The organism is Brevundimonas sp., from assembly GCF_044336875.1.
Taxonomy (GTDB): Bacteria; Pseudomonadota; Alphaproteobacteria; order Caulobacterales; family Caulobacteraceae; genus Brevundimonas.
Genome location: NZ_JBIIOP010000021.1, coordinates 1 through 50,630, shown reverse-complemented (window position 1 = coordinate 50,630; position 50,630 = coordinate 1). Strand labels below are relative to the sequence as shown.

Annotated in this window: 44 protein-coding genes; 32 read left to right on the top strand and 12 right to left on the bottom strand. The window is 67.6% G+C overall.

Annotated features, from left to right (window positions below; translation table 11 throughout):
• The 6 genes from ACIQ1T_RS16990 to aguB form a co-directional block, all read left to right on the top strand.
• Positions 1 to 182, top strand: a 182-nt coding sequence (locus ACIQ1T_RS16990; protein WP_395945740.1) for an OmpA family protein, incomplete at its 5' end; no start/stop codon positions are given.
• A gap of 301 nt (positions 183 to 483) precedes the next feature.
• Complete coding sequence (locus ACIQ1T_RS16985; protein ID WP_395945739.1) at positions 484 to 1,872, top strand: capsular biosynthesis protein; 1,389 nt, start codon at positions 484 to 486, stop codon at positions 1,870 to 1,872.
• 162 nt (positions 1,873 to 2,034) lie between these two features.
• Positions 2,035 to 4,536: a TonB-dependent receptor gene (locus ACIQ1T_RS16980; RefSeq protein ID WP_395945738.1), complete on the top strand. Its 2,502-nt coding sequence runs from the start codon at positions 2,035 to 2,037 to the stop codon at positions 4,534 to 4,536.
• Between the two features lie 154 nt (positions 4,537 to 4,690).
• A complete protein-coding gene (locus ACIQ1T_RS16975; protein WP_395945737.1) occupies positions 4,691 to 5,698 on the top strand; it encodes an agmatine deiminase family protein in 1,008 nt (335 codons plus the stop codon).
• Positions 5,699 to 5,730: 32 nt separating this feature from the next.
• Entirely contained in the window at positions 5,731 to 6,111 is a 381-nt protein-coding gene (locus ACIQ1T_RS16970) for a four helix bundle protein (protein ID WP_395945736.1), read from the top strand.
• A 55-nt stretch (positions 6,112 to 6,166) separates the two neighbouring features.
• Entirely contained in the window at positions 6,167 to 7,030 is an 864-nt protein-coding gene (gene aguB, locus ACIQ1T_RS16965; RefSeq protein WP_395945735.1) for an N-carbamoylputrescine amidase, read from the top strand.
• Between the two features lie 44 nt (positions 7,031 to 7,074).
• Here the strand turns inward: aguB and ACIQ1T_RS16960 are convergent, their stop codons facing one another.
• Positions 7,075 to 7,815 (bottom strand): alpha/beta fold hydrolase, encoded by a 741-nt coding sequence (locus tag ACIQ1T_RS16960; protein ID WP_395945734.1) that lies wholly within the window; start codon positions 7,813 to 7,815, stop codon positions 7,075 to 7,077.
• A gap of 72 nt (positions 7,816 to 7,887) precedes the next feature.
• Between ACIQ1T_RS16960 and ACIQ1T_RS16955 the strand changes: the two genes are divergently transcribed.
• From ACIQ1T_RS16955 to rplT, 7 genes are all read left to right on the top strand, one after another.
• A complete protein-coding gene (locus ACIQ1T_RS16955) occupies positions 7,888 to 8,868 on the top strand; it encodes a glycosyltransferase family 9 protein (RefSeq protein WP_395945733.1) in 981 nt (326 codons plus the stop codon).
• Between the two features lie 126 nt (positions 8,869 to 8,994).
• Positions 8,995 to 9,516 (top strand): translation initiation factor IF-3, encoded by a 522-nt coding sequence (infC, locus tag ACIQ1T_RS16950; RefSeq protein ID WP_026108595.1) that lies wholly within the window; start codon positions 8,995 to 8,997, stop codon positions 9,514 to 9,516.
• Between the two features lie 127 nt (positions 9,517 to 9,643).
• Positions 9,644 to 11,641 (top strand): alpha/beta fold hydrolase, encoded by a 1,998-nt coding sequence (locus ACIQ1T_RS16945; protein WP_395945732.1) that lies wholly within the window; start codon positions 9,644 to 9,646, stop codon positions 11,639 to 11,641.
• A gap of 106 nt (positions 11,642 to 11,747) precedes the next feature.
• On the top strand, positions 11,748 to 13,721 hold the full coding sequence (locus ACIQ1T_RS16940; RefSeq protein ID WP_395945731.1) for an alpha/beta hydrolase family protein: 1,974 nt from the start codon (positions 11,748 to 11,750) through the stop codon (positions 13,719 to 13,721).
• A gap of 27 nt (positions 13,722 to 13,748) precedes the next feature.
• The gene (locus ACIQ1T_RS16935; RefSeq protein WP_395945730.1) at positions 13,749 to 15,062 is read left to right on the top strand and encodes an MFS transporter; all 1,314 of its coding nucleotides are present in this window, start codon (positions 13,749 to 13,751) and stop codon (positions 15,060 to 15,062) included.
• A gap of 160 nt (positions 15,063 to 15,222) precedes the next feature.
• Positions 15,223 to 15,420: a 50S ribosomal protein L35 gene (rpmI, locus tag ACIQ1T_RS16930; RefSeq protein ID WP_201099875.1), complete on the top strand. Its 198-nt coding sequence runs from the start codon at positions 15,223 to 15,225 to the stop codon at positions 15,418 to 15,420.
• A 54-nt stretch (positions 15,421 to 15,474) separates the two neighbouring features.
• Positions 15,475 to 15,828, top strand: coding sequence for a 50S ribosomal protein L20 (gene rplT / locus ACIQ1T_RS16925; RefSeq protein WP_395945729.1), 354 nt, complete (start codon positions 15,475 to 15,477; stop codon positions 15,826 to 15,828).
• A gap of 89 nt (positions 15,829 to 15,917) precedes the next feature.
• Here the strand turns inward: rplT and ACIQ1T_RS16920 are convergent, their stop codons facing one another.
• A complete protein-coding gene (locus tag ACIQ1T_RS16920; RefSeq protein WP_395945728.1) occupies positions 15,918 to 17,513 on the bottom strand; it encodes an ATP-binding protein in 1,596 nt (531 codons plus the stop codon).
• 160 nt (positions 17,514 to 17,673) lie between these two features.
• Between ACIQ1T_RS16920 and ACIQ1T_RS16915 the strand changes: the two genes are divergently transcribed.
• The 7 genes from ACIQ1T_RS16915 (at position 17,674) to ACIQ1T_RS16885 (ending at position 24,106) form a co-directional block, all read left to right on the top strand.
• Positions 17,674 to 18,651, top strand: a complete 978-nt coding sequence (locus ACIQ1T_RS16915; protein WP_395945727.1) for a polysaccharide deacetylase family protein — start codon at positions 17,674 to 17,676, stop codon at positions 18,649 to 18,651.
• Positions 18,652 to 18,692: 41 nt separating this feature from the next.
• Entirely contained in the window at positions 18,693 to 19,769 is a 1,077-nt protein-coding gene (gene pheS / locus ACIQ1T_RS16910; RefSeq protein ID WP_395945726.1) for a phenylalanine--tRNA ligase subunit alpha, read from the top strand.
• Between the two features lie 2 nt (positions 19,770 to 19,771).
• Positions 19,772 to 20,170 carry a hypothetical protein gene (locus ACIQ1T_RS16905; protein ID WP_395945725.1) on the top strand — a complete coding sequence of 133 codons (399 nt, stop codon included), beginning with the start codon at positions 19,772 to 19,774 and terminating at the stop codon, positions 20,168 to 20,170.
• Entirely contained in the window at positions 20,167 to 20,565 is a 399-nt protein-coding gene (locus tag ACIQ1T_RS16900) for a hypothetical protein (protein WP_395945724.1), read from the top strand. Before ACIQ1T_RS16905 ends, ACIQ1T_RS16900 begins: the two co-directional genes overlap by 4 nt.
• Positions 20,566 to 20,572: 7 nt before the next feature.
• Positions 20,573 to 23,008 (top strand): phenylalanine--tRNA ligase subunit beta, encoded by a 2,436-nt coding sequence (gene pheT / locus ACIQ1T_RS16895; protein ID WP_395945723.1) that lies wholly within the window; start codon positions 20,573 to 20,575, stop codon positions 23,006 to 23,008.
• Between the two features lie 153 nt (positions 23,009 to 23,161).
• Positions 23,162 to 23,368 carry a hypothetical protein gene (locus tag ACIQ1T_RS16890; RefSeq protein ID WP_395945722.1) on the top strand — a complete coding sequence of 69 codons (207 nt, stop codon included), beginning with the start codon at positions 23,162 to 23,164 and terminating at the stop codon, positions 23,366 to 23,368.
• Between the two features lie 129 nt (positions 23,369 to 23,497).
• Positions 23,498 to 24,106, top strand: a complete 609-nt coding sequence (locus ACIQ1T_RS16885) for a DUF1134 domain-containing protein (protein WP_395945721.1) — start codon at positions 23,498 to 23,500, stop codon at positions 24,104 to 24,106.
• A gap of 55 nt (positions 24,107 to 24,161) precedes the next feature.
• On the opposite strand, the gene ACIQ1T_RS16880 is transcribed toward ACIQ1T_RS16885, so the two are convergent.
• The gene (locus ACIQ1T_RS16880; protein ID WP_395945720.1) at positions 24,162 to 25,055 is read right to left on the bottom strand and encodes an SDR family NAD(P)-dependent oxidoreductase; all 894 of its coding nucleotides are present in this window, start codon (positions 25,053 to 25,055) and stop codon (positions 24,162 to 24,164) included.
• A 20-nt stretch (positions 25,056 to 25,075) separates the two neighbouring features.
• Complete coding sequence (locus ACIQ1T_RS16875; RefSeq protein ID WP_395945719.1) at positions 25,076 to 26,308, bottom strand: NAD-dependent epimerase/dehydratase family protein; 1,233 nt, start codon at positions 26,306 to 26,308, stop codon at positions 25,076 to 25,078.
• Positions 26,309 to 26,662: 354 nt separating this feature from the next.
• Here ACIQ1T_RS16875 and ACIQ1T_RS16870 point away from each other — a divergent pair, with 354 nt between their 5' ends.
• The 4 genes from ACIQ1T_RS16870 to ACIQ1T_RS16855 all read left to right on the top strand — a co-directional run bounded on the left by ACIQ1T_RS16870 (position 26,663) and on the right by ACIQ1T_RS16855 (position 29,664).
• Positions 26,663 to 27,637 carry a DUF4167 domain-containing protein gene (locus ACIQ1T_RS16870; protein ID WP_395945718.1) on the top strand — a complete coding sequence of 325 codons (975 nt, stop codon included), beginning with the start codon at positions 26,663 to 26,665 and terminating at the stop codon, positions 27,635 to 27,637.
• 104 nt (positions 27,638 to 27,741) lie between these two features.
• On the top strand, positions 27,742 to 28,431 hold the full coding sequence (locus ACIQ1T_RS16865; RefSeq protein WP_395945717.1) for a DUF4893 domain-containing protein: 690 nt from the start codon (positions 27,742 to 27,744) through the stop codon (positions 28,429 to 28,431).
• Positions 28,432 to 28,477: 46 nt separating this feature from the next.
• Positions 28,478 to 29,230 carry a DUF4893 domain-containing protein gene (locus ACIQ1T_RS16860; RefSeq protein WP_395945716.1) on the top strand — a complete coding sequence of 251 codons (753 nt, stop codon included), beginning with the start codon at positions 28,478 to 28,480 and terminating at the stop codon, positions 29,228 to 29,230.
• A complete protein-coding gene (locus ACIQ1T_RS16855) occupies positions 29,230 to 29,664 on the top strand; it encodes a hypothetical protein (protein ID WP_395945715.1) in 435 nt (144 codons plus the stop codon). Before ACIQ1T_RS16860 ends, ACIQ1T_RS16855 begins: the two co-directional genes overlap by 1 nt.
• Here the strand turns inward: ACIQ1T_RS16855 and ACIQ1T_RS16850 are convergent.
• Together ACIQ1T_RS16850 and ACIQ1T_RS16845 are read right to left on the bottom strand one after the other, a co-directional pair.
• On the bottom strand, positions 29,661 to 30,545 hold the full coding sequence (locus ACIQ1T_RS16850; protein ID WP_395945714.1) for a hypothetical protein: 885 nt from the start codon (positions 30,543 to 30,545) through the stop codon (positions 29,661 to 29,663). The two genes, ACIQ1T_RS16855 and ACIQ1T_RS16850, sit on opposite strands and share 4 nt — an antisense overlap.
• Position 30,546: 1 nt before the next feature.
• Entirely contained in the window at positions 30,547 to 32,202 is a 1,656-nt protein-coding gene (locus tag ACIQ1T_RS16845; RefSeq protein WP_395945713.1) for a serine hydrolase, read from the bottom strand.
• Between the two features lie 188 nt (positions 32,203 to 32,390).
• Between ACIQ1T_RS16845 and ACIQ1T_RS16840 the strand changes: the two genes are divergently transcribed.
• Complete coding sequence (locus ACIQ1T_RS16840; RefSeq protein ID WP_395945712.1) at positions 32,391 to 34,709, top strand: TonB-dependent receptor domain-containing protein; 2,319 nt, start codon at positions 32,391 to 32,393, stop codon at positions 34,707 to 34,709.
• A gap of 153 nt (positions 34,710 to 34,862) precedes the next feature.
• Positions 34,863 to 37,463, top strand: coding sequence for an ATP-dependent chaperone ClpB (gene clpB, locus ACIQ1T_RS16835; RefSeq protein WP_395945711.1), 2,601 nt, complete (start codon positions 34,863 to 34,865; stop codon positions 37,461 to 37,463).
• 4 nt (positions 37,464 to 37,467) lie between these two features.
• Here the strand turns inward: clpB and ACIQ1T_RS16830 are convergent, their stop codons facing one another.
• Positions 37,468 to 38,193, bottom strand: coding sequence for a hypothetical protein (locus ACIQ1T_RS16830; RefSeq protein ID WP_395945710.1), 726 nt, complete (start codon positions 38,191 to 38,193; stop codon positions 37,468 to 37,470).
• Positions 38,194 to 38,511: 318 nt separating this feature from the next.
• Here ACIQ1T_RS16830 and ACIQ1T_RS16825 point away from each other — a divergent pair, with 318 nt between their 5' ends.
• The gene (locus ACIQ1T_RS16825) at positions 38,512 to 38,853 is read left to right on the top strand and encodes a GIY-YIG nuclease family protein (protein ID WP_395945709.1); all 342 of its coding nucleotides are present in this window, start codon (positions 38,512 to 38,514) and stop codon (positions 38,851 to 38,853) included.
• Between the two features lie 325 nt (positions 38,854 to 39,178).
• The gene (locus ACIQ1T_RS16820) at positions 39,179 to 41,335 is read left to right on the top strand and encodes an ATP-binding protein (protein ID WP_395945708.1); all 2,157 of its coding nucleotides are present in this window, start codon (positions 39,179 to 39,181) and stop codon (positions 41,333 to 41,335) included.
• 3 nt (positions 41,336 to 41,338) lie between these two features.
• Here ACIQ1T_RS16820 and ACIQ1T_RS16815 read toward each other — a convergent pair whose 3' ends face one another.
• Both ACIQ1T_RS16815 and ACIQ1T_RS16810 read right to left on the bottom strand, forming a co-directional pair.
• On the bottom strand, positions 41,339 to 41,791 hold the full coding sequence (locus tag ACIQ1T_RS16815; RefSeq protein ID WP_395945707.1) for an EF-hand domain-containing protein: 453 nt from the start codon (positions 41,789 to 41,791) through the stop codon (positions 41,339 to 41,341).
• A gap of 107 nt (positions 41,792 to 41,898) precedes the next feature.
• The gene (locus tag ACIQ1T_RS16810) at positions 41,899 to 42,393 is read right to left on the bottom strand and encodes a hypothetical protein (protein ID WP_395945706.1); all 495 of its coding nucleotides are present in this window, start codon (positions 42,391 to 42,393) and stop codon (positions 41,899 to 41,901) included.
• A 151-nt stretch (positions 42,394 to 42,544) separates the two neighbouring features.
• Here ACIQ1T_RS16810 and ACIQ1T_RS16805 point away from each other — a divergent pair, with 151 nt between their 5' ends.
• From ACIQ1T_RS16805 to ACIQ1T_RS16795, 3 genes are all read left to right on the top strand, one after another.
• The gene (locus tag ACIQ1T_RS16805) at positions 42,545 to 43,261 is read left to right on the top strand and encodes a response regulator (RefSeq protein ID WP_395945705.1); all 717 of its coding nucleotides are present in this window, start codon (positions 42,545 to 42,547) and stop codon (positions 43,259 to 43,261) included.
• On the top strand, positions 43,258 to 44,586 hold the full coding sequence (locus tag ACIQ1T_RS16800; protein WP_395945704.1) for an ATP-binding protein: 1,329 nt from the start codon (positions 43,258 to 43,260) through the stop codon (positions 44,584 to 44,586). Before ACIQ1T_RS16805 ends, ACIQ1T_RS16800 begins: the two co-directional genes overlap by 4 nt.
• Positions 44,587 to 44,651: 65 nt before the next feature.
• On the top strand, positions 44,652 to 46,508 hold the full coding sequence (locus ACIQ1T_RS16795) for a DNA/RNA non-specific endonuclease (RefSeq protein ID WP_395945703.1): 1,857 nt from the start codon (positions 44,652 to 44,654) through the stop codon (positions 46,506 to 46,508).
• A gap of 7 nt (positions 46,509 to 46,515) precedes the next feature.
• Here the strand turns inward: ACIQ1T_RS16795 and prmC are convergent, their stop codons facing one another.
• Positions 46,516 to 47,430, bottom strand: a complete 915-nt coding sequence (prmC, locus tag ACIQ1T_RS16790) for a peptide chain release factor N(5)-glutamine methyltransferase (RefSeq protein ID WP_395945741.1) — start codon at positions 47,428 to 47,430, stop codon at positions 46,516 to 46,518.
• A gap of 104 nt (positions 47,431 to 47,534) precedes the next feature.
• Between prmC and ACIQ1T_RS16785 the strand changes: the two genes are divergently transcribed.
• Entirely contained in the window at positions 47,535 to 48,848 is a 1,314-nt protein-coding gene (locus ACIQ1T_RS16785; protein ID WP_395945702.1) for a YihY/virulence factor BrkB family protein, read from the top strand.
• On the opposite strand, the gene hslU is transcribed toward ACIQ1T_RS16785, so the two are convergent.
• Together hslU and ACIQ1T_RS16775 are read right to left on the bottom strand one after the other, a co-directional pair.
• Entirely contained in the window at positions 48,838 to 50,139 is a 1,302-nt protein-coding gene (hslU, locus tag ACIQ1T_RS16780) for an ATP-dependent protease ATPase subunit HslU (protein ID WP_395945701.1), read from the bottom strand. The genes ACIQ1T_RS16785 and hslU overlap by 11 nt on opposite strands.
• Before the next feature lie 290 nt (positions 50,140 to 50,429).
• A partial coding sequence (locus ACIQ1T_RS16775; protein ID WP_395945700.1) for an inorganic diphosphatase occupies positions 50,430 to 50,630 on the bottom strand: 201 nt, incomplete at its 5' end.

Sequence of the window (50,630 nt, the reverse complement as noted above, 5' to 3'; positions counted from 1 at the left end):
CCTACAACGTCGGCCTGTCGAACCGTCGTTCGCGCACCGTCGCGGACGCCCTGGTCGCCCAAGGCGTCAACGGCGGCGTGATCGCCCTCGACGGCAAGGGTGAAACCGCTCTGGCCAAGGCCACGGCTGACGGCGTGCGCGAGCCGCTCAACCGTCGCGCCACCATCGACATCAACTTCTAAGACATGTCGGAGGTCGTCGACTCGCCTGTCGAGCCGGCGACCCCTGAGGTCGGATGAAGTGGTCGATCAAGAAACAGCCGGGCCGTCGCTCCTCTCAGGGGGCGACGGCCTTGCAATGTGTGGCTGCGTCGTCGGCGTGGCCAAAATCCTTCGGCGTGATGTGCGATTTCGGTTGATCGAGTGCGCCCGGCACGCAACATATCCTCAGATGATCGCCTCTCGCACCAAACGTCCCGATTGTGTCGGTGAAGACTCTTCGGGTGGTCTCCAGGCCAGGTTCGCGTGGCGTGGAGGCTTCTGAATGGTTGACCTTCGTCAGCCCAGTCGCCCGGTTTCGGGCCGTCGCCGTCGCCGTTACCGGCTGAGATCCGAAGCCTTGACGGCGTCCAGCGCCCAATTGCGTCTTCGCGCCCAGGCCGAGGCGCAGACGACCGGCGGCAAGGTGTCGTTCTTTCCGGTTTCGTCCGCCCGCCCGGGCGAAAGCCTGTCAGGGCGGCGTTTCCTGATCGTTTCTGCGCCGTTCGGACCCTTCGGCGCGGCGTTGGCGCGGACGCTCGAAGCGCGTGGCGCGACGGTTCGACGAATGATCTTCAACGCCGGCGACGCCATGAACTGGCGTCGCGCCGGGGGCCTGGTCTTTAAGGGCGACGCCATCGAATGGGCCCAGAGTCTGACGGATGTGGCGGCCGACTTCACGGATCTCATGTTGTTCGGCGAAGGGGGCGGGTACAACCGGGCCGTGCTTTCCGCAGTGGACGATCTGTCCGCGCGTGTCTGGGTCTTGGAGAACGGCTATTTCCGCCCGGACTGGATCACCGTGGAGCTGAACGGGGTCAACGCCTCCAGCGGCCTGCCGCGTTTCAGGGAGGGGTATTCAGCCCCCGCGCCGAACCTTGCCGAACCGGTTCCGGTCGGCCGCATACTGCCGCATCATGTGGTGAACATCAGCGCCTATCATCTGGCGCAGGCCCTGGGGGGCGGCTTCTTCCCCGGTTACGCCAATCATTATACGGCCTCGCCGCTCAGCCAGTGTCTGGGCCATGTCCGTCGCTATCTGGGTCTGGCGTTTCGACCGGTGTCCGAGAATGACGCCGATGTCATCGCCGCCCGCGGAGACTTCTTCATCGCCTGTCTTCAGCGCGAGGGCGACGCGCAACTGCTTCGCTATTCGCGCTATGCGGACAATACCGCCTTCCTGGCGGAGGTGCTGACCAGTTTCGCCGCCCATGCGCCCAAGGCGGCGCGGCTGGTCGTCAAGAATCACCCTCTGGACCCGGGCCTGGTCAATCTGCCGGCGGTGACGCGGCGGCTGGTGATCGAGCGCGGATTGCAGGGACGGGTCGACTTCATCGACGGCGGCAATCTGGCTCAGCTGTGTCGCGCTTCGCGTGGGATGGTGGTGAACAATTCCAGCGCGGCCCTTTCGGCCTTGGGCTTCCAGACCCCGGTCAAGGTGCTGGGCGAAGCCTTCTTCGACTTCGACGGCCTGACCGACCAGCAAAATCTGGGCGGCTTCTGGTCAGCGCCCCAGGCGCCGGACGCCGCCCTGTTCGCACGCTTCCGCGCCCATGTGCTGGCGCGGAGCCAGGTCAACGGCAATTTTCATGAACCCAGGGCGATCGAACGCACGACACATGGCGTTGCGGACATGTTCGAGCGGGTTCTCGTGACGCCCAGGGCGCCGAATTAGGCAGTGTTGCGTTTGCGCCACCTGGCGGCGCTGTCATCGTGTTGTCACATAACTGTCGTCCGACATTGTAAGACCCGACGTAGATGGGGCCAGATTTCGACGGGCGACGCTGCCTGTCGCCTTTTGGGCCATGACCGGCCTTCCAATCCGGGGATAGATTTAATGTTCAATCGCAAGCGCCTCTTCTGGGCGACCACCGCCATCGTCGGCACGCTGGCCGGCGCCGGCGCCGCCGCCGCCCAGTCGACGGGTACGGAAGCCACTGAGGTCCAGGAAGTCGTCGTCACCGGCGCCCGCGGTCCCCGCACCACGGACGGCTCGATCATCGCCGAAACCGTATCGAAGACGCGCTCGTCGATCACCCAGGAGTTCATCTCGACCCAGGCTCCGGGTCAGACCATCCTGCAGTCGCTGAACCTGACGCCCGGCCTGAACTTCACCAATGCTGACCCCTACGGCAACTCGGGCGGAAACATCCGTCTGCGCGGCTTCGACGGCAGCCGCGTTTCGGTGACCTTCGACGGTATTCCGCTGAATGACACCGGCAACTATTCGGCCTACACCAACCAGCAGTTGGACTCGGAACTGATCGAGCGCGCCTCGGTCAACACCGGCACCACCGACGTCGACAGCCCGACGGCCTCGGCGACCGGCGGCACCATCAACTATACGACGCGCCGCCCCGCCGCCGACTTCGGTGGCTGGCTGCAGGCCTCTGGCGGCACGTTCAACAACCGCCGCATCATCGGTCTGGTCGACACGGGCGAAGTCGGTCCGTGGGGCACCTCGGCCTGGTTCGCCGCCTCCTACACCAAGTATGACAAGTTCAAGGGTGAAGGCGAGCTGGAGAAGAAGCAGTACAACTTCCGCATCTATCAGCCGATCGGCGACAACGGCGACTTCGTCGCCTTGTCGGGTCACTACAACGAAAACCGCAATAACTCGTACCTCGGCCCGAACCTCGCGACGGCGACCGGTTTCACCGACGTCGCGGGCACGATCCCGAGCGTCAGCCAAGGCTACAACACCGACTTCACGACCACCTACACGGCTGTGCCGGTGCGTGCGGGCGTCGCTGACGTCGATCCGTCGTCGAACAACAACTACTACGGCCTGCGCATCAACCCGTCGAACACGGGCAACGTGCGTCTGAACTCGCGCTTCCATCTGGCCGACAACCTGATCTTCACCTTCGATCCCTCGTTCCAGTACACGCTGGCCAACGGCGGCACTCAGAACACTGTGTTGGCCGAAAACTCGGCTCTGCTGCGCGGCACCTCCGCCACCGGCGGCGTCGATCTGAACGGCGACGGCGACGTGCTCGACAGCGTTCGCGTCATGAACCCGTCGAACACCAACACGCACCGCTACGGCGTCAACAGCTCGCTGATCTGGAACCTGAACGACGACCATCAGCTTCGCGCCGCCTACGCCTTCGACTGGGGTCGTCACCGCCAGACCGGCGACTACGCCCTGATCGACTTCTCGAACCCGACTGCTCCGCGCTACTTCGACGAGTTCGGCGGCCGTGACGACAAGGAACACCAGATCTACAATCTGGACGGCTTCGCCCTGCAAAACCGCGACCGCCTGTCCTACGCCATGCTGAACCAGTTCTCGGCCGAGTATCGGGGCAACTTCCTGAACGACGCCCTGACCATCAACGTCGGTGTCCGCGCGCCGTTCTTCAAGCGTGAACTGAACCAGAACTGCTACACGCAGAACTCCTCGTCGAACGTGCTCTGCACCTCGCAGGTGCCGGTCGACAGCACGGGCGCCAACGCCGGTCTGGTCACTTTCGCAGGAAGCACCACGCAGTATATCCGTCCGTACGAAGCCACCAAGAAGTACGACGACGTCCTGCCGAACGTCGGCGCCACCTACCGCTTCGGTGAAGGCCACTCGGTCTATGGTTCGTATGCCGAAAGCCTCTCGGCTCCGCGTACGGACAGCCTCTACACGGTTCGTCTGGTCGGTGGTGAAATCACCAATCCGACCGTTCAGCCGGAAACCAGCAAGAACCTGGAAGTCGGCTACCGCTACAACGCTCCGGGTCTGATCGTTCAGGCCGCCGCCTACCAGAACAAGTTCAACAACCGCATCGTCAACACCTATGACGAAGAGTTGGGCACCTTCGTCGACCGCAACGTCGGCGCCGTGGAAACCATCGGTTTCGACGCCTCGGTGGGCTGGGAGCCGATCGAAAGCCTGAGCCTCTACGCCTCGGCCTCGTTCCTCGACAGCGAACTTCAGGACAATTACGTCCTGAACGCCGCCGGCCTGGTCGCGGCCACCAAGGGCAAGGAACTGGTCGAGACGCCGAACGAAAGCTTCGGTCTGCGCGCCTCGTATGAGTTCAATGACGTCTTCTCGGCCGGCATCCAAGGCAAGTACGTCGGCGAACGCTGGATCACCGACGTCAACGACCAGAAGGTCGACGCCTACACCGTCGTCGATCTGGACGCCCGCTTCGACTTCACGGCTCTCGGATTTGAAGGCACCTACCTGCAGTTCAACGTAATGAACGTCTTCGACGAAGACTATTATGTGAACCTGGGCACCCGCACGACCACCACGCCGGGCCAGCCGGGCTACAGCAGCCCTGCCTTCGCCGGCGTCGGTGCGCCGCGGACGGTCATGGCGACCCTGCGCTACGCCTTCTAAGGCTTAGCCAAGGCTGAAAAGACGAAGGGCGGTCCGTTCGCGGGCCGCCCTTTTTCTATGCGGCGAACCCTGCCGTTGAAGTCGGGGGCGGTTGGGGCCATATGGCGCGGCTCGCGTTTCGACCTCGAGACTTAAAGACTGGACCCGTTAGCCGATGACCGCTCCCCTTCCCGCCGAATGGGCTCCGCACCGCGCCATGTGGGTGGGCTGGCCCAGCCATGCCGACTATTGGCTCGAGGCGCTGGAACAGGCTCAGGACGAGGTCGAGGCCCTGGTGCGGGCCCTGGCCGGGCCGGGCCAGGAACAGGTCAAGCTGATGGTCGGGGCGCCGGAACTGGCCGAGGGCGTGCGCGCGCGTCTCGCCGGGGTCGACAATGTCGAGGTGGTGCCGGGCGTGTTCGGCGACGTCTGGCTGCGCGACACCGGCCCCCTGTTCTGGCAGGGCTCGAAGACGGCGGCGGCCTTCCGGTTCAACGGCTGGGGCGGCAAATATGTGATGCCGGGCGACGAGACGGTGGCGGACCAGATCGGCGAGCATTCGGGCGCCACCCTGACCTGGAACGAATTCATCATGGAGGGCGGCTCGCTGGATCATGACGGGGAGGGCACGGTCCTGACCACGCGCCAGTGCCTGCTGAACCCGAACCGCAACCCGGCCTGGAACCAGGACGAGGCGGTCGCGACCGTCGAACTGGAAAAGGCCGTCGGCGCCAAGCAAGTGCTGTGGCTGGGCGACGGCCTGCTGAACGATCACACGGACGGCCATGTCGACAATCTGGCGCGTTTCGTCGCGCCGGGCGTGGTCGCCTGCCCGATCGCCTGGGGCAGGAACGACCCGAACACCGAGGTCTATGACGCCGTGGCTCGCGATCTGTCGGCGATGACCGACGCGGCCGGTCGCAAGATCCGTGTGCTGAGGATCCCGTCGCCGGGCCTGGTGCTGGACGAGGACGAACGGCCGATCCCGGCCAGCCACATGAATTTCCTGATCGCCAACGGCGCCGTGGTCGTGCCGACCTATGGCGACGACGAGGCCGCGCGTTTCGCCTGTGAAGCGCTGAAGACCGCGTTCCCGGATCGCGAGATCATCCCGCTGCCGTCCAACGCCATCCTGAGCGGCGGCGGCTCGTTCCACTGCATCTCCCAGCAGGAGCCTGCTTAAGGGTGAGCAGTGTTAGTGCTAGTGAGCTGGATATGAACATTCCGGTTCAAAGCCATCGGGATCTCAAGGTCTGGCAGATCGCGCTTGATCTGACGGAGAGCCTGTATCGGCTGTCAGAGCGCTGGCCGAAGCATGAACTCTATGGGCTGACGAGCCAGGTAAGGCGAGCGGCTGTTTCCGTCGCGGCCAATATCGCAGAAGGCGCGGGGCGGAAAACCACGGGCGAGTTCATCCAGTTCGTCGGCATTGCGCGCGGGTCTCTGGCCGAAGTTGAAACGCTCGTCATTCTGGCGCGGAGACTGGACTATATCGGCGAGGAAGTTTGTCACGCGTTGATGCAGGACATTCTCGAGCTGGGCCGCATGATCTCCGGCCTGATCCAATCTCTGGAGCGCAAGCGGTCATTATCATGACGCCAAATCTGCTCACTAGCACTGTCACCAGCACTTCAGTTCCACAGGACGCCTCATGACCCGCAGCATCACCGTCGCCGGCATCCAGACCGCCTATGGCGAGGATCTGCAGGCCAATATCGACAAGACCGTTGGCTTCATCCGCGAGGCGGCGTCGCAGGGCGCGCAGGTGATCCTGCCGTCGGAACTGTTCCAGGGGCCGTATTTCTGCGTCTCGCAGGAGGAACACTGGTTCAGCCACGCCTATGAATGGCGCACCCATCCGTGCGTCACGGCCCTGTCGCCGGTGGCGAAGGAACTGGGCGTGGCCATTCCGGTCTCGATCTTCGAGAAGGACGGGCCGCAATATTACAACTCGCTGGTCATGCTGGACGCGGACGGCGAGGCCTTGGGGATCTATCGCAAGAGCCATATTCCCGACGGTCCCGGCTATCAGGAGAAGTATTATTTCCGGCCGGGCGACACGGGCTTCAAGGTCTGGAACACCCGGTTCGGCAAGGTCGGGGTGGGCATCTGCTGGGACCAGTGGTTCCCGGAATGCGCCCGGGCGATGATGCTGCAGGGCGCCGACGTCCTGATGTATCCGACCGCCATCGGCACCGAGCCGCATGACTCCAGCCTGCATACGGCCCAGCCGTGGCGGCGCGCCATGCAGGGCCACGCCGTGTCCAACGCCGTGCCGGTCGTCGGCGCCAACCGGATCGGCCACGAGACGGTGACCGAGACGGGCCAGACCTTCTATGGCCATTCCTTCATCGCCGACCAGCAGGGCGAACTGGTCCAGAGCCTGGGCGCCGAGGAGGAGGGGGTGCTGGTGCACAGCTTCGATCTGGACGAGCTGGACAAGTACCGCGCCGCCTGGGGCTTCTTCCGCGATCGGCGGACGGATCTGTATGGGGCGCTGACGGGCAAGGCCTGAGAAAATCCGCTCATCCCCGCGAAAGCGGGGACGAGCGGAAGAGTTTAGGCCCGCATCGCCGCGACCGCCTCGATCAGTCGGTCGAGGTCGGCGGGGGAGGACAGGCGGTGGTCGCCGCCGTCGATCAGGTCCAGACGCACGTCCCCGCCCTGCAGCCGCTCGACCAGCTCGATCTGGTGACGCCAGGGCACGACGTCGTCGGCCCGGCCCTGAAGAATATGGACCGGGGCGCCCATGGCGATGACGCCGTCCAGCAGCAGCCAGTCGCGCGCCTCCTCGAACATCCGGCGGGTCAGGACATATTCGCCCAGACCTTCCTCGACGATCAGGGTCTCGCCCTCGCGCAGGATGGCCTGACGTTCGTGGTCGGCGAGGCCGGGCCACATCAGGCGTTCGGTGAAGTCCTGGGCCGGATTGACCAGGACCAGGCCCTTGATCCGCTCCGGCCGCGCCAGGGTCGCCAGCAGGGAAACCCAGCCGCCCATCGACGAGCCGACCGGAATGACCGGGCCGGACAGGCTGTCGATCAGGGCGACCGCGTCCTCGCGCCAGCGGCCGATCGTGGCCTGGCGCCAGTCGCCGGAGGATTGTCCGTGGGCGAAGTGGTCGTAGCGGACATAGGTCCAGCCGCGTTCCAGCGCCGCCGCCTCAAGCGCCAGGGCCTTGGTCCCCTCCATGTCGGAGCGGAAGCCGCCGACCCAGACGACGGTCGGGCCGTCGCCCTCGACGCGGCGAAAGGCCAGGGTTTCGCCGTCGGGGCGGGGCAGGTGCTGGATGTCGGTCATGGTCCCGTTCTGCCCGGACTTTCCGCTGCCGTCACCCTTGACCGCGAGGCGCGATGGCGGAACTAGAGGAGAATGTCCGCACCCCCCAAGTCAGGACCGCAGGTCCTGTTCGTCACCTCCAACCGCATCGGCGACTGCGTCATCTCGTCGGGCGTGATCCGCGAGATCGCGCGTCAGGTTCCGGGGGCGCAGATCACCGTGGCCTGCGGCCGCCCGCCCGCGCCCTTCTTCCGCAAGGCTCCGGGCGTGGTGCGGACCATAGTGCTCGACAAGAAGAAGATGGCCGGACACTGGGTCGATCTGTGGAAGCAGACGCGTTCGACCCGCTGGGATCTGGTCATCGACATCCGGGGCTCGGCCCTGTCCTATCTGATCCCGGCCAGGCGGCGGGTGGTCTATAACCGCTCGTGGGAGACCGGCCTGCGCAAGGTCGAGATGGTGTCGCGCCTGATGGGGTCGCCGACGCCGCTGGATCCCGAGATCTTCCTGGACGACCAGGCGAGGGGCGAGGCCGCCGCCGTCATCGATCCGCAGCTGGCGGGCGGGGCCGGTCCCGGTCTGATCATCGCCCTGGCGCCCATCGCCCACCAGCCGGGCAAGAGCTGGCCCGCCGACCGCTGGGGCGCCCTGGTCGAGAAGCTGAAGGCCGAGCCCCGGTTCGACGGCTGGCGCTTCATGCCCGTGGGCGGGCCGGGCGACCGGCCGCCGGCGACGCCTGCGCTGGAGGCCGCCGGGCCGCGAGGGATCGACTTCGTGGGCAAGGGCGACATCCTGGCCTCGGCCGCCGCCATCGACCGGGCCGACCTGTTCGTCGGCAATGATTCCGGCCTGATGCATGTCTCGGCCGCCCTGGGCCGGCCGACCCTGGGTCTGTTCGGTCCGACCGAATGGTGGCTGTACGGACCCTGGGGTCCGAAGACGCGCACGGCGGCCTCCAACGAGACGCGCGGCGCGTTCGCGCCCATCGAGGACCTGAGCGTGGATCACGTCTTCGCGGCGGTCCTGGCCCTGCACGACGCCTATATCGGCGAGGCCTCGGCCGCGAAGCCTTGAAAAACCGGGCTTCCGGGCGCATATTGGCGGCCTTGAGGGGAACGTGGCCACGGCCGCGCGCATTCGCTCATCAAGACACACGCCGACTTTTGACCACATAAGGAAACGACGCCCATTCGCCGTCCCATGCAAGCGCCACCCGTGAAAGACGGGCCGCGTATGAACCAGGATATCCGCGCCCCTCGCGTTCTGCTCATCGACCAGAACGGTGAGAAACAGGGCGTCATGCCCACCTCCGCCGCTCTGGAAGCCGCCGAGGAAGCCGGGATGGACCTGGTCGAGATCGTCTCCACCTCCGAGCCGCCGGTGGCCAAGATCCTCGATTACGGCAAGCACCGTTTCCAGGAACAGAAGAAGAAGGCCGAACAGCGCAAGCGCCAGAAGGTCGTCGAGCTCAAGGAAATCAAGCTCCGCCCGAACATCGACACCCACGACTACGAGGTGAAGGCCAAGGCCATGCACCGCTTCTTCGACGAGGGCGACAAGGTGAAGGTCACCCTGCGCTTCCGCGGTCGTGAAATGGCGCACCCCGAACTGGGCATGAAGCTGCTGAACAAGGTCCAGGCCGATTTCGACGAAATCGCCAAGGTCGAGTTCGCGCCCAAGATGGAAGGCCGCCAGATGATCATGATCCTGGCCCCGCGCTGATCGCGATCCATCGCTGAATACGGGACGCCCCGGTCGGAAACGACCGGGGCGTTTTTCGTTTGCGCATCCGGCGCTTGCGCGGCCCTGCGTCTTCTGGTTGAGCTTTGCCGCAAGGTTGGGGAAGTTCATGTTAAAAATCCGTCTGCCGGGTCTGTTTCCGGTCGCCCTGAGTGTCGCCATCCTGTGCGGCGTTGCGGTCGAGGGTGTTCAAGCCCGGGAGCAGGAGCAGGAGCAGGGACCTCCGCCGCTCGCGGCCTATGGCGCCTCGCCGGCCGTCGAACTGATGGAGTTGTCGCCCAGTGGCGACCTGATCGCCCGGATCACCGTCGTGGGCGAGGAACGGGCCCTTGCCGTGACGCGGATGACGACGGGCGAGCACCTGTTCGCAGCCATCGTGGGGGACGCCAAGGTGCGAGACCTGCGCTGGATCGGCGAGGGGCGGGTGTTGGTCGTCTCGTCCCAGACACGGGGGATTCCCGCCTTCGGCGTGCCGCGGTCGGAGCTGTACTTCGGTCTGGTGCTGAACCTTGAGACCAAGAAATTCGTCCAGGTGCTGGAGAAGACCCCCGATGTTCTGGCCGTCCTCTATGGCGGGGCCCTGGTTCGTCGGACGCCCCAGGGCGACGCCCTCTTCGTGCGCGGGGTCGACGTCAACAGCGGCCAGATCGACCTGCACCGTATCGACCTGAATACCGGGCGGGGCCGGTCGGTCGAGTCGATGACCCGCGAGACGGACGACTATGTGCTGAACGCTGAGGGCGAGGTCATCGCCCTGGCGCGCTATGTCGAGCGCAGCGGCCGCTGGTCGCTGATGCTGCCGCGCGGCCGAGGTTTCCGCGAGGCCTGGTCTATCGTGGCCCCGGTCGATCCGCCGAGCTTTGTCGGCATGGGCCGGACGCCGCGCACTGTCGTGGTCAGCGCCTATCGCCCCGATCTGGCGCCCGAAGACCCGGAGTCCGAGACGCCGTCCGTGCTGTTCGAGGTCGATGTCGACACCGGGGAGTGGAGCCGCCTGCCGTTCGAGCACCACCCCAACTATCTGGTTCACCACCCGGTGAGCCGGCTGTTGATCGGCGGCCAGCGCGTGGAGGACGATGGAACCCGCTATGAGTTCATCGAGCCGACCGCTTCGCGTCGGTGGCGCTCGATCGAGCGGGCCTTCCCGGGCAAGGCGCCGGTCATGACGTCGTGGAGTGACGATCTGAGCAAGGTGCTGGTCTATATCGATACGGGGGAATCCGGCCTGTATCAGTTGGTCGACTTCGACCGGGGCGTCGCCGACGTGCTGGCGGTCGCCTATCCGGCAATTCCGGCCGAGAAGGTCGGCGCCCAGAGCCTCGTCCAGTACAAGGCGGCGGATGGGCTGGAAATTTCGGGCTATCTGACGTTGCCGCCGGGCGTCGAGGCGCCCGAGAAGCTGCCTCTGGCGGTTCTGGCGCATGGCGGGCCGGAAGCGCGCGACGCGGCCGGTTTCGACTATTGGGCCCAGGCCCTGGCCTCGCGCGGCTATGCGGTGCTGCAGGCCAACTTCCGCGGCTCGACCGGCTACGGGCGCGACTTCATCGAGGCCGGGTACGGCGAATGGGGGCGCAAGATGCAGACCGATCTGTCCGACGGCGTTCGCTGGTTGGCTGAGCAGGGGACGATCGATCCGGATCGGGTCTGTATCATCGGCGCCAGCTACGGCGGATACGCCGCCATGGCCGGACTGACGCTGGACAAGGGCGTCTATCGCTGCGGTGTCGCGGTCAGCGGGGTGTCCGATCTGCGCCGCATGGTCGCCTGGGAAGCCCGGCAGGAGGGCGGGCGCGACAACCAGACCGTCCGATACTGGAACCGATTCATGGGGGCGGCGCGGTTCAACGACCGGGCGCTGGACGATCTGTCGCCCGCGCGTCTGGCCGCGACAGTGGACGCGCCCCTGCTGCTGATCCACGGCAAGGACGATACGGTGGTGCCCATCGACCAGAGCCGGATCATGGCCGAGGCCATGCGGCGCGCGGGCAAGCCGGTCGAACTGATCGAACTGCCGGGCGAGGATCACTGGATGTCGCGCGCCGAGACGCGCCAGAGGATGCTGGCCGAGACGGTGCGCTTCCTGGAGTCGCATAATCCGGTCGATTAAAGTCGAGCGTTTTCATGTGTAGGTTCGGCATGCGGCTTTGGTGTTGACTCAGATGAAGGCGGGGAGGTCGGGCGTCGTCCGCCTCGGGGGAATGAAAATGCGGTATGTGACACTCACCGTTATGGCCTTTGCGGCCAGCGTGGGAATATGGGGCCTCACGCCTCTTTCGACCGAGGCGCGGACCGACCCGCCGCCGCTTGACGCCTATGGCGCTTTGCCGGCCCTCGAGTTCGTTGAGATTTCTCCCAGCGGAGAGCGGCTCGTGTCAGTCAGCGTCGAGGGCGAAAGACGCGCCATGCTGGTGACCGATCTGTCGACCGGCGCCATCCTGGGGGGAGTGGGGGCAGGGGAGACCAAGGTCCGCGAAGTCGAATGGGTGGGCGAGGATCGGATCGTCGCGACGATCTCTTCGACCCAGGCGATTCCTCTTCTGGGCGCGCCTCGGTCAGAGCTCTATTTCGGCCGTATCTATGAAATCGGATCGCGCAAACTGATCCCGGTCTTTGATCGGACGCCGGGTGTCCTGCCGATCCTGATCGGTCCGGCGCAGGTAAGGGAGACGGCGGATGGACCGGCCATCTTCGTGCGTGGCTTTGCGCCGGACGTTTACCGGCGTCTCAATCTGTTTCGGATCGATCCGACGAATGGTCGGGGGCAGGTTGCACTCGAGGCCAATGTCAACGTCGAGGATCTGGTGCTCAACGCGCAGGGCGCGGCGATCGCGCGGTCGCAATACGACGGTCCGTCCCGCCGATGGAGTCTGCATCTGCCCAGTTCCGGGCGAATGTTCAGAGGGGCGTGGTTCGTGGATGCACCCGTCGACCTTCCCGCCCTGATGGGCATGGGGCGAGGCGAGCGCACGATCATCGTCAGCGCGCTCCGTCCCGATCTGGTCACTGCAGACGGGCAGGCGCAGTCCGACACCCTGTTCGAGGTCGATATCGACAGCGGGGAATGGCGTCGGCTTCCCTTCGTCGAACGCGTCGATTTTCTGGTCCACCATCCGCGCACGCGCCTGTTGCTCGGCGCAGGCCGCATGACGGACGAGGGCGTGAAATACGAGTTTCTGGACGAGGGTGCGAAAGCGCGCTGGGCCCAGATCGAACGCGCCTTCGCCGGGCGTTCCCCAAGGCTGACTTCGTGGACGGCCGACATGAAGGGGATCGTCATCTTTACCGAAGGGAACGGCGATTCCGGCGTCTATCACTACGTCAACTTCGACCGGCGCCGGGCCGATATCGTCGGCGAGGCCTATCCAGCAATCACGCCGGACCAGGTCGGGCCGATGCGGCCGATTAGCTACAAGGCGGCCGATGGCCTGACGATTCACGGGTATCTGACCACGCCCCCGGGTGTTGAAAATCCTGCTGGCCTGCCTCTCGTGGTGTTGGCGCATGGCGGGCCGGCGTCGCGTGACGCCATGGGGTTCGACTGGTGGGCCCAGGCGTTGGCGTCTCGGGGCTATGCCGTTCTCCAGGCCAACTTCCGAGGCTCGACCGGTTATGGCGAGAGCTTCCTCGAAGCCGGTTACGGCGAATGGGGCCGCAAGATGCAGACTGACCTGTCCGACGGCGTCCGTTGGCTGGCGGCGGAGGGCGTGATCGATCCCGCGCGCGTCTGCATCGCCGGCGCTAGTTACGGCGGCTATGCGGCGCTGGCCGGACCGACGTTGGACAAGGGCGTCTATCGCTGCGCCGTGTCGGTGGCGGGCGTCTCCGACCTGCGGCGCATGGTGAGCTGGGTTTCCGAGCGTGGCGCGATGCGAGACAATGAGGTGGTGCGCTACTGGAACCGATTCATGGGAGCTGAACGGACCGGAGACCGGGCGCTGGACGAACGTTCTCCCGCGCGGCTGGCAGGCGAGGCGGATGCGCCAATCCTTCTGCTTCATGGTCGTGACGATACGGTGGTGCCGATCGAACAGAGTCGGATCATGGCCGAGGCCATGCGGCGCACGGGCAAGCCGGTCGAACTGATCGAACTGTCAGGCGAAGATCACTGGATGTCGCGCGCCGACACACGACAGCAGATGTTGCGCGAGACGGTGCGCTTCCTGGAGGCGCACAATCCGGTCGATTGACACAGGGGCTCGCGCTAAGTCTGGGGTATGACCGTGTCCCAGACTCCGCCGCCACACACGCCCCCCAAGGTCAAGGCCCCGGCCCTGGCGGTGCTGTTCGCAGTGGTCTTCATCAATCTGGTCGGGTTCGGCCTGGTGGTGCCGCTGCTGCCCTTCTTCGCCCAGAGCCTGCAGGCCGAGGCCTGGCAGATCACCCTGATGTTTTCGGCCTATTCGCTGGGCCAGTTCTTCGCCGAACCCTTCTGGGGGCGGTTGTCGGACCGGATCGGGCGCAAGCCGGTGCTGCTGGCGACCCTGATCGCCAATGCGCTGGGCTATCTGATGCTGGCCTTCGTGCCGAACATCTGGCTGGCCATCGCCGTGCGGCTGTTCACCGGCCTGGGGGCGGGGAACATCTCGACGGTCCAGGGCTATGTGGCCGACGTCACCCCGCCGGAGCAGAGGGCGGGACGGATGGGGCTGATCGGCGCCGCCTTCGGTCTGGGCTTCATTGTCGGGCCCGGTCTGGGCGGACTGCTGACACAGCCGCAGCTGGGCCATATCGGCTATCAGCTGCCGATCTTCTTGGCGGCGGGGCTGGCGGCCCTGGCGGCGGTCGGGGTGGTGGTCTTCCTGCGCGAGAGCCGGGCCAAGGCCGATCCCGCCGCCCCGCGACCGGCCTTCCTGTCCGGCCTGCACGACGCCCGGGCCAATCCGGTGGTGTCGCGGGTTCTGGTCGTGACCCTGATCTATATGGCCGGCTTCTCGGCGATGGAGAGCGTCTTCGGCCTGTGGTCCGAGAGCCGTTACCAGTGGGGCGCGCGCGAGGTGGGGCTTAGCTTCATGATCGTCGGCGTCATCTCGACCCTGAACCAGGGCTTCCTGGCCGGGCGGCTGGCGCGGCGGTTCGGCGAGTCGCGGGTGCTGGCGACGGGGATGCTGCTGTTCGGCCTATCGCTGGTGCTGCAGGTGACCGCCCCCGCACCCTGGTTCCCGGCGACCCGGTTCAGCCTGGGCGCCCTGACGATCCCGGTGGTGCAGGGCTGGATCATTCCCATCGTCATGGCGGTCGGCGCCTGCGGCATGTCCCTGGCCATGCCGAACATCTCGGCCATGATCAGCCGGGCCTCGCCGCCCGACCGGCAGGGGACCATGCTGGGGCTGAACATGGCCTCCAGCTCGGTGGCGCGGATCTTCGGGCCGCTGTTCGCGGGGGCGCTGTTCTCGGGGTTCGGGCACGACTGGCCCTTCCTGATCGGGGCCCTGCTGACGGTCCCGGCGGCGATCATGGCGATCAACGCCGGCCGGGCGATCCGGCGCGGCCAGGTCGCCGCCGCCGAGGCCGCCAAGTCCTTGTCCTGACTCATCTTGCGTCGGTCGGCGTCTTCGCGTAGAAGCCGCGCCTTCGCGTACCGAACCGCCAGGCGAACAGGCATGCCTGGGCGGTTCTTAAACTCTGGAAGGTCATCCCCTCGGGCTCAAGCAGTCCGCAGGACGGTAGCCCTCCAAAAAGGAGACTGAAATGCCGAAACTGAAGACGAAGTCGGGCGCCAAGAAGCGCTTCAAATTCACCGCTTCTGGCAAGGTGAAGGCCGGCGTTGCGGGCAAGCGTCACCGCTTGATCAGCCACAACTCGAAATACATCCGCCAGAACCGCGGCACGGCCGTCATGTCCGACGCCGACGCCAAGAAGATCAAGTCCTACATGCCGTACGCCTGATCGGCGCGCGCTGTACGAACTGATCCAACCCAAAGAATTTGAAGGAATAGCGACATGGCTCGCGTTAAACGTGGCGTAACCTCGCACGCCAAGCACAAGAAGGTTCTGGAGCAGGCCAAGGGCTTCTCCGGCCGCCGCAAGAATACCATCCGTACGGCCAAGGCCGCCGTCGACCGCGCCGGGCAATACGCCTACCGCGACCGTCGCGCCAAGAAGCGCAACTTCCGCGCCCTGTGGATCCAGCGCATCAACGCCGCCGCCCGTATCGAAGGCTTCACCTACAGCCAGTTCATCAACGGCCTGAACAAGGCCGGCATCGAACTGGACCGCAAGGTTCTGGCTTCGATCGCCGCCGACTCGGTGGGCTTCAAGGCCGTCGCCGACAAGGTTCGCGCCGCCCTGGCGTAAGCCTTCAGGCAGCGACAAGGATCAACGCCCGCTCCGGTCTCCGGGGCGGGCGTTCTTCGTTTCAGGGACGGGTTTTCAGACGGCTGGATTCAGGCCGCTTCGGCGATCTCGGCGGCTTCCGCCTCGGCCAGGACCAGGCGGATGGCGTTCAGCAGGGCGTCGGGCTGGATCGGCTTCTGGGCCACGCCGTTCATGCCGGCGGCGATATAGTCCAGCTCGTCGCGCTCGTCGGCGTTGGCGGTCAGGGCCAGGATCGGCAGACGGGCGATCGGGCCGGGCAGGGCGCGGATGGCGCGGGTCGCGGCCACCCCGTCCATCACCGGCATCTTGATGTCCATCAGGACCAGGTCGAAGCGACGTTCGCGCACGGCGGCGACCGCCTCCTCGCCGTTGGTCGCCATCTCGGCGGTGCAGTCGAACATCTCCAGCAGCTTGCCGGCGACGAAACGGTTGGTGGCGTTGTCGTCGACGACCAGGACATGGAGGGTGTCGTGGGCGGTCGGTTCGGCCAGGATCGGGGCCTGGGGGCCGGCGGCCTGGGCGGCCTTCAGCGGCAGGCGGACCTGGAAACGGGCGCCGCCCTGGGGCGAGGCGTCGACCGAAATGTCGCCGCCGATCCGCTCGGCGATCTGGCGGCAGATGGCCAGGCCCAGGCCGGCGCCGGCGCCCTCGCGACCGGCCTTGCCGGTGTCGAACGGGTCGAAGATGGTGGCGGCGGCCTCGGCCGGAATGCCGGGGCCGCTGTCGTCGACAGTGAAGACCACGGCCCCGTCCGCGTCGCTGCGGATCGTGGCGGTCACGCCCCCGGTCTGGGTGAATTTCAGGGCGTTGCCGATCAGATTGTTCAGCAGCTGTTTCAGCCGCATCCCGTCGGCCACCACCCAGGGCGCCGACAGGTCGGTGACGATCCGCAGGTCCAGCGCCTTTTCCTCGGCGCGGGCGCGCCACAGGGCGTCGATGTCGAAGGCCAGGGCCGGCAGGTCCAGCGGCGCCTCGTCCAGGGTCAGGATGCCCGCCGAGGCGCGCGACATGTCGAGGGCGTCGGTCAGCAGGCGCAGCAGGCTCTCGCCGGAATCGACGATGGTGCGGACATAGGGGCGCAGTTCGTCCTGCTGCAGCTTCTTCTCCATCAGGGCGGCGACGCCCAGCACCCCGTTCAGCGGCGTGCGGATCTCGTGGCTCATCACCGCCAGGAACTCGGACTTGGCGCGGCTGGAGGCGGTGGCCTCGGCCTCGGCGAAGGCCAGGTCGCGGGCCAGGGCGCCCATTTCTTCGGCCCGCTGGCGGTGCAGGGCGGCGCCGGCCTGGATCACCTGCAGGGCCGTGCCGACCCCGACATAGCGTCCCTGGGATACGACGATGAAGCCGCCCAGCAGGGCGCCCAGTTCCGCGGCGTCATAGGTATGGAAGAAGGCCTCGGCGCGGGTGGCGGCGTCGGCGACGGGCGCATTGCGGTCCATCAGGCTTTCGGCCGGCTTCTTCGCATACAGGGCGCGGCCGAATTCGGCGGCCATCCGCAGGGTGAAGGCGTTGCGTTCGATCAGACCCAGCGGCCGGCCGTCCTCGCCGACGACGGCGATGGCCAGGGTGTTGGGTTCGGTCTGGAAGCGTTCGAAGACCTCGGCGCCCGGCGTCGAGGGCGCCACGGGCGCGATCAAGTCGACAAAATCACCGATCAGCGTCATCAAGGTCCCCACCTGTTCGGCGGTCGGCTTAGCGGTTGATATTTAACGTCTGCTTTGCCGAACGTGAATGTTTCGCGGCGGGTTTCCGACAGTTGATCCGTTATCGGATCGAAAATGACGGCCGTTGTTCTTTCCCGAGCTTCGCCTTTATTGTGTCCCCATGATCCTGCGCGCCCTGATCTGCGGTCTGGCGGCCGCCGTCCTGCTCGTCCAGCCGGCGACGGCCCAGGACCGACGGGTCGCCGTCACCTTCGACGACCTGCCCTTCCAGACGACGGATGAGGTGTTGTGCGATCCGACGCGGCTGATGAAGACGACGGAGGACTTCGTCGCCATGCTCAAGCCGCTCGACACAAAAGGGACGGCCTTCGTCAACGAGGGCAAGGTCTGCGAGGTGGAGCGGTCGAGCCTGCTGCCGCGCGTGCTGAAGGTCTGGCTGGACGGCGGTCTGGACCTGGGCAACCACACCTTCAGCCACATCAACATCCATCGAAACACGGCCGAGGCCTATCTGGCCGATCTGGACGCCGGGGCGACCTATACGCGGGCGGCGCTGGAGGCGCGGGGCGGACGGCTGCACTGGTTCCGCCACCCCTATCTGTTCACCGGCGAGACCCAGGAGAAGCACGACGTCCTCGCCGCCGGTCTGGCCGAGCGGGCCTATACGGTCGCGCCCGTCACCATCGACAACAATGACTGGATGTTCGCCGACGTCTATCGCAAGGCCGAACAGATCGGGGACGAGGGGCTGAAGACGCGGATCGGCGCGGCCTATGTGGCGCACATGACGACGGTGCTGGACTTTTTCGAACCCTACAGCGCCGAGATCACGGGCGGGCGCGAACCGGCCCAGGTCCTGCTGCTGCACGCCAACAGTCTGAACCAGACCTATTATCCGCAGATCCACGCCCTCTATCTGGCCCGCGGCTATCGGTTCGTGCCGTTGGAAGAGGCGCTGGCCGATCCGATCTATCAGCACCCCGACACCTATGTCCGGGCCGCCGGAATCTCGTGGCTGCATCGCTGGACCAGAACCGACGGGCGCCCGATCCGCTGGGAGCCGGAACCCCCGGCCTGGATCGTCGCGGCCAACAAGGCACCGGCGTCGGAACTTCAGGGCGTCGCCAACGCCCCTTGAAGGGTGACGAAACGGTTCCGGCCCGCTAAGGCACGGGGCAAATGACCGATCTCGCCACACTCGAACTCGACCTGATCAACGCCATCGGCGGCGCGGAAACCGTCGTCGCCCTCGAAGAGGTGCGCGTCGCCGCCCTGGGCAAGTCCGGCTCCGTCTCCGGCCTGCTGAAGGGCATGGGCGCGATGAGCCCCGACGAACGCCGCGAACAGGGGCCGATCATCAACGGCCTGCGCGACCGCGTGTCCGCCGCCATCGCTGCGAAAAAGGCCGAGCTGGAGGCCGCCGAACTGGACGCCCGGCTGCAGGCGGAACGGATCGACCTGACCCTGCCGGCCCGGCCGCGCCGCAAGGGCGGGGTCCACCCCACCATGCAGGTGATGGACGAGATGGTGGCCATCTTCGCCGAGATGGGCTTCGCCGTCGCCGAAGGTCCGGACGTCGAGGACGACTTCCACAATTTCACCGCCCTGAACTTCCCGCCGAAACATCCGGCGCGGGAGATGCACGACACCTTCTTCCTGAAGCCCGATCCCGAGACGGGCGAGCGCAAGGTGCTGCGGACCCACACCAGCCCGGTGCAGGTCCGCACCATGATGAGCCAGAAGCCGCCGATCCGCATCATCGCGCCGGGCCGCACCTTCCGTAAGGATTCGGACGCCACCCACACGCCGATGTTCCACCAGATCGAAGGCCTGGTGATCGACCGCGACATCCATATGGGCCACCTGAAGACGACGCTGCAGACCTTCATCGCCCGCTTCTTCGAGCTGGACGAGGTCCAGGCCCGGTTCCGCCCGCACCACTTCCCCTTCACCGAGCCCTCGGCCGAGATGGACATCCGCTGCGACCGTTCGGGCGGGAAGCTGGTGTTCAACACCGGCGACGACTGGCTGGAGATCCTGGGCTGCGGGATGGTGCATCCCAATGTGCTGCGGAACTGCGGCATCGACCCGGACGAATATCAGGGCTTCGCCTTCGGCATGGGCGTGGACCGCCTGGCCATGCTGAAATACGGCGTGCCCGATCTGCGCCCCATGTTCGACGCCGACACCCGCTGGCTGTCGCACTACGGCTTCTCGGCCTTCGCGGCCCCCAATCCCGCCAGCGGGCTGAGCTGATCATGACCAACGCCCAGGACAGCATATCTTTCCAGCGGATCGGCGAAGGGCCGGTCTATGACAAGGCCCAGATCTGGTTGCCCCAACTGGTCGCCGAAGCCATGGGAGCCGGTCAGGCCACGATCAAAGGCAAGACCTTCATCGATTGCCGCCTTGAAGGCCCCGCTGTCCTCCTGCCGATCGGCGGTTGCGAGTTCGATGCTTGCGATATGGGTTTCGCCTCCGGCGATATCCGCAACCTACTGCTGTCTCCCGTCGGTCCGCAGAAGGTCACTGGAGCGGTCGTCTTCGAGGGGTGCAAGTTCCAGCGTTGCACATTCTATGCAGTCGGCTTTACGGGCGCGCCGGAGTTCCTGAAGAATTTTCACGCGGTCTTGAGCCAGAATGGAGCGAAAGCATGAAATCCGTCCTGCCGATCAATCGTCCGCTTTCCGATCCGTCGGATCTGAACGCCAAGACGTTCGAGAACGTCGACATCATACTGTATGAGTTGTTCGCTGCCGCCTCCCGTCAAGGCGAAGGCCTTATCCAGGGTAGAACCTTCACCGGCTGTCGTTTCCAGGGACCGGCGATCATTCTCGCCTCGACCGGCGTGACCTTCGCCGACACCAATTTCGGCGACAGCCGGGGCGGGATCCAAAACCTGCTGCTGCGCCCCGTCGGCGACAAGGCCATCGGGACTATTCCGATGCGCGACTGTCATTTCGTCGGCTGTGAATTCTATGGGGTCGGTTTCACCGGACCGGAAGAATTCATCGCCCAGGTTAGCACCCTGACCGATACGCCCAAGGCCTGAGACCCTCATGAAATTCACCCTGTCCTGGCTGAAGGACCACCTCGAGACCGAGGCGGACGTCCATCAGATCGCCGAGGCCATGACCATGGCCGGGCTGGAGGTCGAGGAGGTTCTCGATCCCGCCGCCAAGCTGGCGCCCTTCACCGTGGCCAAGATCCTGTCGGCCGAGCGTCATCCGAACGCCGACCGCCTGCAGGTCTGTCAGGTCGAGACCGTGGACGGGCTGAAGGAGATCGTCTGCGGCGCCCCGAATGCGCGCGCGGGCCTGACCACCATCTACGCCCCCATCGGCGCCTATGTGCCCGGCCTGGGCGTGACCCTGGTCGAGAAGCCGGTGCGCGGCGTGGTGTCCAACGGCATGTTGTGCTCGGCCTCGGAGCTGGAGCTGGCCGAAGAGAGCGACGGCATCCAGGAACTGCCGCCCGAGATCCCGGTCGGGACGCCGGTCGCCGGCCTGTTCGGCGCCGAGCCGGTCATCGATTTCGAGGTCACGCCGAACCGGCCCGACTGGCTGGGCGTCGCCGGCATCGCCCGCGATCTGGCCGCCGCCAGCGTCGGCAAGCTCAAGCATTTCGACATCGCCGTGGTGCGCGGCGGCTTCGCCTCGCCGATCACCGTGCGTCTGGACGCGCCCGAGATGTGCCCTGTCTTCGCCGGTCGCGTCATTCGCGGCGTAAGGAATGGCCCGTCGCCGGCCTGGCTGCAGAAGCGTCTGACCGCCATCGGCTTGCGTTCGATCAACCGTCTGGTCGATGTGACCAATCTGATCGCCTATGACCGCGCCCGCCCGCTGCACGTCTATGACGTGGCCAAGCTGTCGGGGACCGAGATCGTCGTGCGCGGCGGCCTGACCTCGGCGGAAACCGGCGAGGCCGAACATCTGATCGCCCTGGACGGCAAGACCTATGCGGCGGCCGCGACCGACTGCGTCATCGCCGACGCCGGGGGCGAGCGCCCCATCGGCCTGGGCGGCGTCATGGGCGGGGAGTCGACCGGCTGCGACGACGACACGACCGACGTCTTCCTGGAAAGCGCCTGGTTCGACCCTCTGGTCATCGCCCAGACGGGGCGGGCCCTGGGCATTCATTCCGACGCCCAGTACCGGTTCGCGCGCGGCGTGGATCCGGTCTCGGTCACGCCGGGTCTGGAACTGGCCACCCGCCTGATCCTGGACCTGTGCGGCGGCGAGCCGTCCGACATCGTCTTCGTCGGCGAGCCCCCGGCCAGCCCGGCGCCCTTCGCCTTCGACCCGGCCTATGTGAAGCGTCTGACCGGCATGGATCTGGCCGACGACCGGATCGGGACCATCTTGGGCCAGCTGGGCTTCCTGGTCACCGCCGGCCCCGCCGATCAGGCCGAGCCCTGGACCGTGACCCCGCCGTCGTGGCGTCGCGACGTCGAGGGCCGGGCCGATCTGGTGGAAGAGGTGGCGCGGATCGAGGGCTTCGACAGCCTGCCCGACACCCCCCTGCCCGAGGTCGCCCGTCCCGCCGGCGGGGTGCTGAACCCGCGTCAGGCCCGCGTCCGCACGGCGCGCCGGGCGCTTGCCGCCCTGGGATACGCCGAGGCCGTCACCTGGTCCTTCACCAAACAGTCGACGGCCGCCCTGTTCGGCGGCGGCGACGCTCGTCTGGTGCTGGAGAACCCGATCGCGGCCGATCTGGACTGCATGCGGCCCTCGGCCCTGCCGAACCTGATCCAGGCGGCGGCGCGCAACGCCGCGCGCGGCTTCGCCGACGCGGCCCTGTTCGAGATCGGCCCCATCTATCTGGGCGACGGGCCTGCGGATCAGCGCACGGTCATCGCCGCCCTGATCGCCCCCCACGCCGCCCGTCACTGGGCCGGCGCCAATTCGCAGGGGGGGGAGGACGCCCTGTTCGGTCTGAAGGCCGATCTGACCGCCCTGCTGGAAGAGATCGGCGCGCCGGTCGCCTCGCTGCAACTGGCCCAGGGCCAGAACCGCGACTGGTGGCATCCCGGCCGTTCGGCCCGGCTGCAGCTGGGACCGAAGAACGTCATGGTCGAGTTCGGCGAACTGCATCCGCGCGTGCTGAAGGCGCTGGACGCCGACGGTCCGATGCTGGGCTTCGAGATCGTGCTGGACAATGTGCCCGAGCCGCGCGGCAAGGGCTCCAAGGCGCGCGGTTCCGCCGACCTGTCGGCCTTCATGCCCCTGACCCGCGACTTCGCCTTCGTGGTCGAGGACGCCAAGCCGGTCGGCGATCTGGTCCGGGCCGCGACCGGCGCCGACAAGGCCCTGATCGCGGAGGTCCGCGTCTTCGACGTCTATCGCGGCAAGGGCGTGGACGACGGCTTCAAGTCCGTGGCCCTGGAGGTCGTGATCCAGCCGCGCGAGGCCACGCTCGCCGAGGCGGAAATCGACGCCCTGACCAAGAAGGTCGTGGCGGCGGTCGAGAAGCAGGGCGGCAAACTGCGGGCCTGATCGATGCTTGAGCCCCGATCAGCGGCGGATTTGTCCGCCGGTCGGATCCAGATCGTCACCACCTGAGCGTGATCTGGATAATCACTTAGGTAGTGTTGCTGGCTATATCTCAGAGATCTTCCGGGGCATATCGTCGATATGTTGGAGGGGGCGGTGGAAACTGAGGGGCGTGATCAGGATCGCGTGGGCGCGGAGGGCCGGGTGCTGGACCGCCTGTGGCGTGGCAATCATTTCGGTGAACCGCCCTGCGCCCATGCCGCGCTGAAGCGCGAACTGCTCAATCGCATCGGGGTGTTGAACGCCCGCATCGACGCCCTGATCGACCGTGAGATCGAAGCGCGCGGGGCGGGGGCGACCTAGGGCGCCAAGGGCGGGTCCGTAAGCTCTGGTTAACCTTGAAGCCGCAAGGCTGCCGCAAAGGTCGAAGAGGCTGTCGCAAAGTCCGGCGAGCCAGCCGGCCGTCCTCTCGCCGCCCTCGGAGCGCCACCCATGCATCGCCGCCAACTGATTCTTTCCGGCCTGGCCACGGCCGCCGGCGCCTCGTCCGTCGGCGCCTGCGCCACCGCGCCCGCCAATCCCAACTATCCGATCCGTTCGGACAATACGGCGCCGGCCTACACCTTCGACGAAGTGGTCGCGGCCGGGTCGCGCGAACTGGGCATCGCCGCCGAGGTCATGGGCGGCGCCATCGAACGCGTCTTCGCCGACCAGGGCGATCGTCCGACCGCCTATATCGCCGGTGAGGAAGGCGCAGGTTCCTTCGTCGTCGGCGCCCGCTACGGTCGCGGCGCCCTGCATATGAAGGACCTGTCGGCCTCGCAGGAGGTCTTCTGGCAGGGGGCCTCGATCGGCTGGGACTGGGGCGGCAACGCCAGCCGGGTCTTCACCCTGGTCTATGGCCTGTATCATCCCGACATGATCTATCGCCGCTACCCCGGCGTGGAGGGCACCGCCTATCTGGTCGCCGGTCTGGGCGTGAACTATCAGCAGGCGGACGGCATCGTCCTGGCCCCGATCCGCACCGGCGTCGGCCTGCGCCTGGGCGCCAATGTCGGCACCATGAGCTACAGCCGCCAGCGGAACATCGTGCCCTTCTAAGGGCGCTATGCTCGCGACGCGGTCGCTCGCGGCTTGAGCGCGCGACCGCGTTTCGTCAGCTGACGAGGCGCAACGGCGGCGGGGCGTCCAGCATCGTCGCCAGCCCTTCTCGCCAGGTCGGATAGGCGGGGCGCCAGCCCAGTTCCGCCTTGGCCAGGGCGTTCGAGACGCGTTTGGAATCCAGATAGAAGCGCCGCATGGCCTCGGTCACCGCCGGGTCGTCCAGATCGACCTCGGGCGGGCGAGGCAGGCCCAGTCGATCGGCGACCCATTCCATCACCGCATGGGCCGGGGCCGGTTCGTCGTCGGTCAGATTATAGGCGGCGCCGGGCCGGGGCCGGGCCATCGAGGCGAACAGGCCCGAGACGATGTCGTCGACATGGATCCGGTTGAAGATCTGGCCGGGCTTGCGCACCAGTTTCGCCGTGCCGTTCCGCAGCCGCTCGACCACGTTTCTGCCGGGACCGTAGAAGCCGGGCAGGCGGAAAATCTGCACCGTCAGCCCCATGCCGCGCGCCCCGTCCAGCCAGTCGCGTTCGGCCCGCACCCGGCGGGCGCCCTCCAGGGTGGCGGCGTTCAGGGGACCGTCCTCGAACACCCAGCCCCCGGCCCGGTCGCCATAGACGCTGGTGGAGGAGGCGTAGCCGATCCAGTCGGGCCAGGCGTCGCCCGCCACGGGGCCGAGGGCGCGCAGGGCGGGGCAGCCGTGGGCGTCGGGCGCGGCCGTGACCAGCACCGCCGTCGCCGCGTCCAGGGCCGTCTTCAACGCTTCGGCGTCGGTCGGATCGACGGCCGTGATTCCCTCGGCCTGCAGGGCGCGCCGACGCTCGGGGTCGCGCGAGGTGGCGGTCGCCCGGCCGCCGCGCCGGATCGCTTCCAGAGCGGCGGCCCGTCCGAGATAGCCGCCGCCGAAGACCAGCAGGTTCAGGGCGGGAACGGCGTCGGGCATGGTCAACTCGGGGACTTAACTCAGGCGGACAGGGCTTTGGCGGGCTGCACGGTCGCTTGCGGCCGCGCTTCCTGTTTCAGCGCCTCGGCGCGGCAGGGGTTCCAGGCGGAGACGCAGGGGATGCGCGCCCGGTCGGCCCGGTCGGCGTAGCGGCGGGCGATCTCGGTCACGTCCTGCATCAGGCCCTCGGCCAGGGTGATCGGCTTCAGCCCCAGCTCGCGGAACTGGTCGTTGGCCACGACCAGTTCGTTCTCGTCGGCCTCCTGGCGCGGATTGGGGACGTTGTGGACCTCGGCGCCGGTCATGTCGGCGACCATCCGGGCCAGGTCGCGGACGCGGCGGCTCTCGGTCATCTGGTTCAGGATCTTGACCCGGTCGCCGCGTTTCGGCGGGTTCTTCAGCGCCAGTTCGACGCAGCGCACCGTGTCCTGGATATGGATGAAGGCCCGCGTCTGGCCGCCCGAGCCGTGGACCGTCAGCGGATGGCCGAGCGCGCCCTGCATCAGGAACCGGTTCAGCACCGTGCCATAGTCGCCGTCATAGTCGAACCGGTTGATCAGCCGCTCGTCCAGCCGGGTCTCTTCGGTCTGGGCGCCCCAGACGATGCCCTGGTGCAGGTCGGTGATCCGCAACTGGTCGTTCCTGGCGTAGAACTGGAACAGCAGGGCGTCCTGCGTCTTGGTCATGTGATAGATGCTGCCCGGATTGGGCGGGAACAGGATCTCCTGTTCGGTCGGGCCGTGGTCGGTGTCGACCGTGACCTTCAGATAGCCCTCGGGGATGCGCAGGCCGGCGGTGGTGTAGCCATAGACCCCCATGGTGCCCAGATGGGCCAGGTGGACGTCCAGCCCGCTCTCGACGATGGCGGCCAGCAGGTGGTTGGTGGCGTTGATATTGTTGTCGACGGTGTAGAGCTTGTGCCGCGCCGACTTCATCGAATAGGGGGCGGCCCGCTGTTCGGCGAAATGGACCACGCTGTCCGGCGCCAAGTCGCGGATCAGGGCGACCAGACGGTCGAACTCCTTGCCCACGGTCATGTTGACGAAGCCGATCTCGCGGCCCGAGATTTCCTTCCAGGCCGCGATCCGCTCGCCCATGGTGCGGATCGGGGTCAGGGACTGGACTTCCAGCTCGTTGTCGATGTTGCGGCGGCTCAGGTTGTCGACGACGGTCACGTCCCAGCCGTTGGCCGACAGATGCAGGGCCGTCGGCCAGCCGCAAAAACCGTCACCGCCCAAAACCAGTACGCGCATGGGATAGCCTCATCGTCGTCTCAAAGCCCATGCCTAGCCCAGCGGACCGCCATCGGCAAAGCGGCGCTGTTAACGACGGGGTGCGACGCTTTGACGAATACCCCTTGGAAAGGGACGTCGCACAGGCTAAGTCATTCCTCGTCTCCCACTCAAACGCAGCTTTCCGGGCGCATACCCGGCTGTTCGCGACTTGAGCCGATCATGACGGTCGGTCCCGAAAGGACCGGCGCACCATGCGGGCGACAAGGCATTCCGACAGATCGACAATCGGGGATCGGCCCCGAGCGAAACGGAACCACGAAACGGACGGAACCGGCCCAGGCCCAGGCTCCGTCCCTGCACACGGTAGCGCGAATGAGAGATTTCAAGGGCATGAAGCGTCAGCGCGGACGCAATCGGAACAAGGCGGGCGCCAATAACGCCAATAACGCCAATCCGAATCGTTCGTGGGATTCGCAAGGCCCCGAAAACATCAAGGTCCGGGGCAACGCCCAGACGGTGTACGAGCGCTATCAGCAGCTCGCCCGCGACGCCTCGTCCGGCGGCGACCGGGTGCTGGCCGAGAATTATCAGCAGCACGCCGAACATTATTACCGCGTCCTGCGGGCCCTGCAGCCGCAGCGGTCCTTCTCCGACATCGCTGCGCGCGAACTGTCGAACCAGGGCTTCGACATCGATTTCGAGGACGAGTCCGGCGCCCAGGCCGCCGCATTCGTCGCCGCCCAGCAGGCCGCCGACCGCCAGGCCCAGGAAGCGTCCGAGCGCGCCGACCAGGGCCAGAACCGTGATCAGAATCGCGATCAGAACCAGAACCGCGACCGCGACTACAACCGCGATCGGGACCAGTCTCAGAACCGCGACCGGGATCGCGACCGGGACCGGGACCAGAACCGTGATCAGAACCGCGACGCACAGCCGCCGCGCGAAGACGGCGAAGTCCGCGCCGAGGGCGAGGGCGGCGGTCGCCGCGAGAGCCGTCGCGAACGCTGGGAGCGTCGCCGCGAGGAACGCAACCGTCGCTTCGACGGGCAGGAGAACGCCGGATCCGAAGACGCCGCCGACGCCGTCCAGGCCGAGGCTGCGCCGGTCGAGCGCGTCGCCGAGACGCCCGTCGAGGCTCCGGCCGCCGAGGAGCGTCCGCGTCGCCCCCGCCGCACCGCCGCCGCCAAGACCGAGGGCGACGACGAGGCGCCGACCGCCCTGCCGGGCTTCCTGACCCGCTCTTCGGCCCCTGCTCCGGCGGCCGAGACGACCGAGGACGGCGAGCCCGCGCCGCGCCGCCGCGCCCCCCGCCGCAAGGCCGAGGCCGCCGCCGACAGCGAGGGCTGAAGGCCGCTGGAATTCCTGGTGGGCGTGCGGCCTTGACGGCGGCCGCCCATACGGGGCCTAAGGGGACGACTTCGCCGTAAGCCTCGGCCCCCAGGGAAGCCTCGATGCGTCAGTTCGCCCAGTTTCGTCCGTCGGTTTCCGGCATGACGCGAGGCCTCGGCCTCGCCGCCCTGCTCGCCGTCGCCGCCTGCGCGTCCACGCCCCCTCCGCCTCCGCCCCCGCCGCCGCCTTCGGGCGGTTCCGCCGGCGCCCTGATGGACTGGCGCGGCGTCATCGTCTCGACCGACCGCGACCGGTATCAGCGCCGCGACGCCGCCTGGGACCTGGCCCTGCAGCAGGCCCGTCGCCAGCGCGGCTCCGGCGACCTGAACAGCCTGGGCGACCTGATCAATCCCCATGCGGCGCGTCCGGGCGTGGCTCCGCCCGCCGGGACCTACCGCTGCCGCACCGTCAAGCTGGGCTCCCAGGGCGGCGAGGACGGCCTGGGCTATGTGATCTACGGCTGGTTCGCCTGTCGGATCGAACAGACCCCGCGCGGGCTGAAGTTCACCAAATTGACCGGATCGCAGCGCCCCTCCGGCTTGATCTTCCCCGAGAACGACCGCCATATGGTGCTGCTGGGCTCGATGGCCCTGGCCCAGGAACCGGCGGCCAACTCCTATGGCCAGAACCCCGACCGCGACCTGGTCGCCGTGGTCGAGCGGATCGGCGAGGCCCGCTGGCGACTGGTCCTGCCCTGGCCGCAGTATGAGTCGAACCTGGACCTGATCGAACTGGTCCCTGCGGCGAACTGATTTCCGGCTGGGCCGTTTCCTGGTTCCCATCCGCCGGAGATCGATCATGCGCCGCACCTCTTTCGCCCTCGTGCTTCTGGGCGCCACAGCGCTCGCCGCCTGTGGCGACAACAGCCCGTCCAGCCCGGCCGAGTCCTCTCCTGCGGTGACTGAACCGGCCGCCGGGGTTCCGCCCCAGGCCGCGCCCGAGGCGACGGCTACGCCCGCGCAACAGGCGGCTCCGGCCGGCCCCGGTCAGGGCGGACTCCAGGGTGGAACCGACGACTGGCGTCGTGTCGCCACGGCCGAGGACGCCAGTCTGCTGGGCCGTCTGGATCAGGCCTGGCGTCTGGCCCGCGCCGAGGCCGAGGATGGCGGATTTTCGGCCCAGGTCGAGGCCCTCGGTCCCCTGGTGGACCCCAACGCCGCCCAGGCCGGCCGGGTCCAGCCCGCGCCGGGAACCTATCGCTGCCGCACGATCAAGCTGGGCCGCCGCGTGGAGGGGCAGGGGCCGGCCTATGTCGACTATCCCTGGTTCGCCTGTTCGGTCGAGATGACCCCCGGCGGCGATCTGGTCCTGACCAAGACCACCGGCTCGCAGCGGACGCGCGGCCTGCTTTATCCGGATACGGATCGTCGCCTGGTCTATGTCGGCGCCCAGGCCTGGGGCGCCGACGAAAAGACCTTCCCCGCCTATGGCGACAAGCCTGAGCGCGATCAGGTCGGGGTGCTGGAGCGGATCGGCCAGAACCGCTGGCGTCTGGCCATCCCCTGGCCGAAGCAGGAGGCCAAGCTGGAACTGCTGGAGATCACGCGCTGATGCGCCGCGCCGCCGTCGCCGCGCTTCTGATGCTGGCCGCCTGTTCCGGCGAGAAGGAGAAGCCGCCCCAGGTTCATGAGGCCGGCGCGCCGCCCGCCGTCGTCGCGGCGGCGCCGACCGGTCCGGTCGAGGGGGTGACGCTGAACGCGGCGACGGTGGTGCTGGACGGCGACCGTCTGTTCCAGCCCGGAACCACCGAACTGTCGGCCGGGGCCGAGCCCATGCTGCTGAAGGCCGCCGCACTGGCGCCCCGCGGCGGGGCCCTGGTCGTCTCCGCCTATGGCGCTGACCCCGGTCAGGCGATGCAGACGGCCAAGGCGGCGATGGAGGCCCTGTCCTATGTCGGCGGCCTGTCCTTCAGCCGGCTGCAGCCCCAGGCCGTCGTCGATCCGACGCAGGGACGCCGAATCGTCGTGGCGGCGCGGCCGAACTAGGCGGGGGTGCAGGTCAGGGATCTGGCGTAGGCGACGCCAGAGGGATCCAGTCGCCGCGCCTCGGCCATCTGGGCGTCAGCTTCATCGCACCGGCCCAGGGCGGCCAGCACCTCGGCGTAGGAATGGCGGATCGGCGCGATGGCCGGAAGCGCGGCTACGGCCGCCTCGCAATAGGGCAGGCCCTCGGCCGCCCGGCCCGCCTGGAACAGGGTGTAGCAGTGATTGTTCTTGAGCCCCGGCTCGTCGGGCGTCAGGGCCAGGGCGCGTTCGCTGTCGGCGATGGCGGCCGGATAGTCGCCCAGCCTGGCCAGAAGGCCCGCACGGTTGGTCAGGGCGATCCCGTCCTCGGCCGGCAGGCCCATGAACAGGGTCCGGGCGGCCGTGAAGGCGGCCGGGTCGCCGTCCTTCAGGATCGGCAGGATGCGGATCAGCACCTCGAACCTCAGCTGGTCCGTCACGGGCAGGTCGTCGGCTGGGTCGCCGGACGGACTGATTTCGCCCTGCAGTATGCGCCAGGCCAGGGCGGCGTCCGCCCGGGCCTCTTCGGTGCGGCCGACATGGTGATAGGTGTCGGCGCGGAAGGTGTGGAAGACGACGTCCGAGGTGACCGTCTGACCCGGCGGAATCGCCTCGTCATACAGGGTGACCGCGCGGGAATAGTCGCCCTCCAGATAGGCCTGCGACGCCAGGTTGATCAGGGCCAGGGCGCGCGGCATCGACCCCCTGGGCGCCGTGTCGGCGCAGGCCTGGAAGTCGACGTTTCCGGCCTGGTCCATCCGGCAGGCGGCCGGAACCTCCGCATTCGGATCGACCGGCGCTTGGGTCGTCGGGTCCGGCAGGGCCAGGGCCGCGGCCAGGATCAGGGCGAAGGTCGCGATCATCTCAGTCCACGCGCGTCAGTTTCAGGTCCTGATAGTCGTAGGAGAAGTCGATGTCCGGCGACACGCCCTTCATCGTCGCCGTCGCCGGGCGGGCCGTCTGGATGGCGAAGGTGACGAAGGCGTCCTCCTCGCGCTTGTCCGGGAAGCGGGTGCGGAAGGTCTCGCCGTCATAGGGCTCCAGCCAGCCCTGCAGCGCCGGGGTGTGGGTGAAGCTCAGCCACAGGCCGGGCTTGCGGCTGCGCCCGCGCCCATGTGTCTTGGGCACGATGGTGATGTCGCCGTACCAGGGATCGCGCCAGGTTCCGGCATAGGTGTCCAGCGGCATGGCCGGGGCCGCGCCGGCCGCCTGTTTGGCGTCGATCTCGGCGGCGGCGGCGATGGACTTCGCATTGCCCTCGGTCTCCATCCGCTTGGAGTCGGCGATCCAGTCGACGTCGACCTTGCCCATGCAGAGGTCGGAGATCCCCGAACGCAGGGCCCGCAGCAGGAAGCTCTCCTCGGCGTTGGAGAAGATGCAGAAGCCGGTCTTGCGGCCGGGGATCAGCACGGTCGCCGAGATCCCGCCCGGCGAGCCGCCGCCGTGGCTGACGATCCGCTCGCCGCGATAATCCTGCACCTGGAAGCCCATGGCGTAGGTCGAGGCGATGGACCGGTTCGGCAGTTCCGCCGTCGGCCCGGCCGAGCTGCCCACGATGATGTTCGGCTTCCACATCTCGCGCGCGGCGGCTTCCGAGAACAGACGCGTCCCGTCGGGCAACAGGCCGTCGTTCAGCCGTACCGCGATCCACTTGGCCCAGTCGGTCGGGGTGGTGCAGATGCCGCCCGCCGCCGCGGCGGAGTCCCAGTTCCACACCTCGGCGATGGAGTCGGCGATCTGGGTCATGGCACCCTGATAGCGCAGCGGCGGTCCGACCCGGCCATGGGGCAGGGCGGACCTGGCCGGATCGGCGAGGCGCGCCAGGGGCACGGTCTCGGTCATGCCGACCCTGTCGAGAATCCGGGTCTGGACGAAGTCTTCCCACGACAGGCCCGACACCGCCTCGATCACGGCGCCGGCCACCACGAACATCAGGTTGCAATAGTGGTAGGCGGCGCGGAACCCGTCCTCGATCGGCACGAAGGCGGCCTGGGCGATCACCTCGGCGCGGGTGCGGTCGCTGTTGGGCCAGAACAGCAGGTCGCCGGCGCCCAAGCCGAAGCCGGCGCGGTGGCTGAGCGCATCCCGCACCGTGATGTGGTCGGAGATATAGGGGTCGGATAGGCGGAAGTCGGGCAGATAGGTCCGGATCGGCGCATCCCACTTCACCTTGCCCTCGTCGACCAGGATGGCCAGGCCGGCGGCGGTGACGTTCTTGGAGTTGGAGGCGATGGCGAACAGGGTGTGTTCGTCGGCCCGCGCCGCCGCGCCCTGTTTCTTGACGCCGTAACCACGCGCCAGAACCGTCGCCCCGTCCTTGACCACGGCGATCCCCAGGGCCGGCTGTTCCGGCCAGGCGGCCATGGCCTTCTTCACATAGGCGTCGACCGCTGCGGCCAGGGAGACGTCGTCGTTGGCGGAAGCCTGCGCCCACGCGGTTTGCGAGAGGGCGGGCTGAACCGCCAGCGCCGCCGCGCCTCCGGAAGCGAACAGAGAACGGCGCGACAGGCGAAGGGACATGGGGCAGGCTCCGGAAATACTCACGGCGACGCTAACGCCGTCGCAAGCCCGGGCCAAGGGCGCTTCGTCCGTCGTGGCGTTCCGTGAACAAGGCGTAATGAAATGGATGTAACTGAACCCACAACCCGAGCGCTGCTAGGTTGAGCGCGCGCCGGGTGAGCGAAGTCCCCGGATACAGGGGGTATGCCATGTCGAAGATCAAACTCATTCCCTTGATCGGGCCCTTGGTCGGGCCCTTGGTCGTGCCCTTGATCGGAGGCGCTCTCGCCTTGCCGGCCGGAGCGGCCGCCGCCCAGTCGCAGCCCGCGCAGACGCCGCCGGCCCAACCTGCTCCGACCCAGACCGCTCCGACCCAACTTGCTCCGGGCCAGACCGCCTCCGCCCAGACGCCGCCTGCGGACAAGGCCGCCCCATCCGAGGTCCAGGACGTGGTCGTCACTGGCCAGGCGGACGCCGTCCGCACCTCGATCGATTCCATCAGCTACAGCCTGGCCAACGACCTGCAGGCCACGACCGGCAGTCTGGCCGACGCCCTGCGCAACGTGCCCTCGGTCGATGTCGATCCTCAGGGCAATGTCAGCCTGCGCGGCGATTCCAGCGTGACCATCCTGGTCGACGGCCGTCCGTCCGGCATCCTGACCGGCGAGGGGCGGGCCCAGGCCCTGCTGCAGCTGCCGGCCGACCGCTACGCCCGGATCGAGGTCATGACCAATCCGTCGGCGGTCTACAGCCCCGAAGGATCTGGTGGGGTCATCAATCTGATCACCAAGCCGACGGCGCCCAAGCCGGGCACGACCACGACGGGCTCGGTCCGCGCCAATGTCGGCGACGGCGGGCGCTGGAACCTGGGCGTCAGCGGCTCGCGTCAGGACGGCAAGCTGACCCTGTCCGGCGATCTCAGCTATCGTGTCGATCCGATCGAGCTGGAGTTCCCGCGCCTGCGCGAACAGTATGATCCGGTCACCGGCACCCTGACCCAGACCACGCGGGTCGAACAGAGCATGGAACAGGACCAGACCGGCGCCGTGGGCCGTCTGACCGCAGAATACAAGCTGACCGACAAGACCCAGCTGTCGCTGGAGGTGCGCGGCAATGCGGTGGACGGCGACGGTGATCTGAACAGCCTGTTCGAGACCCGCGACGCCGCAGGCGCCCTGGTCAGCGCCTATCGTCGCGACAGCACGACCCGTTTCGACTTCTCCAACTGGGGCGTCACCGGCCGGGTGGTGCAAAAGCTCGACGACGCAGGTCATGAATGGTCCAACGAACTGCGCTTTGACCGCAACGAGAACGAGATCTCGTCCCTGACGCGCAACGACTTCATCACGCCCGAGGCCGCCGACCTCTATGAGCGCAATCGTATTGACGGCGGCCAGGACATCCTGGGCTTCACCAGCGCCTATGTCCGACCGACCACGGACGGCGGCAAGATCCGCCTGGGCTATGAACTGACGGATCAGCGTCCGGATCAGGACAGCGCCTTCCTGCGCGGCCCGTCCGAGGCGGGGCTGGCGGTCGTGCCCGAGCTCAGCAACCGGTTCGAGGGTTCGCAGACGGTCCATGCGCTATACGGCGCCTGGGAGAAGCCCCTGACCGCCAAACTGTCGGCCCAGGCCGGGCTGCGACTGGAGCAGGCCTATATCGAGATCGACGACCGGACCTCGGGCCTGTCGGCGGACCAGGACTATTTCAAGGCCTATCCGACCGGCCATCTGCAGTACCAGTTGTCCGAGACCCAGACCCTGCGCGCCTCCTATTCGCGCCGCATCCAGCGGCCGCAGCTGCAGCAGCTGAACCCCTTCGTATCGTACCAGGATCCGCTCAGCCGCCGCTCGGGCAATCCGGACCTGAAGCCGCAGGAGACCGACAGCGTCGAGGCCATGTGGCAGATGCGCAAGGGCCAGAGCTTCTATCAGGCCACCGCCTTCCTGCGCGACACCGACGGCGCCTTCACCGATGTGACGACCGATCTGGGCGGCGGAATCCTGCTGACCCGGCCCGAGAATCTGGGCGGCCGGCGCGACTATGGGGTGGAGGCCAATCTCAACGGCCGTCTGCACCCGACCCTGCGCTACAGCGCCGGCGCCACCCTGTCCCGTCAGGAGATTGATGCGGCGGGCATCGTCGGCGGTTCGGACCGCGAGGGCGAGGTGGCGTCGGGGCGGCTCAGCCTGAACTGGCAGCCGACGGCCAAGGACTTCGTCCAGGTCATGGGCTTCTGGCAGGGGGACCAGCTGCTGGCGCAAGGCACGCGGGAGGCCGGCGGCATGGTCAATCTGGGTTATCGCCGCAAGCTCACCGAGACCCTGTCCTTCCAGTTCACCGGTCGCGACATCTTCAACAGCTTCAACAACAGGACGGTGTTCGACACCCCCCTGTTCCGCGAGGAGACCGAGCAGAAGATCAAGCTGCGCGCCTTCTATGTCGGCCTGACCTGGAGCCTGGGCTCCGGGCCGCGCCGTCAGCCGGAACAGTTCGACTTCTCGGCACCTTCGACGGGCGGCTGACGGCGGAATCGGGGCGTTGCGATGGGCGGCGGAGATTCCGCCGCCCATCCCCTTGCGTGCCCTCGGCGCCACACCATTTCGTTTGCGACAGCTCAAGGCGTCGCTTCCTGAAAGGGCGTTCTTGGGATCAAATCCGCCTCACGAGGGGAACGCATGAATCTCGATCTCTATTCCGACCGCGCCAAACAGGCGGTCCAGTCGGCCCAGTCCCTGGCCCTGGCCCGTCGTCACCAGCAGTTCGCGCCCGAACACCTGCTGAAGGTATTGCTGGAGGAACGCGACGGCCTGGCGCGCAATCTGATCAACGCCGCCGGCGGCGACGTGCGCCGCGCCGAGGCCGACACCGAGACCGCGCTGAAGAAGCGCGCCCAGGTCACCGGCGGCTCGGGCCAGCTCTATCTGGACGGCGACACCGCCCGCGTCTTCGCCGCCGCCGAGGACGCCTCGAAAAAGGCCGGCGACGCCTTCGTCACCACCGAACGCCTGCTGGCCGCCCTGGCCAAGGAGGGCGGGGTCGCGGCCGAGGTGCTGAAATCCTCCGGCGTCACCGCCGACAAGCTGGACGCCGCCATCGCCGAGGTCCGCAAGGGCAAGACGGCCGACAGCGCCGGCGCCGAGGACGGCTATGACGCGCTGAAACGCTATGCCCGCGACCTGACCCTGGCCGCCCGCGACGGCAAGATCGACCCGGTCATCGGCCGCGACGAGGAGATCCGCCGCACCATTCAGGTCCTGGCCCGCCGCACCAAGAACAACCCCGTCCTGATCGGCGAACCCGGCGTCGGCAAGACCGCCATCGTCGAGGGACTGGCCCTGCGCATCGTCAACGGCGACGTGCCGGAGAGCCTGCGCGACAAGACGGTGATGGCGCTCGACATGGGCAGTCTGATCGCCGGCGCGAAGTATCGCGGCGAGTTCGAGGAACGGCTGAAATCCGTGCTGAACGAGGTCTCGGCGGCCGAGGGCGGAATCGTCCTGTTCATCGACGAGATGCACACCCTGGTCGGCGCCGGAAAGGGCGACGGGGCCATGGACGCGTCGAACCTGCTGAAGCCGGCCCTGGCGCGCGGCGAACTGCACTGCGTCGGCGCCACTACCCTGGACGAGTACCGCAAGCACGTCGAGAAGGACGCGGCCCTGGCCCGTCGCTTCCAGCCGGTCTTCGTCGCCGAACCCACGGTCGAGGACACGGTGTCGATCCTCCGTGGACTGAAGGAGAAGTACGAGGTCCACCACGGGGTCCGCATCTCGGACAGCGCCATCGTGGCGGCCGCCACCCTGTCGAACCGTTACATCACCGACCGCTTCCTGCCGGACAAGGCCATCGACCTGATCGACGAGGCGGCCAGCCGGGTGCGCATGGCCGTGGACTCCAAGCCCGAGGCCCTGGACGAGATCGACCGCCGCCTGGTCCAGCTGAAGATCGAGCGCGAGGCCCTGAAGAAGGAGACGGACACGGCGTCCCAGCATCGTCTGGAGAAGCTGGAGGACGAGATCGCCGATCTGGAGGGCCAGTCCGACGACATGACCGCCCAGTGGAAGGCCGAGAAGGACAAGGTCGGCGCCGGCGCCCAGTTGCGCGAGACCCTGGACCGTCTGCGTCTGGAGCTGACCAACGCCCAGCGGGCGGGGGATCTGGGCCGCGCGTCCGAGATCGCCTACGGCCAGATTCCGCAGATCGAGAAACAGCTGGCCGAGGCCGAGGCGAACGAGACCGACGGCGCTTCAGGTCATGGGGGCCCGCTGACGCCGGAAGTCGTCGACGCCGAACAGATCGCCGCCGTGGTCAGCCGCTGGACCGGCGTGCCCGTCGACAAGATGCTGGAGGGCGAGCGCGAGAAGCTGCTGCAGATGGAGGTCGCGCTCGGCCATCGCGTCGTCGGTCAGGACGAGGCCCTGGCCGCCGTCTCCGACGCCGTGCGCCGCGCCCGCGCCGGGCTGAACGACCCGAACCGTCCGCTGGGCAGTTTCCTGTTCCTGGGCCCGACGGGCGTGGGCAAGACCGAACTGACCAAGGCTCTGGCCGAGTTCCTGTTCGACGACGAGGCGGCCATCACCCGGCTGGATATGTCGGAATATATGGAGAAGCATTCGGTCAGCCGTCTGATCGGCGCCCCTCCCGGCTATGTCGGCTATGACGAGGGCGGGGCCCTGACCGAGGCGGTGCGTCGCCGTCCTTATCAGGTCGTCCTGTTCGACGAGGTGGAGAAGGCCCACCCCGATGTCTTCAACGTCCTGCTGCAGGTGCTGGACGACGGCCGTCTGACGGACGGTCAGGGGCGGACCATCGACTTCCGCAACACCCTGATCATCATGACCTCGAACCTGGGCTCGGAATTCCTGGCCAACCAGGGCGAGGGGGACGACGTCGAGGCTGTGCGGCCCTTCGTCATGGAGGCCGTCCGCGGCCATTTCCGCCCCGAGTTCCTGAACCGGATCGACGAGATCATCCTGTTCCACCGCCTGGGCCGCGACCAGATGGGCGGCATCGTCCGCATCCAGCTGGCCCGGTTCGAGAAGCTGCTGGCCGACCGCCGCATGGCGATCGACCTGGACGACGGCGCCCTGGCCTGGCTGGCGGACCGGGGCTACGATCCGGTCTATGGCGCGCGGCCGCTGAAGCGCGTCATCCAGAAGGAACTGGTCGACCCCATCGCCCGCAAACTGCTGGCCGGCGAGATCGAGGACGGCGGGGTGATTGCGGTCTCAGCCGGGGAGGACGGGCTGGAGATCGGCAAGGCGCGGGTGCATTAGGCGTCTATTCTTGTTGAAGAGACAGTGGCCACCCTGACCCTATGGGGTTCAGGGTGTGCCAGCCTAGTGTGTGATCTAGATTTTCGAGATCTGCGTCGTTGAACTGCGCCCAGGCATCGATCATTTGACCCATCATATAGCGCTCCATTGTAGAGCGGCGGTTCGCGCGCCAGACAATTAATTCTGGATATCCCAAACGACCATCTGGGAGGGCGACTTGATGCGTTTCCATGGAAACCCAAACAACATCTACCTCTTTTAAGGCGGGTTCATTGGCCTGAAGAGCTGCTCGAACAGCATAAGCTGCGATGCTGGCCTCAATCTTTTGAGGTTTATCAATCAGGACGATTGCCAGTCCTGCCGCACCAGCGAGTTGTAATTTTAAGCGGGTGTCGCTGATTTGAGAGTTGGCATGTTGAAGCATTTTTCGAACAGGGCGACCTCCTATGGTCACCATCATTTCGTTTATTTCGGCCCCGTTTTCTCGACCTGCTAACACGCGCTGCATTCCGACAGTGCCGGCGATGAAGATACGTGGTTCTTGGCGAAGAGCCTCATTCATCAGTCTGTTCATGCGAACGGAGGGGTAGCCTTCGATCTGCTTGAGTTCTGCAATGAACTGACGATCCCAGAGGAGATAGTCCGCTATCTTTCCAATTTTGTGGTGAGAGGAGAATTTTTTGTCATCAAGATTTTCGGTTCCTTCTCCGGTAAGAAGAAACCGTTTCATTCTATATTCTAGAGATCGAGCTGGTTTGCGGCTTGAGGGCCGAACGAACACAAGAATTCTGCAGTCGTCGCTTGGTTCGCCCATGCTTGATGATCTCTCTTTCGTCATCCTCCGGCAAGCCGCGTCTTCGCGGCGCAGACCGGGGGACCCAGCGGCGCCGAAGGCGAAATCTCACCACCGCACGAACCTTAAACATCGTGTCCGCGACAGGTTCGCGCTCTCGCGCGCCGCTGGGTCCCCCGGTCTCGCTACGCTCGCCGGAGGATGACGAAAGGGGATGGCATTGGCGTAAGTTCGTGGATCGTTCAGGTTGTGACTATGCCGACGCATCGCACCTTCATCGCGACCTACATCATGGCCAGCGGGCGGAACGGCACGCTCTATGTCGGCATGACGGCGAACCTGGTCGCGCGAGTGTGGAAACATCGCAGCGGCGTCTTCGACGGCTTCTCCAAGGCCTATGGCTGCACCCGTCTGGTCTGGTTCGAACGGCATTCCTGGATCGTGGACGCCATCGCTCGCGAGAAGCGGCTCAAGAAATGGAACCGTGACTGGAAGCTGAAGCTGATCGAGGCGGCCAACCCGGATTGGGCCGATCTGGCCGCAGACTGGTATCCGGTGAACGATCCGAACTGGACGCCGCCGCTGGAGGACGATTGAGCCCTGATCCCCAAACACCAGCGTCTCGCATTCTTTCGTCATCCTCCGGGCCGCAAAGCGGAACAGGGGGACCCAGCGGCGCGCGCGAGCGCGAACCTGTCGCGGACACCGGCAGTCAGAGCGGCGGTTAGATTTCGCCTCCGGCGCCGCTGGGTCCCCCGGTCTGCGCCGCGAAGACGCGGCTCGCCGGAGGATGACGAAAAGATACGGGTTCGCACCCTCCGTCCGCTTTCCGACACTTATCCCGGAACCAACCCCGCCGCAGCGCTTTCCGCCATCGGCGGATCGCGGGGGGCGTGAGCCGCCTGCGATATCGGATGTGGCTTTGACCGACGACAGACTGGCTTTCCTGGGCGCCGAAACCGAGATGGGCGCCCTGACGCGCGCCTTCGACTGGGGCGCCACCCCGCTCGGCCCGGCCGAGGACTGGCCCGTCTCGCTGAAGACGGTGGTCGGCATGATGCTGGCGACGCGCCAGCCGGCCTGCATGGCCTGGGGGCCGGAACTGACCTTCCTCTACAACGACGCCTATCTGCCCTTTCTGGCCGTCCGCCACCCGGGCGCCCTGGGCGCGCCCTTCCATCAGGTCTGGGCCGAGATCTGGGACGGGATCGAACCCCTGGCGGACAAGGCCCTGTCGGGCGAGGCGACCTGGGTCGAGGACCTGCATCTGGTCATGACCCGGCGCGGCTATGCCGAGGACACCTGGTGGAGCTTCTCCTACAGCCCGCTGCGCGACGACGACGGCCGGGTCGCGGGTCTGCTGGACCTGTGCGCCGACACCACGGACAAGGTCCTGGCCCTGCGCCGCGCCGCCGCCATGGAGGAACTGTCCGAACTGACCGCCCATACGCGCGATCCCAACGAGGTCCAGCGTCTGGCCGCCGGTCTGCTGGGCCGGGCCCTGGGCGTCGCGCGCGTCACCTATGGCGAGGTCGAACCCGACGGGAGCCGGGTCGTCGCCGCCCGCGACTGGACCACGGACGCGGTCGAGACCATCGACGGCGAGACCAGCGCCTTCGACAATTTCGGCCCCGAGATCGGTCCCAGCCTGAATCGCGGCGAGACCCAGCGGATCGACGATGTGACGACCGATCCGCGCACGGCCGCCCATGTGGCCGCCTATCGCGCCCTGAACATCCAGGCGGTGGTCGCCGTGCCCCTGGTGCGCGAGGGGCGGCTGCGGGCCACCCTGGCCCTGCACGAGCCCGGTCCGCGCCGCTGGACCGACCACGACCTTGCCCTGGCCGAGGCGGTCGCTGCCCGAACCTGGGACGCGGTCGAGCGCGCTCGCGCCGAACAGGCCCTGCACGCCCTGAACGAGACGCTGGAGGTGCGGGTGATGGAACGCACCGACGCCCTGCTGGAGACCCAGGAGGCCCTGCGCCAGTCGCAGAAACTGGAGGCCATGGGCCAGCTGACCGGCGGGGTGGCCCACGATTTCAACAATCTGCTGACCCCGATCTTCGGCAGTCTGGACCTGCTGCAGCGGCGCAAGGTCGGGGGCGAGCGCGAACAGAGACTGATCGACGGCGCGCTGCAGTCGGCCGAGCGCGCCCGGGTCCTGGTGCAGAGGCTGCTGGCCTTCGCCCGGCGTCAGCCGCTGCAGCCCGTGGCCGTCGACGTCTCCGGCCTGGTGATCGAGATGGGCGCCCTGCTGGACAGTATCACCGGCCCGCAGATCCGCGTGGCGGTCGAGGCGGCCGCCGGCCTGCCCGCCGCCCGCGCCGATCGCAACCAGCTGGGGATGGCGATCCTGAACCTGGGGGTGAACGCCCGCGACGCCATGCCGGACGGCGGATCCCTGCGGGTCTCGGTCGCCTCGGTCCACCCGGACGAGCGCCGGCCGGAGGGTCTGGTCCCCGGTCCCTATGTCCGGCTGTCGGTCGCCGACACCGGCACGGGCATGGACGATGCGACGCGCCGCCGCGCCATCGAACCTTTCTTTTCCACCAAGGGGGTGGGCAAGGGCACGGGTCTGGGCCTGTCGATGGTCCACGGTCTTGCGGCCCAGCTGGGCGGCGCTCTGACCATCGCCAGCGCGCCCGGCGCGGGGACCAATATCGAACTGTGGCTGCCCGCCACCGGCGAGGCGGTCGGAGTCGCCGCGCCGGAGATCGAGACGGTCAAGACCGGCGCGGGCCTGGCCCTGGTCGTCGACGACGAAGCCCTGGTCCGCGCCTCGACCGCCGCCTCCCTGGCCGAGCTGGGCTATGGGGTGATCGAGGCCGACAGCGGCGAGGCGGCGTTGCAACTGCTCGATTCCGGGGTTCATCCCGACATCCTGGTGACGGACCACTTGATGCCCGGCCTGTCCGGGGTCGAACTGGCCCGCCGCCTGCAGCAGCGGGCGTCCGGCTGCGCCATCCTCATCGTCTCCGGCTATGCCGAGGTCGAGGATCTGGCTCCCGACCTGCCTCGCCTGGTCAAACCCTTCCGCCACGCCGATCTGGCGGCGGCCTTGGCCGGCGCCAAGGGTTAGGGATCAACCGCCAAGGCCCATGGCCTGGACCAGGGCGGCGATCTCTTCGCGGGTGATGAAGCCGTCGCGATTGCGGTCGGCCGTGGCGAACCGCTCGCCGCCCAGGCTGCGGAATTCGTTCAGGTCGATGGCGCGGTCGCCGTTGCGGTCGATGGCGCGCAGTTTCTGAAGCTGTTCGCGGCCGGGACGACGTTGCGGCGCGGGCGCGTCCTCGGGACGCAGGGCGCGCAGTTCGGACATGGTCAGCCGCCCGTTCCGGTCGGCGTCGGCGCGGGCGAACATCTCCTCGCGGGCGGACTCGAACTCGGCGCGCGAGAGGCGGCCGTCGTTGTTGACGTCGATCCGCTGGAACATCTGCCGTCCCATGTCGCCCGGCGCAGGCGTCTGAGCGAAAACGGGATGGGCGACGGCGGTCAGGGCGGCGGCGATCAGGGCGGAGACGGCGAGGGCTTTCATGGTCGTTTTCTCTCGGAAAGGGGAACCCCGGCCGTGCGGTTGGGGGAGGAACACGGCCGGGGCGACGGGCGGAGGACAGGGGGGACGAGATCTCCGCCCGAACCGGGTCAATAGGGATAGGTGACGGTCGAGCTGCGGCCTGCGCCGTTGTTGGCGGTCGCCGTGCGGTTCACGGTCACGCCGCTCTCGTCGCGATAGGCGTCGACCTGGCGGTCGTAGCCATAGCCGTTCGAGGTCTGGATTCCGGCTGAACGGCTGTAGCTGTCGGTGTCGTGGGCGATGGAGGCGGTGCGGCTCTGGCTGTTGCCGGCCGGGCCGACGCGGACCGATGAGGTGGCGTAGCCGTTTCCGGTGTCGACCGTGGCGCGGGCCCGGGAACTGAACCAGCCGTGTCCGTCGATAGATCCGCTGCGCGATACCGAGGCCGAGCCGGGGCTGCGGTGAATGTCGGCGCTGCGGCTGGCGCTGTGGTAGGGGCCGCTGACGCTGGCGGAGCGGTGACGGGCGCGCGACTGGGCCTCGGCGCTGTCGGCGGCGACGACGACGCCGGCCAGGGCCGTCAGACCGGCGACGGCGGCGGCGAAGGTGCGGGAGCGGATCATGGGGCGGTCTCCTCGGGTTCGGGGTCCGGCCTGTTCCGGACGACTGCAGACTGACAGAGCCGACCGCCAGGGGTGTGTCGCCCCGGCGCCGGTCTGTAACGGCGTGTATCCCCCACTGGCGGGGCGCGGGCGGGTGGGCCAAGCTTGGGTCATGACGACGGCGCTGATCTATCTGGTCGAGGACGATCCCGAGATCCGGGACCTGGCGTGCGCCCTGCTGGCGCGCGAAGGGTTCGACTGTCGCGCCTTTGCCGACGCCGCCGGCTTCTGGTCGGCCTGGACCGCGCGTCGGCCCGATCTGGTGCTGCTGGACATCATGATGCCGGGCGAGGACGGGCTGTCGGTCTGTCGCCGGATCCAGGGCGAGCGGCCGGTGCTGATCGCCTCGGCGCGGGGCGAACCTCTGGATCGGGTGGTCGGGCTGGAGGTCGGCGCCGACGACTATATCGCCAAGCCGTTCGAGCCGCGTGAACTGGTCGCCCGGGTCCGCGCCCTGCTGCGGCGGCGCGACCGGGCCGATCCCCGCGTCCGGCTGCAGCCTGTCGCCCGCCATTTGATCTTTGACGGCTGGCGGCTGGACCTGGCCGCCCGCGCCCTGACGGACGCCGAGGGTCGGGGGGTGGAACTGACCGCCGGCGAGTTCGACCTGCTGGCCGCCTTCGTCCGCCGCCCGCAGCAGGTCCTGTCGCGTGACGCCATCATGGACGTGTTGAAGGGGCGTCAGGCCGAGGTCTTCGACCGGTCGATCGACATTCAGGTCTCGCGCCTGCGCCGCAAACTGGGCGACCATCCGCGCGAGCCGCGCCTGATCCGCACTGTGCGCAACGCCGGCTATCTGTTCGCCGCCGACGTCGAGGTCGAGGGATGAGGCGGTTCGGCCTCGCCAACCGACTGGCCCTGACCCTGGTCCTGATCGTGGCGGCGCTTCAGGCGGTCAGCGTCCTGGGCCTGATGCGGTTCCAGCGGATGGAGCAGGAGGACTGGCGGCTGCCGGTGCCGGTGCGGATCGCCGCCGCGGCCGAGGCCTTGGACCACACCCCGTCGGCGCGGCGCGACGACCTGCTGGTGGCGCTGAACGGCGACGCCACCCGCTTCTTCATCGCCGAGGGGATTCCCGACGGCTATCGGCTGCAAGGCGAGCCTCCGCCCCTCGTGCTGCACAGCTATGGCGCGGGCCTGGCGGCGCGCGACGTCCGGCTGCTGGTCCCGGAGGAGCGACGCGAGTTCCGCCCCCGCTTCCAGCGCCGCAAGACCGCCTTCTACGCCGTCTCCGTGGCCCTGGCGGACGGGCAGAGGCTGGTGGTGGCGCCGGGCCTGACCCAGCGTCGGCGCGGCATGGCCATGGCCACGCTCGTGTTCAATCTGCTGGTGGGGCTGACGGCCGCGGTCCTGGTGTGGCGGATGACCCACCGGGCGACCCGCGACCTCCAGGCGATCGCCGACGCTTCGGACCGGTTCGCCGTCGATCTGGCCGCCCCGCCGATGGACGAGACCGGCCACGCCGAGGCGCGCCGCGTCGCCTCGGCCTTCAACCGGATGCGCGCTCGCATCCAGGCCCTGATGAGCGAGCGGATGCGGATGCTGGCGGCGGCGGCCCACGACCTCAAGACCCTGATGACCCGGCTGCGGCTGCGGGTCGCCCTGATCGAGGATGCGGACCAGCGGGCGCGGGCCGACCGCGACGTGGCCCTGATGGCCACCCTGATCGAGGACGTGCTGCTGGTGGCGCGGGGCGAGGAGAGGCCCGCCGTCCTCGCGCCTGTCGAGGTGGCGGAACTGTTGACCGACCTGGTGCGCGAACGCGCCGCTCTGGGCCAGGCCGTGACTCTGGGGCGGCTTGAGCCCGGCCGGATCCAGGCCGATGCGGTCGCCCTGCGTCGGATCGTCGAAAACCTGATCGAGAACGCCGTCGCCTACGCCGGGTCGGCCGAGGTCGGGTTCGAACGCGACGACGACCGCTGGCGGCTGGCCGTGATCGACCATGGCCCCGGCCTGACCCGGGCGTTTGCGGCGCACGCCTTCGAGCCGTTCGCGCGCGGCGAGGCCTCGCGCAGCCGCGAGACCGGCGGTTCGGGCCTGGGCCTGTCCATCGCCCGCTCCCTGTCGCAACAGATGGGCGCCGATGTCCGTCTGGAGACCACCCCGGGCGGCGGCGTCACGGCGGTGGTGCTGTTCTCGCCCCTTCGTCCGTAGGGAAGTGTGGCAACCAAAGGTTGCGTGTGATAGGGAGGGGAGGCGGATCGGTTTCGGAGGGGAACATGATCGACAAGGGCTCCGCGTCTCCAACCCAGGATATGCGGCTGCGCGGCGACAAGGCGCTGCGGCTGCGGGCGGCCCTGATCGAGGGGCCGCGCAGCGATCCCAACGGCTTTGAACGGCTGATCGGCAAAAGCGACCTGATGTCGATCAACTTCCTCGATCGCGGCCGCCGCGCGGCCGAGGCGGTATGCCGCGTCAAGCTGCCGATGGACGGGGGGCACGCCTATGGCACCGGCTTCCTGGTCGGTCCGCGGCTGCTGCTGACCAACAACCACGTCCTGGCCAGTTCGGACGAAGCGGCCCAGGCCGAGGCGGAGTTCGGCTACGACCATGATCTGGACGGGGTGGTGCGCGCGCCGGTCCAGTTCAACTTTGCGCCGGATCAGTTGTTCTTCACCTCCGTCGAACTGGATGTGACCCTGATCGCCGTGACGCCCCTTTCGGAAGAGGGCGTGCCGCTGGAACGCTACGGCTGGCTGCCGCTGCTGCCCCTGTCGGGCAAGGCGGTGGAGGGGGAATGGGTCACCATCGTCCAGCATCCGAACGGCCAGCCGAAGCAGATCGCCATCCACGCCAGCCAGATCGTCACCCTGGCGCCCGATCTGACCCCGGCCAATCCGGCCCGGTTCATCCATTATTCGACCGACACCGAGCCCGGCTCGTCCGGCGCGCCCGTCTTCAACGACCAGTGGCAGGTGGCCGCCATTCACCACAAGGCCGTGCCCGCTCCGGACAGCGATCCGGCCGATCCGGTCTGGCTGGCGAACGAGGGGGTGCGGGTCAGCGCCATCTTCAACCTGCTGGAACGCAATCGGTTCGAGAGCGAGAGCGCCCAGCTGGCGCTGGACCGGATCGAACGCGGTATCGGATTTCCGCCGATCGGCCGTCCCTCGGCCCTGCCCGTTCTGTCGACGACCGAGCAGAATGCGCCGTTCAAGACGTCGCGCTGGACCAAGACCGACCTCGGCTACGATCCCGATTTTCTGTCGGAAGGGGTTCCGCTGGAGCCGATCTATCGCGCCCTGGCCGATGCGGGAAAGGTCGCGCCGCTGAAGGACGGCCCCGGGCGCGAACTGACCTATTTCCATTTTTCGGCCGTCATGTCGGCCGAGCGACGCTTCCCCCTGCTGACGGCGGTCAATATCGACGGCGGCAAGCTGGTCCGGGTCAAGCGCAAGGATAGCTGGCGCCCGGACGCGCGGATCGACGCCGCCTATCAGTCGGACGACGAATGCTATGTGCGGACGCGCGCCGAGGAGAAGGTCTATTTCAGCCGGGGCCATCTGGTGCGGCTGCTGGACCCCTGCTGGAGCGACGCCGCCACGCCGGAACAGCGCGAGGCCGACGCCCGGCGGGGGATGGAGGACAGTTTCCACTTCACCAACGCCGCGCCCCAGGCCCAGACCTACAACGACCAGGACTGGGGCAATCTCGAGGACTATGTGCTGGAAAAGGCCCAGACCACCGAGCGTCGGCTGACGGTCTTCACCGGCCCGATCTTCAGGGAGGACGACCCCGTCTATGGCCGAACCCGCAAGGGCGGGCCCTGGCGCATCCCGCTGTCCTTCTGGAAGATCGCCGTGCTGCAGAAGACGCCGGACGACATCGCCGCCGCCGCCTTCGTCAACGGACAGACCGAATATGTCCGCGCCCTGTACGAGGCGAAGGTGTTCTCCGGCCTGCGCCCCTATACGATCGACGAACTGCGCTCGCGCAAGATCCAGACGACGATCGCCGCGGTCGAGGAGCTGACGGGGCTCGACTTCGGCGAGCTGAAGCGGTTCGACGCCCACGGCAGCCTGGAGTCCACGCGTCGGACCCGCTGGTTCAACCGCCTCGAGGATATCGCGATCTGACCCGCCTCTATTCCTGCGGAATCGGATTGGTCCGGGGATCCGGGCCGTTGGTCACCACGCGGTCGCGCTCTCCCAGGTCCTTGACCACCTTGACGTCGGTGAAGCCGGCCTCTTCGAACAGGGCCTTGACCTGCGGGCCCTGGTCCCAGCCGATCTCCACGGCGAAGACGCCCAGGGGTTTCAGGATGCGGCGGATCTCAGGGACCAGGTCGCGATAGGCCTGCAGGCCGTCCGGCCCGCCGTCCAGGGCCAGATGCGGATCGTGGTCGCGCACCTCGGGGTCCAGGGTCGGGATGTGATCGGTCGGGATATAGGGCGGGTTGGACACCACCAGGTCGAAACTGGCGTCGCCGAAGCCGGCGGCCCATTCGGTGCGCAGGAAGGTGGCGCGGTCGTTCAGGTCCAGGTTGGCCGCGTTCTCCTTCGCCACGGCCAGGGCCTCGCTGGAAATGTCGGTGCCGACGCCGTGGGCCGCCGTCCGCTCGGCCAGCAGGGCCAGCAGTATGGCGCCCGAACCGGTGCCCAGGTCGATGGCGCTGAAGGCCTCGTTCTTGGCGAAGGCCAGCATGGCCACGTCCATGATGGTCTCGGTGTCGGGCCGGGGGCTCAGCACGTCGGGGGTGACGTTCAGGATGATCTTCCAGAAGCCCTTCTTGCCGACGATGCGCGAGACGGGCTCGCGGCGCAGGCGGCGCTCGACCATGGATTCGTAGTCGGCCTTCTGTTCGGCCGTGACCACGCGGTAGGGATCCGTGAGAATGTCCATGCGGCTGGCGCCGGCGGCGGCTTCCAGCAGCAGGCGGGCGTCGATGGCCGGGCTGTCGATGCGGCCGTCCTTCAGGCGGGCCTGAGCGGCCTTCCACACGGTCAGCAGGGTCGCGGCGCCGTCGGTCGGCTTGGGGGAGAGGGGCTCGGTGGTCATGGCCCGGTGATTGGCCCTTTGGGCGAGGGATTTCAAGCGGCGCCGATTTCTCGGCGCGGGGGAACAGGGGCGGCGGCATCGCCGTTTCGCGAGGGATGGCCAGAATGAAATCCAAGCCCAGATCCAAGTCGTCTTCTCGATCCGGGGCTGGACCCGCCGATCTGATCCGCAGCCTGACCGGCGGGGGGCGAGACGCGCCGTCCGGCGTCGGGCCGTGGAAGTTCGCCGCCGCGGTCCTGGGCGGGCTCGCCGCCGGCGCCGGCGCGGCCCACATTCTCTACACCCAGGGTCACAAGGTCGGGGTCGAGCTGCGCCCCGAACGCCCCGAACCCCTGCCGCCCAAGCCGCCGACGCCGGAAGACTACGACGAAAAGGAGCCGGGGCGCGGCCGCATGGCCCGTCGCCCGGAACATATTCCGCGCAAGGGCTGGACCGACATCCTGTGGCGCACCGGCGCCTCCTATTTCGGGGATCGTGTGGGGTTCGTCGCCGGCGGCGTGACCTTCTTCACCCTGCTGTCCCTGTTCCCTCTGCTGGGGACATTCGTGACCCTGTACGGCCTGTTCGCCGACCCGGCCAAGGCCTGGGAGCGGCTGCAATTCCTCTACGCCCTGCTGCCCGACACCATCGCCGAATTCCTCGGGTCGCAGATGCAGCGCCTGGCCGAGAACTCGTCCGGGGAACTGACCTTCACCCTGATCTGGACCGTGGCCCTGTCGCTGTGGAGCGCCAATGGAGCGGTCAAGGTGCTCTTCTACGGACTGAACGTCGCCTATCATCAGGTCGAGAAGCGCAACATCGTCCGCTACAACCTCCTGTGCCTCGGCTTCACCATCGGCGCCCTGCTGGCGGTCATGCTGACGTCGACCATCGTCGTCGGCGTGCCCGTGGTGCTGGGCCTGTTCGGGCTGCAGGAAGAATGGCGCTATCTCGCCTGGCTGCGCTGGCCCCTGCTGCTGGTCGGCTTCATCGCCGCCCTGACCCTGATCTATCGTTTCGGCCCTTGCCGGCAGAAGGCGCGCTGGCGCTGGCTGACGCCGGGGGCCATCTTCGCCGCCCTGATCAGCCTCAGCATCTCACTGGTGTTCAGCTGGTATCTGAACACCTTCGTGCGGCTGGACTCCTACGGTCCCCTGGCGGCGACCATGGGCTTCCTGCTGTGGACCTGGATCTCGGTGCAGGTGATCCTGATGGGCGCCGAGCTGAACGCCGAGATAGAGCACCAGACCGCCATCGACACCACGACCGGAAAGCCTATGCCGATCGGCGAACGGGGCGCCACCGTGGCCGACACGGTCGGGGCGCGACGCGGCAACCCCGCCGCCCTGGCCTTCACCCAGCGCCATGCCGAGGCGGTCGCCGACCGCCTCAGGGGGCGCCGCGACCGCCGCGAGCGCCAGGCCGTCGCTACAGAATGAACCGGCTCAGATCGACGTCCTTGGTCAGCAGGCTCAGCTTGTCGCGCACCGCCTCGCCGTCGAACGACACGGTCTGACCCGACAGGTCCGAGGCCTTGAAGCTGGTCTCTTCCAGCACCCGTTCCAGCACGGTCTGCAGCCGCCGCGCGCCGATGTTCTCGACGGCGGAGTTCGCCGCCACCGCCGCATCGGCCAGGGCCTCCACCGCATCGTCGGTGAAGGTCAGGGTCACGTCCTCGGTCGCCAGCAGGGCCTGGTTCTGACGGATCAGATTGGCCTCGGGCTCGGTCAGGATCCGCTTGAAGTCGTCGCGGGTCAGGGCCTTCAGCTCGACCCGGATCGGCAGGCGGCCCTGCAGTTCGGGCAGCAGGTCCGACGGCTTGGCCACATGGAAGGCGCCCGAGGCGATGAACAGCACATGGTCGGTCTTCACCGGCCCGTATTTGGTCGAGACGGTGGTGCCCTCGATCAGGGGCAGCAGGTCGCGCTGCACCCCCTCGCGGCTGACGTCGGCGCCGGAGGCGCCCTGGCGGGCGGCGACCTTGTCGATCTCGTCCAGGAAGACGATGCCCTCGTTCTCGGCCAGCAGCAGGGCCTCCTTCGTCAGGCTGTCCTGATCCAGCAGCTTGTCGCCTTCCTCGGCGATCAGGGGCGTGGTCGCGTCGCGGACGGTCAGCTTGACCGTCTTGGTGCGGCCGCCGCCCATCTTGCCCAGCATCTCCGACAGGTTCAGCAGGCCGACGTTGCCGCCGCCGGGAATGTCCAGCCCCTGGATCGGCGAGGCGGTGTCGGCCAGGGCGATCTCGATCTCCTTGTCGTCCAGTTCGCCGGCCCGCAGCTTCTTGCGGAAGCTGTCGCGGGTCGCGGCGCCCGCGCCCGGTCCGACCAGGGCGTCCAGGATCCGGTCCTCGGCCGCGCCCTCGGCCCGCGCCCGGACCTCGCCGCGCCGGCGGTCGCGCACCATGACCAGGGCGCTTTCGACCAGGTCGCGCATGATCTGGTCCACGTCGCGACCGACGTAGCCGACCTCGGTGAACTTGGTGGCCTCGACCTTCAGGAAGGGCGAGCCGGCGAGGCGCGCCAGACGCCGGGCGATCTCGGTCTTGCCGACGCCGGTCGGGCCGATCATCAGGATGTTCTTGGGCGTTACCTCGTCGCGCAGATCCTCGGGCACGCGCTTGCGACGCCAGCGGTTGCGCAGGGCGACGGCGACGGCGCGCTTGGCGTCGTCCTGGCCGACGATATAGCGATCGAGTTCGGAGACGATTTCGCGGGGGGAGAGGTCAGTCATGGCGTTCAGATAGGACGCCGGGAAGCCGAACGGGAGGGGGCAGGGCGTCGCGTGTTAATCGCGTCTCCTCCCCATCGCAGATGGGGAGGGGGACCGCGAAGCGGTGGAGGGGTTCTTGAAACCCCACCGGCGTTCGTTCTTCGCGCGTTAAGAACCCCTCCGTCGCGGCGCGAAGGCGCGCCGCGCCACCTCCCCGCGAAGCGGGGAGGAGACGGGACTGCGGGGCAGCAAAAAGGCGTCCCCCGGATCGGGGGACGCCTTGATGTGGCTGTTGCGCCGTCGTCGCCGGATCAGGCGGCGTTGGCGGCCTTCTTCTTGGCTTCAAGCTTGTCCAGGTGGGCCTTCATGCCGGCCTCGATCAGGGCGGCGGCCTCGCCGGCGTCGCCCCAGCCCTTGACCGTGACCGACTTGCCCTTCTCCAGGTCCTTGTAGCGGGTGAAGAAGTGCTCGATCTGCTCGATCAGGATGGCCGGCAGCTGACGATAGCTGGC

Bases quoted from the DNA above. Each gene is read 5' to 3' on its own strand.
- ACIQ1T_RS16985 (WP_395945739.1), top strand. From the start codon at position 484: ATGGTTGACCTTCGTCAGCCCAGTCGCCCGGTTTCGGGCCGTCGCCGT.
- ACIQ1T_RS16980 (WP_395945738.1), top strand. From the start codon at position 2,035: ATGTTCAATCGCAAGCGCCTCTTCTGGGCGACCACCGCCATCGTCGGC.
- ACIQ1T_RS16975 (WP_395945737.1), top strand. From the start codon at position 4,691: ATGACCGCTCCCCTTCCCGCCGAATGGGCTCCGCACCGCGCCATGTGG.
- ACIQ1T_RS16970 (WP_395945736.1), top strand. From the start codon at position 5,731: ATGAACATTCCGGTTCAAAGCCATCGGGATCTCAAGGTCTGGCAGATC.
- aguB (WP_395945735.1), top strand. From the start codon at position 6,167: ATGACCCGCAGCATCACCGTCGCCGGCATCCAGACCGCCTATGGCGAG.
- ACIQ1T_RS16960 (WP_395945734.1), bottom strand. From the start codon at position 7,815: ATGACCGACATCCAGCACCTGCCCCGCCCCGACGGCGAAACCCTGGCC.
- ACIQ1T_RS16955 (WP_395945733.1), top strand. From the start codon at position 7,888: ATGTCCGCACCCCCCAAGTCAGGACCGCAGGTCCTGTTCGTCACCTCC.
- infC (WP_026108595.1), top strand. From the start codon at position 8,995: ATGCAAGCGCCACCCGTGAAAGACGGGCCGCGTATGAACCAGGATATC.
- ACIQ1T_RS16945 (WP_395945732.1), top strand. From the start codon at position 9,644: ATGTTAAAAATCCGTCTGCCGGGTCTGTTTCCGGTCGCCCTGAGTGTC.
- ACIQ1T_RS16935 (WP_395945730.1), top strand. From the start codon at position 13,749: ATGACCGTGTCCCAGACTCCGCCGCCACACACGCCCCCCAAGGTCAAG.
- rpmI (WP_201099875.1), top strand. From the start codon at position 15,223: ATGCCGAAACTGAAGACGAAGTCGGGCGCCAAGAAGCGCTTCAAATTC.
- rplT (WP_395945729.1), top strand. From the start codon at position 15,475: ATGGCTCGCGTTAAACGTGGCGTAACCTCGCACGCCAAGCACAAGAAG.
- ACIQ1T_RS16920 (WP_395945728.1), bottom strand. From the start codon at position 17,513: ATGACGCTGATCGGTGATTTTGTCGACTTGATCGCGCCCGTGGCGCCC.
- ACIQ1T_RS16915 (WP_395945727.1), top strand. From the start codon at position 17,674: ATGATCCTGCGCGCCCTGATCTGCGGTCTGGCGGCCGCCGTCCTGCTC.
- pheS (WP_395945726.1), top strand. From the start codon at position 18,693: ATGACCGATCTCGCCACACTCGAACTCGACCTGATCAACGCCATCGGC.
- ACIQ1T_RS16905 (WP_395945725.1), top strand. From the start codon at position 19,772: ATGACCAACGCCCAGGACAGCATATCTTTCCAGCGGATCGGCGAAGGG.
- ACIQ1T_RS16900 (WP_395945724.1), top strand. From the start codon at position 20,167: ATGAAATCCGTCCTGCCGATCAATCGTCCGCTTTCCGATCCGTCGGAT.
- pheT (WP_395945723.1), top strand. From the start codon at position 20,573: ATGAAATTCACCCTGTCCTGGCTGAAGGACCACCTCGAGACCGAGGCG.
- ACIQ1T_RS16885 (WP_395945721.1), top strand. From the start codon at position 23,498: ATGCATCGCCGCCAACTGATTCTTTCCGGCCTGGCCACGGCCGCCGGC.
- ACIQ1T_RS16880 (WP_395945720.1), bottom strand. From the start codon at position 25,055: ATGCCCGACGCCGTTCCCGCCCTGAACCTGCTGGTCTTCGGCGGCGGC.
- ACIQ1T_RS16875 (WP_395945719.1), bottom strand. From the start codon at position 26,308: ATGCGCGTACTGGTTTTGGGCGGTGACGGTTTTTGCGGCTGGCCGACG.
- ACIQ1T_RS16870 (WP_395945718.1), top strand. From the start codon at position 26,663: ATGAGAGATTTCAAGGGCATGAAGCGTCAGCGCGGACGCAATCGGAAC.
- ACIQ1T_RS16865 (WP_395945717.1), top strand. From the start codon at position 27,742: ATGCGTCAGTTCGCCCAGTTTCGTCCGTCGGTTTCCGGCATGACGCGA.
- ACIQ1T_RS16860 (WP_395945716.1), top strand. From the start codon at position 28,478: ATGCGCCGCACCTCTTTCGCCCTCGTGCTTCTGGGCGCCACAGCGCTC.
- ACIQ1T_RS16855 (WP_395945715.1), top strand. From the start codon at position 29,230: ATGCGCCGCGCCGCCGTCGCCGCGCTTCTGATGCTGGCCGCCTGTTCC.
- ACIQ1T_RS16850 (WP_395945714.1), bottom strand. From the start codon at position 30,545: ATGATCGCGACCTTCGCCCTGATCCTGGCCGCGGCCCTGGCCCTGCCG.
- ACIQ1T_RS16845 (WP_395945713.1), bottom strand. From the start codon at position 32,202: ATGTCCCTTCGCCTGTCGCGCCGTTCTCTGTTCGCTTCCGGAGGCGCG.
- ACIQ1T_RS16840 (WP_395945712.1), top strand. From the start codon at position 32,391: ATGTCGAAGATCAAACTCATTCCCTTGATCGGGCCCTTGGTCGGGCCC.
- clpB (WP_395945711.1), top strand. From the start codon at position 34,863: ATGAATCTCGATCTCTATTCCGACCGCGCCAAACAGGCGGTCCAGTCG.
- ACIQ1T_RS16830 (WP_395945710.1), bottom strand. From the start codon at position 38,193: ATGAAACGGTTTCTTCTTACCGGAGAAGGAACCGAAAATCTTGATGAC.
- ACIQ1T_RS16825 (WP_395945709.1), top strand. From the start codon at position 38,512: ATGCCGACGCATCGCACCTTCATCGCGACCTACATCATGGCCAGCGGG.
- ACIQ1T_RS16815 (WP_395945707.1), bottom strand. From the start codon at position 41,791: ATGAAAGCCCTCGCCGTCTCCGCCCTGATCGCCGCCGCCCTGACCGCC.
- ACIQ1T_RS16810 (WP_395945706.1), bottom strand. From the start codon at position 42,393: ATGATCCGCTCCCGCACCTTCGCCGCCGCCGTCGCCGGTCTGACGGCC.
- ACIQ1T_RS16805 (WP_395945705.1), top strand. From the start codon at position 42,545: ATGACGACGGCGCTGATCTATCTGGTCGAGGACGATCCCGAGATCCGG.
- ACIQ1T_RS16800 (WP_395945704.1), top strand. From the start codon at position 43,258: ATGAGGCGGTTCGGCCTCGCCAACCGACTGGCCCTGACCCTGGTCCTG.
- ACIQ1T_RS16795 (WP_395945703.1), top strand. From the start codon at position 44,652: ATGATCGACAAGGGCTCCGCGTCTCCAACCCAGGATATGCGGCTGCGC.
- prmC (WP_395945741.1), bottom strand. From the start codon at position 47,430: ATGACCACCGAGCCCCTCTCCCCCAAGCCGACCGACGGCGCCGCGACC.
- ACIQ1T_RS16785 (WP_395945702.1), top strand. From the start codon at position 47,535: ATGAAATCCAAGCCCAGATCCAAGTCGTCTTCTCGATCCGGGGCTGGA.
- hslU (WP_395945701.1), bottom strand. From the start codon at position 50,139: ATGACTGACCTCTCCCCCCGCGAAATCGTCTCCGAACTCGATCGCTAT.